The 57,671-nt window shown below is 32.6% G+C and carries 69 protein-coding genes (1 of these 69 only partly in view); 33 read left to right on the forward strand and 36 right to left on the reverse strand.

Annotated features, from left to right (window positions below; translation table 11 throughout):
• The first annotated feature begins 255 nt into the window (after positions 1-255).
• Positions 256-972 (forward strand): adenylate/guanylate cyclase domain-containing protein, encoded by a 717-nt coding sequence (locus tag OEM44_01080; protein ID MDH3515393.1) that lies wholly within the window; start codon positions 256-258, stop codon positions 970-972.
• Between the two features lie 12 nt (positions 973-984).
• Here OEM44_01080 and OEM44_01085 read toward each other — a convergent pair whose 3' ends face one another.
• Complete coding sequence (locus tag OEM44_01085; protein ID MDH3515394.1) at positions 985-1,785, reverse strand: transcriptional regulator; 801 nt, start codon at positions 1,783-1,785, stop codon at positions 985-987.
• 48 nt (positions 1,786-1,833) lie between these two features.
• Positions 1,834-1,959, reverse strand: a complete 126-nt coding sequence (locus OEM44_01090; GenBank protein MDH3515395.1) for a hypothetical protein — start codon at positions 1,957-1,959, stop codon at positions 1,834-1,836.
• Between the two features lie 108 nt (positions 1,960-2,067).
• Here OEM44_01090 and OEM44_01095 point away from each other — a divergent pair, with 108 nt between their 5' ends.
• A complete protein-coding gene (locus OEM44_01095; GenBank protein MDH3515396.1) occupies positions 2,068-3,270 on the forward strand; it encodes a hypothetical protein in 1,203 nt (400 codons plus the stop codon).
• A 9-nt stretch (positions 3,271-3,279) separates the two neighbouring features.
• Here the strand turns inward: OEM44_01095 and OEM44_01100 are convergent, their stop codons facing one another.
• Positions 3,280-3,996, reverse strand: a complete 717-nt coding sequence (locus tag OEM44_01100) for a tetratricopeptide repeat protein (GenBank protein MDH3515397.1) — start codon at positions 3,994-3,996, stop codon at positions 3,280-3,282.
• 83 nt (positions 3,997-4,079) lie between these two features.
• Between OEM44_01100 and OEM44_01105 the strand changes: the two genes are divergently transcribed.
• The gene (locus OEM44_01105) at positions 4,080-4,838 is read left to right on the forward strand and encodes a hypothetical protein (protein ID MDH3515398.1); all 759 of its coding nucleotides are present in this window, start codon (positions 4,080-4,082) and stop codon (positions 4,836-4,838) included.
• A gap of 38 nt (positions 4,839-4,876) precedes the next feature.
• Here OEM44_01105 and OEM44_01110 read toward each other — a convergent pair whose 3' ends face one another.
• Both OEM44_01110 and OEM44_01115 read right to left on the reverse strand, forming a co-directional pair.
• Entirely contained in the window at positions 4,877-5,449 is a 573-nt protein-coding gene (locus OEM44_01110; protein ID MDH3515399.1) for a hypothetical protein, read from the reverse strand.
• A gap of 191 nt (positions 5,450-5,640) precedes the next feature.
• On the reverse strand, positions 5,641-5,829 hold the full coding sequence (locus OEM44_01115) for a hypothetical protein (protein MDH3515400.1): 189 nt from the start codon (positions 5,827-5,829) through the stop codon (positions 5,641-5,643).
• A 129-nt stretch (positions 5,830-5,958) separates the two neighbouring features.
• On the opposite strand from OEM44_01115, the gene OEM44_01120 reads away from it, so the two are divergent.
• From OEM44_01120 to tpiA, 4 genes are read left to right on the forward strand one after another with little or no spacing between them, the layout of a single operon-like run.
• Complete coding sequence (locus OEM44_01120; protein ID MDH3515401.1) at positions 5,959-6,486, forward strand: dCMP deaminase family protein; 528 nt, start codon at positions 5,959-5,961, stop codon at positions 6,484-6,486.
• Between the two features lie 4 nt (positions 6,487-6,490).
• Entirely contained in the window at positions 6,491-9,049 is a 2,559-nt protein-coding gene (locus tag OEM44_01125) for a DNA-directed DNA polymerase I (GenBank protein MDH3515402.1), read from the forward strand.
• An 8-nt stretch (positions 9,050-9,057) separates the two neighbouring features.
• Positions 9,058-9,345 (forward strand): SemiSWEET family transporter, encoded by a 288-nt coding sequence (locus tag OEM44_01130; GenBank protein ID MDH3515403.1) that lies wholly within the window; start codon positions 9,058-9,060, stop codon positions 9,343-9,345.
• Between the two features lie 33 nt (positions 9,346-9,378).
• On the forward strand, positions 9,379-10,035 hold the full coding sequence (gene tpiA / locus OEM44_01135) for a triose-phosphate isomerase (GenBank protein MDH3515404.1): 657 nt from the start codon (positions 9,379-9,381) through the stop codon (positions 10,033-10,035).
• Between the two features lie 244 nt (positions 10,036-10,279).
• Here the strand turns inward: tpiA and OEM44_01140 are convergent, their stop codons facing one another.
• Positions 10,280-10,423, reverse strand: coding sequence for a hypothetical protein (locus OEM44_01140; protein ID MDH3515405.1), 144 nt, complete (start codon positions 10,421-10,423; stop codon positions 10,280-10,282).
• A gap of 453 nt (positions 10,424-10,876) precedes the next feature.
• Here OEM44_01140 and ppdK point away from each other — a divergent pair, with 453 nt between their 5' ends.
• The gene (gene ppdK, locus OEM44_01145; protein ID MDH3515406.1) at positions 10,877-13,603 is read left to right on the forward strand and encodes a pyruvate, phosphate dikinase; all 2,727 of its coding nucleotides are present in this window, start codon (positions 10,877-10,879) and stop codon (positions 13,601-13,603) included.
• A 17-nt stretch (positions 13,604-13,620) separates the two neighbouring features.
• On the opposite strand, the gene OEM44_01150 is transcribed toward ppdK, so the two are convergent.
• Positions 13,621-13,986 carry a hypothetical protein gene (locus OEM44_01150; protein MDH3515407.1) on the reverse strand — a complete coding sequence of 122 codons (366 nt, stop codon included), beginning with the start codon at positions 13,984-13,986 and terminating at the stop codon, positions 13,621-13,623.
• A gap of 144 nt (positions 13,987-14,130) precedes the next feature.
• Entirely contained in the window at positions 14,131-14,487 is a 357-nt protein-coding gene (locus OEM44_01155; GenBank protein ID MDH3515408.1) for a hypothetical protein, read from the reverse strand.
• 488 nt (positions 14,488-14,975) lie between these two features.
• Here OEM44_01155 and OEM44_01160 point away from each other — a divergent pair, with 488 nt between their 5' ends.
• Positions 14,976-15,533 (forward strand): helix-turn-helix domain-containing protein, encoded by a 558-nt coding sequence (locus OEM44_01160; GenBank protein ID MDH3515409.1) that lies wholly within the window; start codon positions 14,976-14,978, stop codon positions 15,531-15,533.
• Here OEM44_01160 and mce read toward each other — a convergent pair whose 3' ends face one another.
• Entirely contained in the window at positions 15,534-15,929 is a 396-nt protein-coding gene (gene mce / locus OEM44_01165; GenBank protein ID MDH3515410.1) for a methylmalonyl-CoA epimerase, read from the reverse strand.
• 448 nt (positions 15,930-16,377) lie between these two features.
• On the opposite strand from mce, the gene OEM44_01170 reads away from it, so the two are divergent.
• Positions 16,378-16,671: a hypothetical protein gene (locus OEM44_01170; protein MDH3515411.1), complete on the forward strand. Its 294-nt coding sequence runs from the start codon at positions 16,378-16,380 to the stop codon at positions 16,669-16,671.
• On the opposite strand, the gene OEM44_01175 is transcribed toward OEM44_01170, so the two are convergent.
• Complete coding sequence (locus OEM44_01175) at positions 16,668-16,976, reverse strand: hypothetical protein (GenBank protein MDH3515412.1); 309 nt, start codon at positions 16,974-16,976, stop codon at positions 16,668-16,670. The two genes, OEM44_01170 and OEM44_01175, sit on opposite strands and share 4 nt — an antisense overlap.
• Positions 16,977-17,608: 632 nt before the next feature.
• On the opposite strand from OEM44_01175, the gene OEM44_01180 reads away from it, so the two are divergent.
• Complete coding sequence (locus OEM44_01180) at positions 17,609-18,598, forward strand: hypothetical protein (protein ID MDH3515413.1); 990 nt, start codon at positions 17,609-17,611, stop codon at positions 18,596-18,598.
• Between the two features lie 527 nt (positions 18,599-19,125).
• On the opposite strand, the gene OEM44_01185 is transcribed toward OEM44_01180, so the two are convergent.
• Entirely contained in the window at positions 19,126-19,284 is a 159-nt protein-coding gene (locus OEM44_01185) for a hypothetical protein (protein MDH3515414.1), read from the reverse strand.
• A 691-nt stretch (positions 19,285-19,975) separates the two neighbouring features.
• On the opposite strand from OEM44_01185, the gene OEM44_01190 reads away from it, so the two are divergent.
• From OEM44_01190 to OEM44_01200, 3 genes are all read left to right on the forward strand, one after another.
• Complete coding sequence (locus OEM44_01190) at positions 19,976-20,233, forward strand: hypothetical protein (protein MDH3515415.1); 258 nt, start codon at positions 19,976-19,978, stop codon at positions 20,231-20,233.
• A 665-nt stretch (positions 20,234-20,898) separates the two neighbouring features.
• Entirely contained in the window at positions 20,899-21,399 is a 501-nt protein-coding gene (locus OEM44_01195) for a hypothetical protein (GenBank protein ID MDH3515416.1), read from the forward strand.
• 92 nt (positions 21,400-21,491) lie between these two features.
• On the forward strand, positions 21,492-21,965 hold the full coding sequence (locus OEM44_01200; protein MDH3515417.1) for a hypothetical protein: 474 nt from the start codon (positions 21,492-21,494) through the stop codon (positions 21,963-21,965).
• Between the two features lie 101 nt (positions 21,966-22,066).
• Here OEM44_01200 and OEM44_01205 read toward each other — a convergent pair whose 3' ends face one another.
• The 4 genes from OEM44_01205 to OEM44_01220 are packed head-to-tail and all read right to left on the reverse strand — an operon-like array spanning position 22,067 to position 27,531.
• The gene (locus OEM44_01205) at positions 22,067-23,668 is read right to left on the reverse strand and encodes a methylmalonyl-CoA mutase family protein (GenBank protein ID MDH3515418.1); all 1,602 of its coding nucleotides are present in this window, start codon (positions 23,666-23,668) and stop codon (positions 22,067-22,069) included.
• Positions 23,669-23,672: 4 nt separating this feature from the next.
• Positions 23,673-24,590, reverse strand: a complete 918-nt coding sequence (gene meaB, locus OEM44_01210; GenBank protein ID MDH3515419.1) for a methylmalonyl Co-A mutase-associated GTPase MeaB — start codon at positions 24,588-24,590, stop codon at positions 23,673-23,675.
• Between the two features lie 39 nt (positions 24,591-24,629).
• A complete protein-coding gene (locus OEM44_01215; GenBank protein MDH3515420.1) occupies positions 24,630-25,037 on the reverse strand; it encodes a hypothetical protein in 408 nt (135 codons plus the stop codon).
• Positions 25,030-27,531: a M1 family metallopeptidase gene (locus tag OEM44_01220; protein ID MDH3515421.1), complete on the reverse strand. Its 2,502-nt coding sequence runs from the start codon at positions 27,529-27,531 to the stop codon at positions 25,030-25,032. The genes OEM44_01215 and OEM44_01220 overlap by 8 nt, the downstream gene beginning before the upstream one ends.
• A 372-nt stretch (positions 27,532-27,903) precedes the next feature.
• On the opposite strand from OEM44_01220, the gene OEM44_01225 reads away from it, so the two are divergent.
• Positions 27,904-28,491: a hypothetical protein gene (locus tag OEM44_01225; protein MDH3515422.1), complete on the forward strand. Its 588-nt coding sequence runs from the start codon at positions 27,904-27,906 to the stop codon at positions 28,489-28,491.
• Between the two features lie 10 nt (positions 28,492-28,501).
• Here OEM44_01225 and OEM44_01230 read toward each other — a convergent pair whose 3' ends face one another.
• From OEM44_01230 to OEM44_01240, 3 genes are all read right to left on the reverse strand, one after another.
• Complete coding sequence (locus OEM44_01230; protein MDH3515423.1) at positions 28,502-28,831, reverse strand: ArsR family transcriptional regulator; 330 nt, start codon at positions 28,829-28,831, stop codon at positions 28,502-28,504.
• Positions 28,832-28,971: 140 nt separating this feature from the next.
• Positions 28,972-29,886, reverse strand: a complete 915-nt coding sequence (gene tfb, locus OEM44_01235; GenBank protein ID MDH3515424.1) for a transcription initiation factor IIB — start codon at positions 29,884-29,886, stop codon at positions 28,972-28,974.
• Between the two features lie 357 nt (positions 29,887-30,243).
• Positions 30,244-30,507 carry a hypothetical protein gene (locus tag OEM44_01240; protein ID MDH3515425.1) on the reverse strand — a complete coding sequence of 88 codons (264 nt, stop codon included), beginning with the start codon at positions 30,505-30,507 and terminating at the stop codon, positions 30,244-30,246.
• 102 nt (positions 30,508-30,609) lie between these two features.
• Here OEM44_01240 and OEM44_01245 point away from each other — a divergent pair, with 102 nt between their 5' ends.
• The gene (locus tag OEM44_01245) at positions 30,610-31,032 is read left to right on the forward strand and encodes a cobalamin B12-binding domain-containing protein (protein ID MDH3515426.1); all 423 of its coding nucleotides are present in this window, start codon (positions 30,610-30,612) and stop codon (positions 31,030-31,032) included.
• Positions 31,033-31,041: 9 nt separating this feature from the next.
• Here OEM44_01245 and ilvC read toward each other — a convergent pair whose 3' ends face one another.
• The 5 genes from ilvC to OEM44_01270 form a co-directional block, all read right to left on the reverse strand.
• Positions 31,042-32,055, reverse strand: coding sequence for a ketol-acid reductoisomerase (ilvC, locus tag OEM44_01250; GenBank protein MDH3515427.1), 1,014 nt, complete (start codon positions 32,053-32,055; stop codon positions 31,042-31,044).
• Positions 32,056-32,480: 425 nt separating this feature from the next.
• Entirely contained in the window at positions 32,481-33,662 is a 1,182-nt protein-coding gene (locus tag OEM44_01255) for a divalent cation transporter (GenBank protein ID MDH3515428.1), read from the reverse strand.
• Positions 33,652-34,710: a multicopper oxidase domain-containing protein gene (locus OEM44_01260; protein MDH3515429.1), complete on the reverse strand. Its 1,059-nt coding sequence runs from the start codon at positions 34,708-34,710 to the stop codon at positions 33,652-33,654. Before OEM44_01260 ends, OEM44_01255 begins: the two co-directional genes overlap by 11 nt.
• A 138-nt stretch (positions 34,711-34,848) precedes the next feature.
• Positions 34,849-35,328: a transcriptional regulator gene (locus OEM44_01265; protein ID MDH3515430.1), complete on the reverse strand. Its 480-nt coding sequence runs from the start codon at positions 35,326-35,328 to the stop codon at positions 34,849-34,851.
• A 524-nt stretch (positions 35,329-35,852) separates the two neighbouring features.
• Positions 35,853-36,470 (reverse strand): O-methyltransferase, encoded by a 618-nt coding sequence (locus tag OEM44_01270; GenBank protein ID MDH3515431.1) that lies wholly within the window; start codon positions 36,468-36,470, stop codon positions 35,853-35,855.
• A 181-nt stretch (positions 36,471-36,651) separates the two neighbouring features.
• Here OEM44_01270 and OEM44_01275 point away from each other — a divergent pair, with 181 nt between their 5' ends.
• On the forward strand, positions 36,652-36,879 hold the full coding sequence (locus tag OEM44_01275; protein ID MDH3515432.1) for a hypothetical protein: 228 nt from the start codon (positions 36,652-36,654) through the stop codon (positions 36,877-36,879).
• A 551-nt stretch (positions 36,880-37,430) separates the two neighbouring features.
• On the opposite strand, the gene OEM44_01280 is transcribed toward OEM44_01275, so the two are convergent.
• Entirely contained in the window at positions 37,431-37,961 is a 531-nt protein-coding gene (locus OEM44_01280) for a nicotinamide-nucleotide adenylyltransferase (GenBank protein ID MDH3515433.1), read from the reverse strand.
• 490 nt (positions 37,962-38,451) lie between these two features.
• Here OEM44_01280 and OEM44_01285 point away from each other — a divergent pair, with 490 nt between their 5' ends.
• On the forward strand, positions 38,452-38,661 hold the full coding sequence (locus tag OEM44_01285; GenBank protein ID MDH3515434.1) for a hypothetical protein: 210 nt from the start codon (positions 38,452-38,454) through the stop codon (positions 38,659-38,661).
• On the forward strand, positions 38,658-38,798 hold the full coding sequence (locus OEM44_01290) for a hypothetical protein (GenBank protein ID MDH3515435.1): 141 nt from the start codon (positions 38,658-38,660) through the stop codon (positions 38,796-38,798). The genes OEM44_01285 and OEM44_01290 overlap by 4 nt, the downstream gene beginning before the upstream one ends.
• A gap of 93 nt (positions 38,799-38,891) precedes the next feature.
• On the opposite strand, the gene OEM44_01295 is transcribed toward OEM44_01290, so the two are convergent.
• The 4 genes from OEM44_01295 to OEM44_01310 all read right to left on the reverse strand — a co-directional run bounded on the left by OEM44_01295 (position 38,892) and on the right by OEM44_01310 (position 41,126).
• A complete protein-coding gene (locus OEM44_01295) occupies positions 38,892-39,137 on the reverse strand; it encodes a hypothetical protein (GenBank protein ID MDH3515436.1) in 246 nt (81 codons plus the stop codon).
• Positions 39,127-39,603, reverse strand: coding sequence for a class I SAM-dependent methyltransferase (locus OEM44_01300; protein MDH3515437.1), 477 nt, complete (start codon positions 39,601-39,603; stop codon positions 39,127-39,129). Before OEM44_01300 ends, OEM44_01295 begins: the two co-directional genes overlap by 11 nt.
• 378 nt (positions 39,604-39,981) lie before the next feature.
• Positions 39,982-40,899 carry an EF-Tu/IF-2/RF-3 family GTPase gene (locus OEM44_01305; protein ID MDH3515438.1) on the reverse strand — a complete coding sequence of 306 codons (918 nt, stop codon included), beginning with the start codon at positions 40,897-40,899 and terminating at the stop codon, positions 39,982-39,984.
• 59 nt (positions 40,900-40,958) lie between these two features.
• Positions 40,959-41,126, reverse strand: coding sequence for a hypothetical protein (locus OEM44_01310; protein ID MDH3515439.1), 168 nt, complete (start codon positions 41,124-41,126; stop codon positions 40,959-40,961).
• 428 nt (positions 41,127-41,554) lie between these two features.
• On the opposite strand from OEM44_01310, the gene OEM44_01315 reads away from it, so the two are divergent.
• The 9 genes from OEM44_01315 (at position 41,555) to OEM44_01355 (ending at position 47,740) form a co-directional block, all read left to right on the forward strand.
• Entirely contained in the window at positions 41,555-41,971 is a 417-nt protein-coding gene (locus OEM44_01315; GenBank protein ID MDH3515440.1) for a universal stress protein, read from the forward strand.
• A 14-nt stretch (positions 41,972-41,985) separates the two neighbouring features.
• Positions 41,986-42,843 carry a CBS domain-containing protein gene (locus OEM44_01320; GenBank protein ID MDH3515441.1) on the forward strand — a complete coding sequence of 286 codons (858 nt, stop codon included), beginning with the start codon at positions 41,986-41,988 and terminating at the stop codon, positions 42,841-42,843.
• Between the two features lie 111 nt (positions 42,844-42,954).
• Positions 42,955-43,386 carry a CBS domain-containing protein gene (locus OEM44_01325; protein MDH3515442.1) on the forward strand — a complete coding sequence of 144 codons (432 nt, stop codon included), beginning with the start codon at positions 42,955-42,957 and terminating at the stop codon, positions 43,384-43,386.
• A gap of 237 nt (positions 43,387-43,623) precedes the next feature.
• A complete protein-coding gene (locus OEM44_01330; GenBank protein MDH3515443.1) occupies positions 43,624-44,046 on the forward strand; it encodes a universal stress protein in 423 nt (140 codons plus the stop codon).
• Positions 44,047-44,235: 189 nt separating this feature from the next.
• Entirely contained in the window at positions 44,236-44,424 is a 189-nt protein-coding gene (locus tag OEM44_01335; protein ID MDH3515444.1) for a hypothetical protein, read from the forward strand.
• Between the two features lie 119 nt (positions 44,425-44,543).
• Positions 44,544-45,077: a hypothetical protein gene (locus OEM44_01340; protein MDH3515445.1), complete on the forward strand. Its 534-nt coding sequence runs from the start codon at positions 44,544-44,546 to the stop codon at positions 45,075-45,077.
• 138 nt (positions 45,078-45,215) lie between these two features.
• Positions 45,216-46,541, forward strand: coding sequence for a dicarboxylate/amino acid:cation symporter (locus OEM44_01345; GenBank protein ID MDH3515446.1), 1,326 nt, complete (start codon positions 45,216-45,218; stop codon positions 46,539-46,541).
• Positions 46,542-46,817: 276 nt separating this feature from the next.
• Positions 46,818-47,279 carry a pyridoxamine 5'-phosphate oxidase family protein gene (locus OEM44_01350; GenBank protein MDH3515447.1) on the forward strand — a complete coding sequence of 154 codons (462 nt, stop codon included), beginning with the start codon at positions 46,818-46,820 and terminating at the stop codon, positions 47,277-47,279.
• Between the two features lie 284 nt (positions 47,280-47,563).
• Complete coding sequence (locus OEM44_01355; protein MDH3515448.1) at positions 47,564-47,740, forward strand: hypothetical protein; 177 nt, start codon at positions 47,564-47,566, stop codon at positions 47,738-47,740.
• Here the strand turns inward: OEM44_01355 and OEM44_01360 are convergent.
• Complete coding sequence (locus OEM44_01360; GenBank protein ID MDH3515449.1) at positions 47,737-49,077, reverse strand: HD domain-containing protein; 1,341 nt, start codon at positions 49,075-49,077, stop codon at positions 47,737-47,739. The two genes, OEM44_01355 and OEM44_01360, sit on opposite strands and share 4 nt — an antisense overlap.
• 101 nt (positions 49,078-49,178) lie before the next feature.
• Between OEM44_01360 and OEM44_01365 the strand changes: the two genes are divergently transcribed.
• Positions 49,179-49,985: a CBS domain-containing protein gene (locus OEM44_01365; protein ID MDH3515450.1), complete on the forward strand. Its 807-nt coding sequence runs from the start codon at positions 49,179-49,181 to the stop codon at positions 49,983-49,985.
• A 20-nt stretch (positions 49,986-50,005) separates the two neighbouring features.
• Here the strand turns inward: OEM44_01365 and OEM44_01370 are convergent, their stop codons facing one another.
• The gene (locus OEM44_01370) at positions 50,006-50,788 is read right to left on the reverse strand and encodes an adenylate/guanylate cyclase domain-containing protein (protein ID MDH3515451.1); all 783 of its coding nucleotides are present in this window, start codon (positions 50,786-50,788) and stop codon (positions 50,006-50,008) included.
• 128 nt (positions 50,789-50,916) lie between these two features.
• Between OEM44_01370 and OEM44_01375 the strand changes: the two genes are divergently transcribed.
• The 4 genes from OEM44_01375 to OEM44_01390 all read left to right on the forward strand — a co-directional run bounded on the left by OEM44_01375 (position 50,917) and on the right by OEM44_01390 (position 52,783).
• The gene (locus OEM44_01375) at positions 50,917-51,171 is read left to right on the forward strand and encodes a hypothetical protein (GenBank protein MDH3515452.1); all 255 of its coding nucleotides are present in this window, start codon (positions 50,917-50,919) and stop codon (positions 51,169-51,171) included.
• 385 nt (positions 51,172-51,556) lie between these two features.
• Positions 51,557-51,973: a hypothetical protein gene (locus OEM44_01380; GenBank protein ID MDH3515453.1), complete on the forward strand. Its 417-nt coding sequence runs from the start codon at positions 51,557-51,559 to the stop codon at positions 51,971-51,973.
• Positions 51,970-52,287 carry a hypothetical protein gene (locus tag OEM44_01385; GenBank protein MDH3515454.1) on the forward strand — a complete coding sequence of 106 codons (318 nt, stop codon included), beginning with the start codon at positions 51,970-51,972 and terminating at the stop codon, positions 52,285-52,287. The genes OEM44_01380 and OEM44_01385 overlap by 4 nt, the downstream gene beginning before the upstream one ends.
• A gap of 4 nt (positions 52,288-52,291) precedes the next feature.
• On the forward strand, positions 52,292-52,783 hold the full coding sequence (locus tag OEM44_01390) for a hypothetical protein (GenBank protein MDH3515455.1): 492 nt from the start codon (positions 52,292-52,294) through the stop codon (positions 52,781-52,783).
• Between the two features lie 228 nt (positions 52,784-53,011).
• Here the strand turns inward: OEM44_01390 and OEM44_01395 are convergent, their stop codons facing one another.
• From OEM44_01395 to metG, 6 genes are all read right to left on the reverse strand, one after another.
• On the reverse strand, positions 53,012-53,230 hold the full coding sequence (locus OEM44_01395; protein ID MDH3515456.1) for a hypothetical protein: 219 nt from the start codon (positions 53,228-53,230) through the stop codon (positions 53,012-53,014).
• 8 nt (positions 53,231-53,238) lie between these two features.
• A complete protein-coding gene (locus tag OEM44_01400) occupies positions 53,239-55,101 on the reverse strand; it encodes a heavy metal translocating P-type ATPase (GenBank protein ID MDH3515457.1) in 1,863 nt (620 codons plus the stop codon).
• Between the two features lie 174 nt (positions 55,102-55,275).
• Positions 55,276-55,512, reverse strand: a complete 237-nt coding sequence (locus tag OEM44_01405) for a hypothetical protein (protein MDH3515458.1) — start codon at positions 55,510-55,512, stop codon at positions 55,276-55,278.
• A 687-nt stretch (positions 55,513-56,199) separates the two neighbouring features.
• On the reverse strand, positions 56,200-56,388 hold the full coding sequence (locus OEM44_01410; protein ID MDH3515459.1) for a hypothetical protein: 189 nt from the start codon (positions 56,386-56,388) through the stop codon (positions 56,200-56,202).
• Between the two features lie 457 nt (positions 56,389-56,845).
• Positions 56,846-57,598 (reverse strand): TMCO4 family protein, encoded by a 753-nt coding sequence (locus OEM44_01415; GenBank protein MDH3515460.1) that lies wholly within the window; start codon positions 57,596-57,598, stop codon positions 56,846-56,848.
• Positions 57,599-57,600: 2 nt separating this feature from the next.
• Positions 57,601-57,671, reverse strand: the 3' portion of a protein-coding gene (gene metG / locus OEM44_01420; protein MDH3515461.1) for a methionine--tRNA ligase. It continues 1,585 nt past the right edge of the window; 71 of the gene's 1,656 nt are visible here — the last part of the coding sequence; its start codon lies off the right edge, out of view; its stop codon occupies positions 57,601-57,603.

Consider the following 57,671-nt stretch of genomic DNA (forward strand, 5'->3'; position numbering starts at 1 on the left):
AAGATTCTATGTCAGAGTAGAAGGGTATTTTGATAATCCTTTATTTATTAAAATTATGGACATAATACATGAGTGTTATCTTTGTGTGCCATAACTGTGGAGAGCACATAGATATTCAAAGTATTGAAAAACATGTTAAAGAAATGCATTTTTATGAATAACGTTCATTTTTACAATTTATTTTAACTAGATTTAAAAATTATTACAACATTAGCTAATTAATCTATAAGTAATTTTTTAGGATAATATTATTTAATGTATAGTAAACAAATAGAATTTAAAAATCTAATTAATTCAAAGGATTTTTTTGATTATTCAAAAAAGGTTAAATTTAGCCAAGAGTTAGCCCAGATACACCAGAAATCAGAAAACACAGATTCAACTCCTTCGACATCGGATTATTTGATAGCATTTTCAACTCGGCCTCAAAAGTTTTGTGTAGGATATGTAGACATCATTAATTCAACAAAGATTTCTGCAAGTATTATACCAGAAAAGGTATCAACATACTACGAGATATTTTTAAATTCAATGGCTAAAATTGTTGGAATGTATGGCGGAAGGGTAATTAAAAATATTGGTGACTGTTTATTATTTTATTTTCCAAATTCAACCCAGTCATCAGAAAAAGGTATGAAAAATTGCTTACAATGCGGAACAAAAATGATAGAGGCTCAACCAATCATTTCAAAAGTGATAAAATCAAAAAAACTTCCAAGTCTAAATTTTAGAATAAGTGCAGACTATGGATCAGTGGTCATTATGAATACAAACACTTCCGATCAAATAGATTTAATCGGACCACCAGTAAATATGTGTGCCAAGATAAATCATTGTGCAGGATACAATGAATTCGTCATTGGTAGTGATTTAGTACAGTATGTCAAAAAATTTGAAGAATACAAATTTCATGAGATAAAGAGTTGTAATATTGGGTTTAGACAATCATATCCTGTTTATCGTGTGAACTAACAAGATCATCATTCATTCTTTTAATTTTGATTCTTGAAAACTTGTGGAATTCTTCCAGGATTCTTCAAAATAATCCAAACACCATTCCCTGAATTCCTCATCAACACTTGATAGCATCTCACTAAGATCTGGATCTCCTTCTTTATTTTGGAAAAGTATTCCCGCCTCTTTGTCAGTAACCAGCAACCCTAAAATTTTTTTGCTATGCATTTTTCTTTCAAGAACTCCTGCTATAACATATTTTTGAAATTGTTTTTTTTCAAAAATCTTTTTTCTGTCTTCTGAAATAATAGCATTTTCCAAAAATATTGATTTAATATAGATATTGTTCTGAAGTCTATCAGAAATAACATCAACAATATCATTAGAATATGGGACTTCAGATAAAATATTGTAAATAAACTTCTCAGAATTCTCATGGATTTTCTTCCATTGCTCTAATACCTTAACATAACCTTTAATTTTTTTGTGGTTTTGAAGAGACCCAATTCTTTGAATGAATTTTTTTTCGATATTTTCAAGCATGTGTGTATTAAAGAAATGCTTGTTATCAGAAAGAAAGGAAATGGAGGGAATTAATTTCAAGACTAATTGACCAAATGTTGTTAATTCATAATTCCCATCAGGAATTTTAATGATTAATCCATTCTTAGATAATCTACCCACATTTCTATGAATTTCAGGGTTTGTAGCTTCAAGAAGTTTTGCTAACTTTGAGATGTTAAGTTTTTTTTTGGATAAATTATTCAAAATATTCAATCGCTGTTCACTTGCCAATTCTAAAAAATCACTAGCAGTTTTTGTGGAATCCATATCCACTAAAAAATTAATCTGATACTATCTAAGGTTTCTTAAAAAAATCTAGGATTCGGGCCAATTTCCACCACAATTTAAACAAACACCTCTTAATCCATTGTATCTTTTAACTTCAACTATAGTTGCTTGTGAATTACATGCCAAACATACTATAGAATTATCAACGCTCATACTTACTACCAGCATCTCAAAGTTATTAACTAATATTCAAAAAGATGCTAATTTATTTGAATTCTAGCTAATTATCACATATTTAATCAAATATCTAAAATCTAATAAATGAATTATTATTACAAAACATTCTTGAGTACAGAAATTCCAAATGATCTTATTTATGCATCATTTTTTTTCATTGATATTGTGGGATTATCAAACCCAATTTTATCTACTGAAACACAACGAACAAAAATCAAAATCCTAAATGAGTTAATATATGATTGCAACACTTTTGTTGAAACCCCTAAAAATAATCTACTGATACTACCTACAGGAGATGGGATGTTAATAGGGTTCAAAAATGGGTTGGAGCAACCTCTAAAGTTATCAATAGAATTTCATAAAAAATTGTCAATTTACAACAAGAATGCAACTGGTTCTGAAAAAATTAAAACGCGTATTGGTTGTCACATAGGCCATGTTTTTGTTGTTCGTGACATTTATGGGAATGTTAACTTGTGGGGACCTGGGGCTATTTTATCTAGACGGATAATGGACATGGGAGATACGGATCATATTTTATTAAGTAATGAAATTGTTGAAGATTTATTTGAAATTTCAGATGATTATAAAAAATTCATCCACCTTCTTCATAATTTTGGAATAAAACATGGGGATAATTTATTAATTTATTCAGCATATGGAGAAGGATTTGGAAATTCATCATTGCCAAAAGAAAAAATAAAAATAAAAACCAAAGATGTAGATATTGAAAGTAATACAATTTGTGACAGGATTGTATTTGATGTTATCCCTAAAGACACCACTGGAATGACAAGGTTTAGAAGAACGTATTATTTTTTAAACCAATCGTCTGAACCAGTATATGAATTTGCGACAAATTTCATAGCAAATTCTAAAGAAGAATTACTAGGGTTAAATTTTAAAGCCTATGATGAAAAAGATAATGAATTAAAGATTTCAAAAGTTTTAGCCTCAACACCATATTCTAAAAAAATTATTATAAAATTACTAAAACCAATTTTCAGGGGAGATTCTGGAAAATTATTAATAATTTACGACATAAAACTGACAAAAAATAACTTTGAAAACATTTTTACAACAGATGCTCAAAGTTTTGAGATTAATTTTAAACATTATGCTAACATTGAATTTTTCCCAGTATTATATTATATGGATGCCGAAATTGGAAGTAAGGATATAATTGAAAAATCTTCAGAAATAAGAAAAGGAATGTTCAAAGAACTTATGTGGAGTAGATCACATGGACTCAAAATTAAGGATAGTATTCGTTTAGAGTGGTGATTTTTTAAATTAAATATCCAATGGACCTATAATCATTCTAAATTGTTTATCATTTGAGATAATTTTAAAATCTTCATCCAATCGTAATTTTTCTTTGTTGTTTGGTTCAATTGTACAAATTCTTTGCAAAATTTTAAATGATTTATCTGTATTGCCTGCATAAAGCTCTGCTTTAGCTAGTTGATACAGAATTTTTGTATTATCTTTATTTGATTCCAATATAGAATTAAAACAAGATATTGCATTTTCAAATTTTTTTAATTTGAATAATACCATTCCACGTAGATGCCAGTATTTTTCACCTAAAGGATGCTCTTGTTTCACCTTATCAGAATAGACTATAGCCTCTTCAAATTTATGAACATTTTTCATCTGTTCAACTTTGTGAATATTTTTTAAAATTTGGCTGTTGTGTACTTCAGATGCCTTATTCAAACATTCTAGGGATTTGTCATACATACTTAATTCAAAGAGAATTTGTCCCAAAAGAAAAAATGAGTTATAATTTTTTGGATTAGATTCTAATTCTTTAAACAATGCATCTTTTGCCTGATCATACTCCCCAATTTCATAAAGATATTGAGCTTTTTTGTACCAATAATCTTCAGATTTTTCAGATTTTGTTATTTCTTTCAATTTATCAAAAATCTCAACAGCCTCTTCAAATCGTCGTTCTTTTTTTAATTCTGCAGCCTTAGATTTCCAATGTTCTTTTGGATTAACCATGCTTAATTATAGAACAATTTTTAAAAAATGTTTTTGTATATGCTTTTAAGATATGTATGAAAATTTAATGCGTGTCTAAATCCATGCATATATTTACGAAGAATGAGATTGGGTTAAAAGCACTGATAATAATAGCTGCTATAGGTATCGGATATCAAATTTATCTGGATAATTTTGTAGATGTGGATCAGATTTCATTTGCTCATTTTTCATACGGAATTAGTTCACTCGCAGTAGGTGTTGTTGCAATGCTTGTGGCAAGACGTTACAAGGGTTCTCCAGTATTTGGAAAAACATACCTTGCTTTAGCATTAGGTTTTATCATATTGTTTGCAGGGGATTTGATTTACAATTATTATGTAATAGTTCTAGATGAAGACCCTTACCCTTCCATAGCTGATGTGTTTTTTTTAGTATTTTACTTGTTCACTGGATACCATCTTGTAAAAAATATAAAATATTTCAAAAAGAATTTGAGTGTCACTTCAAAAATTGGAATTCCTGTATTGGCATTAGTTATGATTATTTTATTTGGGTTATTTACAATTGAAACTTTAAACGAATACCCCCGAGTCTTTTTTATGGGAATTCTTTATGTTTCAGCTTCTGCAGCCATACTATCACTTGCAATATTTGGTGTGACAATTTTTCGTAACAGTGTTTTGGGCATTGCGTGGTTTATGTTGGTTGTTGGAATATTCTTTTATGCAGTTGCAGATGTTTGGTATTATTATCTTGAAGAAGTTGAAGAATTTACAATAACACATCCAGTCAACACATTATGGCTAATATCAGATATGTTTATTATATATGCATTATACAAACATAAGAAAATTATTTAGTTTGAAACAAATTCTACTTCAGACTATTCTTCTAAATATTATAACCTAAGATACCCCAATTTTGGAATCTTGCTTGTAAAATCACGCTGTAGTAATATTATTTCATTTGTTTTTTTAAATCGAATTAATTTTTCATTAGTTTCCTCCAAGAATAATTTTATTTGTGTAAAACAATTTGTTAACTCTTTTTTTAGTTTACCATCACCGCTATTCTCTTTAATTCTAAGAATAGATGATGATAATTCAAACATGCCAGACATTCCTTCAAGTAGCAATTCATAATCATTCTTTGTGAATTTATTTAATTTGAAGGAATTAAGATTCTTGGATATATCTACAAATATGTTCCTATTTTCAAGTTTTTTTAATGCATTATTAATTTTGGACTCATACGTGAAAATCAAGTTATTGGTAAATCCAATGATATCTTCAAATGTTTGCAGGGGTATTTTTTTATAATATGCATCATTCTTGTGACCACATTTTTTGATGTACCCCAAGGTCTCCATTTTTTCCAGAGCATTTCTAAACTTGACTCTATTGTATCGTTTTTTGTTAGCATCTACACATCTTTCCCACACATCGCCAAAATAATTTTTTTCTTCAGACATACAATTCAAAATATCATCTATTGATATCATTTGCATAGCAACCAGTTTAATTTCAATTATTTATTGTTGATGTACTAAGTGAAATACTCAATAACCGGGATTATTTTATTTTAAACTCAGACTAAATCAAATAAAGTAAAAAAAACTATTTTTCACCATTACTGATTAGAAAAAAGAAAGTATGTGAACGGCTATTCAAGACTTTTCTTTGCTTTGTTTATCATAGCCGTTTCTTCACGAAGATGTTTTTTCAATAAGCGTTCATGATCTTTTTTGTGAACACTGTATGCTTTATTGAGAGATTGCTTTGACTTTGCTCTTTTTACAGCATTTTGAAATTTTTTATGAATGACGTTTACTTCAGATGTATAATTTGCCATCAAAATTATTAGAGCCATGAAATTAAAGAACTTTGTGTAGACATATCAGTGAAGTGATCATATACAAAGTGATCGCATATCAATATCAATCAACGTGATCCATATATTGAACAGATAAAGGAGATTTGTATGAATGGTTCTTTTGAAAGACCTGATTGGGATGAATATTTTATGCTTCAGGCTGAGTTGGCAAAGCTTCGCTCAAACTGCATGACAAGGCAAGTGGGAGCAGTGATTGTTAGAAATCATAGGCAATTAGCAACAGGATATAATGGAACCCCTCCTGGAATTAAAAATTGTTTTGAAGGTGGATGTAAAAGATGTCAATTAAGAATAGAGGGAAAGATAGAATCAGGTGCATCTCTTGATAGATGTCTTTGTAATCATGCAGAAGCAAATGCAATAATGCATTGTGCTATTTTAGGAATTGAGGCAGGAATAGCAGGTGCAGTGATGTATACAACATTTGTCCCATGCCTAGAATGCACAAAAATGGCAATTACAATTGGAATAAAAAGAATTGTTTGTCTTGACTCTTATCCTGAGACAGATTATGATTTGCTAAGAGAAGCAGGAGTAAACATAGTACAGTTAGATAAAGGCAGAATTTCAAGATGGGCAAAAGAACTAGTCACCAATTACAAAGATCCAGTGTAATAAAATGCAAGTAAACATAGAAGAGGTTAAAAAAATTGAAACAATGCCACCGTCAATGTTGGTATCTGCTACATATGAAAACAATTCTAAATCTGCAGTACTCAAATTTTATGAACCAAAATCACAGAAATTAATTTTATGGAAAGACGAGACAAATCACAAACCCTATTGTTATTCAAGACTATCACCAGATGAATTAGACTTTCTTCAAGAAAGAGATGACGTCATAGAAATCAAAACTGTTCAAAAATATGATTTGCTAAAAGATGAGGAGATAGATATATCAAAAATCACAGTAGAAGATCCTTTAGCAATTGGAGGTACTGCAGGAGACAAAAGTATCAGAAACATAATTGAAACATGGGAATCTGACATCAAATATTATGAAAATTATCTTTATGACAGGAAATTAATTGTTGGAAGATATTATGAAGTGGTAGATGGGAATATCCGACCACATGATTTGGAAATTTCCGATGAAGTAAAGATTGCACTGAAAAGTTTGCTGTGGGATAAGGTTGACAGTGAAAGTATGGTAAATGAGGGTGAATTTAAAAAATACATTACAGAATGGGCAGATTTGTTAAATCAACCAATCCCCAAAATTAAAAGACTCAGTCTAGATATTGAAGTTGAAGCAGAGATTGGAAGAATCCCAGATCCAAAAATTGCTGAAAAGAAAGTCACCGCGATTGGATTGAAAGGATCAAATGAGTTTGATCAGATTTTTGTTCTCAAAACAGAGGGAACAGAAGAGGGAATAAACGAACTTGAACAAAATGTCAAAATTACATTCTATGATTCAGATAAAGAAAAAGAAATGATACAAGATGCGTTTGAGTTAATCAAGGAATTTCCATTTGTTGTAACATACAACGGAGATGAATTCGATTTACCATATTTATATAACAGAGCAGAAAGACTTGGAATTAAAAATTCAGAAAATCCATTTTACATGATGAGAAATTCAGCAACACTGAAGAAAGGTGTACATCTTGATTTGTATAGAACACTTTCAAACCGTTCATTTCAAATCTATGCTTTTAGTCAAAAATACACAGACTTTTCATTAAACAGCGTTTCAAAGGCCTTACTTGGAAAAGAAAAAATAGATTATGGTTTAGAGTTTGACGAATTATCCCTCTATCAAACTGCGAATTATTGTTACAATGATGCTCTTTTGACGTATGAACTTACCAGTTTTAATAGAGATTTACTAATGGATTTACTTGTAATCATTGCAAGAATTGGCAGAATGCCAATTGATGATATTGCAAGAATGGGTGTTTCTCAATGGATAAGGAGCCTACTATACTATGAGCACAGAAGAAGAAATTGTCTAATTCCAAAAAGAGAGGAGCTTGAAAGAAGATCAGAAGGAGTGATGTCTGATGCAGTGATAAAAGATAAGAAATACCGAGGAGGTCTAGTTGTTGAACCTAAAGAAGGGATTCATTTTGATGTAGTAGTTATGGATTTTGCAAGTCTATATCCAAGTATCATCAAAGTGAGAAATCTATCTTATGAGACAGTAAGATGTGTTCACGAAGAATGCAAGAAGAATACAATTCCAGAAACAAACCATTGGGCATGTACAAAGAAAAATGGCCTAACCTCAATGATAATTGGTTCACTTAGAGATTTGAGGGTAAACTACTACAAAAGTCTCTCAAAGAAATCAACACTTACAGATGATCAAAGACAGCAATACACAGTAGTAAGCCAAGCACTTAAGGTAATTCTCAATGCCAGTTATGGTGTGATGGGTGCAGAGATATTTCCTTTGTATTTCCTTCCAGTAGCAGAAGCAACAACCGCAATAGGTAGATACACAATCCTAGAGACAATTAAGAATTGTGAAAAAACTGGAATTGAAGTACTCTACGGTGACACAGATTCATTATTTATCAAAAAACCAAATGAAGATCAAATTCACAAAGTAATAGAGCAAGCAAAAAAGAATCACGGAGTAGATTTAGAGATTGACAAAGTGTATAGATATTGTGTATTAAGTAACAGAAAGAAAAACTATCTAGGAGTAACTACAGATGGAAAAGTGGATGTCAAAGGATTAACAGGAAAAAAATCGCATACACCTCCATTTATCAAAAAATTATTTTATGAATTATTGGATGTGTTATCTAAAGTTCAAACAATAGAAGATTTTGTAAAAGCAAAAAAAGACATATCAGAAAAAATTTCAACATGTGGCAAAAAAGTAGAGGCTAAAGAAATACCATTAAAAGACCTGACATTTAATGTGATGTTAAGCAAAGCGCCTTCAGAGTATGTCAAAACAATTCCACAACACATTAGAGCAGCAAGACAGCTTGAAACAATAAGAGAGGTAAAAAGAGGAGACAAGATATCATTTGTCAAAATTCTAAACAAACCAGGTGTAAAGCCAGTAGAGATGGCAAAAAAAGAAGAGATTGATTCAAAAAAATACATGGAGTTTATGGAGGCAACACTAGAACAGATTACATCATCAATGGATTTAGATTTTGATGTAATACTTGGGAAACCAAAACAGACTGGAATGGATCAATTTTTTTGGAGTTAGTGTAATACATGGAAGTTAATGGAATGCTACTTACTATATTAGGAATTTCTGCAGGAGTGCTCATCCTAACAGGATGGGTAGAACAAATTTACAAAGGATATAAAACAAAGAGCATGAAAGACATTTCAAAATTCTTAATGATATTCATATCAGCTGGTGCAATTTTATGGCTGATTTATGGATTAATAATTTTAGACGTGTTCATTATTGGGACAAATATTGCAGCAATAATTCTAATGTTGATAGTTCTTTTAATGAAAAGGAGATATGATGAGATGCTGCAAAGAAAACAATAAAGAATTAAATAGAATGCAAGAAGATTCACGAGGATGTTTGTAATTAACTGTAAAAATTATGATGAGATTGCAGGAGAAAAGATAATTAAATTTGTAAAGATAGCTGAAAAGATTTCCAAAAAATACAAAGTAAAAATCGCAATATCTCCACCTCAGCATTTAATTGGACTAGTTGCAAATAGTTCAATTCTAATTTTTGCACAACACATTGATGACTATAAGGTTGGAAGCACTACAGGCTATATCATTCCAGAATTGCTAAAAAAGTCCAAAGTTAAAGGATCACTGATCAACCACAGTGAGCACAGAATCTCAAGTAGTGAAATTCAAAAATTGGTTTTGAAATTAAAAGAATTAAAGATGATATCGATTGTTTGTGTAAAAGACGTTACAGAAGTGAAAAAGTATTCAAAATTAAACCCAGATTATATTGCTATAGAGCCCCCAGAATTAATTGGATCTGGTAAAGCAGTGTCCAAAGAAAAACCAGAATTAATTGAAAAAGCTGCTAAGGCAGTAGAAAGTGCAAAAAACAACACGAAATTACTTTGTGGTGCAGGAATTGTATCAGGTCAGGATGTTGCAAAGGCATTAGAGTTAGGATCAAAAGGAATACTAGTAGCAAGTGGGATAGTCAAGGCAAAAGATTGGAGTAAGATAATGTCTGAATTTGCCAAATCAATGACTTGATATGAATTCTCATTTGTAATTTATCAGATAAATGTCAGGTAAAACATTGTTACGTATCACTTGATAACAACATCTTTTGTTCTAATATTCAGAATTTTTAATTATGTCAGTAATCGTTAGTTCAACTTCTTTAGGCCTTCTACGTTCTTCAGACATGTAAAAAGACTGTAATTGCTTTACTTGATCAAAAAAAGAGGAACTCCCATAGTTAGAAAGAAGTACATTTATTACTTATAATTAAGATCTAAACTCTTACTTTCAATGCAAACGCCCCACATTTTGGACACCGATGTTTTTTCAAATATTCTGCATGAGTTTCAGTACGTTTTTTAGAATACGTGATGTGCTCTCCACAATCTTCACATATACCAAGTAAATCGCCCTTCATAGATTAATTGTGAAATACTAGTACAAATAATTTCATAATTGTAAAAAACAAAGAAAAAGTAATCAGGTGTTATTTTGACCATTTAGAGTATCTATACGTCTACTAGATTAAAGAGTGGTTTTCCAGAGGCCGATTTTTATTAGATATATTTGACTGAGCCAAGAATCTCTTTGCCTGAATTAACATTAAATATTTTTTAAATAATCTGTTGCCTACAAAAGGTATTTAGTTTTAAAAGGATTCAAATTGGTTTTTCTACGGGTGCTACAATCACTATAACAAACACCTCTTTTCTCGATTTTGTTAAATTTTAGTCAGTATTAAAATCAATGATTAGGATCATAAGAATAAGGAGGAGTTCATAACCAAAGCTGCTCAAAGTAGTAATTTTGTGTATTATTAGTGTTGAATTAGTTTAATACCCCCTTTTTTTGATTGATTAATCGTAAAAAAATGAAACAAGTATATTTTTATGATGAAGGGGATGGTAAAAACAAAAAACTCCTAGGAGGAAAAGGAGCTGGTCTATGTGAGATGACCAAACTAAAATTACCAGTACCGCCAGGATTTACAATTACTACAGAAGTTTGCAATAGATATTATGAAAATAACAAGAAATTGCCAAAAACACTCATGGCAGAGGTAAAAAAGAACATTGGAAAGATTGAAAAAAGAACAGGAAAGAAATGGAATTCAAAATTAAATCCTTTACTAGTATCAGTAAGATCAGGGGCTGCAATTTCTATGCCTGGCATGATGGATACAATATTAAATTTAGGATTAAATGATCAAACCGTATTAGGATTAGCTGAAAAAAGTAACAATCCTAGATTTGCATGGGATTCCTATAGAAGATTTATCCAGTTATTTGGCAAGGTAGTATTTGGAGTAGATGACAAGAAATTTGATGATGTGTTAAATGATGCAAAAAGAAAACAAAATGTTGAAGTTGATAGTGATTTAAACGAAGAATCACTAAAAGAGATAGTTTCACAATATAAACAAATTTGTGACAATCATACAGGTAGGAAATTTCCAACAGACCCAACAGAACAAGTAGAGCTTGCAATTAAAGCAGTATTTGGTAGCTGGATGGGAGAAAGAGCAATTGTTTACAGAGAGAAGAATAACATTACAAAAGACATTGCAGATGGAACCGCAGTAAATATTGTATCAATGGCATTTGGAAATATGGGTGATGATTGTGCTACAGGTGTTGTGTTTACAAGAAGTCCAGAAGATGGAACACGTAAGATCTATGGCGAATATCTGATCAACGCCCAAGGCGAAGACGTAGTGGCCGGAGTAAGAACCGGAAAACAAATTGATGGAATGAAAAAAGAGATGCCGGAATCATATAACCAATTAGTAAAAACATGTGAAAGATTAGAGAAACATTACAAAGAACCGCAAGATATTGAATTTACAATTGAGCAAGGGAAGTTCTATTTGTTACAGACAAGAAATGCAAAGATGAATGCAGTTGGAATGGTAAAAACATCAGTAGATATGGTAAAAGAGAAACTAATTGATAAAAATAGAGCAATTACAAGACTACAGGCAGAGCAATTAGAGCAATTATTACACAAGAGAATTGATCCTGAAGAAATTAAAAATTACACACAATTAGCAAAAGGCATTGCAGCATCACCAGGAGCTGCCAGTGGGATTGCAGTATTGGATGTAAAAAGAGCAACCGCAATGGGAGAAAACGGTGCTAAAGTAATTCTAATCAGAGAGGAGACAAAACCTGAAGATGTTCCAGCATTCTTTGAATCAGTTGGAATTTTAACTAGCAGAGGCGGTAAAACATCTCATGCAGCAGTAGTTGCTAGGGGAATGGGCAAACCATGTATTGTTGGATGTTCTGAATTAAAGATCGATGTAGATAACAAGCAATGTAGTGTAGATGGTAAAGTAGTCAGAGAAGGAGATTCAATTACAATAGATGGGAGCACAGGCATTGTGTATATTGGAGACATTCCAACAATAGAGCCAAAAGTTAATGCAGATTTTAAACAGATTCTAGAATGGGCTAAAAATGCAAAAAAGATTGGAATAAGAGCAAATGCAGATACCCCAGAAGGAGCAAAACTTGCAAGAGAATTTGGAGGTCAAGGAATTGGATTGTGTAGAACAGAGAGAATGTTCAATGGAAGTGACAGAATTAATTTATTTGTAGAAATGATCATGGCTGAGAATATTGAGGAGCGAAGTAAAATTCTCAAGAAACTAGGAGAATTACAAAAGAGTGATTTTATTGAAATTTTACAAGCAATGGAAGGTTATGAGGTCACAATTAGATTATTAGATCCTCCATTACATGAATTCTTACCAAACCCAGAAGAGTTATCAGAAAAAATTCGTAAATTAGAATCAAGAAATGAAACAAGTGAAGCCAATGCAGCAAAAACTATCCTAAAGAGAGCAAGGGATCTTGCAGAAATCAATCCAATGATGGGACATAGAGGAGTCAGAGTTGGAATTACTTATCCTGAAATTTATGAAATGCAAATCCGTGCAGTCTTTGAAGCATTAGTGGAGTTAACAAAGAAAAAGGTAAAGGCCCATCCACAGATCATGATTCCACAGATTAGCAGTGTTGCTGAACTGAACCACGTCAAGAGGATTTATGATTCCGTCAAGAAAGAGATTGAAACTACGCATAAAATGAAACTAAAAATCAATTTTGGAACAATGATCGAAGTTGTTAGAGCAGCACTAACTGCAAACGAACTTGCAGATACTGCAGAATTCTTTAGTTTTGGAACCAATGATTTGACACAGGGGACATTTAGTTTTAGCAGAGAAGATGTTGAAGGGAAATTCCTTCCAGAATATATGGAAAAGGAGTTGTTAGAGAGAAACCCATTCCAATCAATTGATGTTAATGGAGTAGGCAGTTTGATAAAGATAGGAATTGATGCAGGTCGTAGAGTCAGGCAGGGTATGGAAATAGGAATATGTGGAGAGCATGGAGGAGATCCAAGTTCAATAAAATTTTGCCATGACGCAGGTCTTAGTTATGTGAGTGCATCACCACATAGAATCCCCATAGCAATAGTAGCTGCAGCTCAAGCCGCAATTGAACAATCTAAACCAAAATCTAAACCAAAATCTAAACCAAAATCTAAACCAAAATCTAAACCAAAATCTAAACCAAAATCTAAAAAAAAGTAAAATAAATTATTAGAAAATTACAATAAAGAAATAATCTTTTGTATTATTTCATCATGGTTTGATATGATTTCTGTAGAAACCAGTATGATATCCTTTTCATGATAAACATTAATCCATTTCACATGGTCACGTGATTCTACAGACCAATTTGTTTTTCCAAGATTTTTATCAAAAATCCGATTCATTTTTGCCTTCAGTAATGCTTCACGATGCAGTAATTTTGTTTCATAAACATTCAGTTGTGGAATCATTCCTTTTTTTCTATGGTATGCTTTTAATCTACCACATTTACACAAAATCCCGGCAAATCGTATTGACGTATCTAGATTCAAAACTTTGTTACAAAACTTGCTTTCAGGACTAGGTTCTTCTAATTTTTGCACGACTATTATTATTATTTTTAAAAAATAGAAGACAAAAATTAGTTTTGTTGACTAAAGAGTAAAATGCAAAACGTCAGTGTTAGTTACAAACTCATTTTTGATTAAATACAGGTAACCAAAAATACATGATTTTTCTATTTAAGTCTACAAAGATATCTGCATTATCATTCCAAGTTTTGACATTTTTTTCCCAGATTCAATGGTAGTGATGATAATTTTATTACACAATGATCTGTACTTTGTAGTTTCTTCACCCATGGTCTCAACGAGGGTTTTAAAAGATTCAGGAAAAGTAAAATTAAACTGAGAATTACTCATAAATTCTTTTTGTAGTGAAAGGTTTGCGTTTACTATATTTTTCCATGTTTCATAAGATTCATTTTGGAGATCAAATAATATTTGTTGAATATGAGGAACTGAATTTTCGATTTCAGAGAAATATTTCTTATAGATTTGCTCAATAACGCTAAAATGATCTTGATTGTCTTTATTTTCAGCCATAATTTTTCTAGAAAACATCAAAACTTAAACATATTGGCAAAAAATCAAACCAAACCACATTGTCTTATTTTTGAGTATTACTTTCACTATAACCTAGACCTTTAAACTAAATGTAGCATAAAATTAATTCCATGAGTTACAAGTGCCTGATTTGCAACATAGTTTTAGAAGATCCAAGAGAACTAGAGATGCATTTGAAAATAGAGCACAAATAGGGTGTGAAAAGAGAATCCAAGTAATCATATACACAAACATGATTTACAATATTTTAGGGTGTAATGCAGAGAGTTTTATAAAATTAATGCGCTGTTAGTTTTATTCAAATTCTCAAAGACAATCAGGTAAAAAAATTATGCAAGTCTGTTAGAATCATGCAACAAAAATTACGTCAAAAGACACAAACATCAAAGTTCAAACATATCTTAGATTGAAATTAACTTAACGTATCCCAAATATTGATAAACTAACTGAACATAATTTCAAATGAGTTGTTACCAAGAATTGATTCAATAAAGCAAATTAGACAAAAAATAGGAATTACACAAAAAAAACTGGCCACTATGACAGGAGTCAGCACTTCAATGATAAATCAGATAGAGTCAGGACGAAGTCAACCAAGTTACGAAACCGCAAAGAAAATTTTTGAGAGTCTGGCAAAATTAGAAGGTGAATCATCATCTCACACAGCTGGAGATTTTTGTAGTAAGGATATTGTAAAGTTAAAACCAACAAATACACTTCACGATGCGATCAAAAAAATGCATCAATCATCAATTAGCCAAATTCCAATTTTTGATAACATAGATGTAGTTGGAATGATATCTGAAGACGGAATTGTGAAGCACCTGGCAGATTTGGGAGAGGCTGAATTGAAAAAGGCAAAGCTTGCAGATACCATGGACCCTGTTCCACCAATTGTGGATTTTGATACACCTGCAAATGTACTAGTACCTCTAATTAGATACTCAAAATGTATTCTAGTTTCAAAGAAATCAAAAATTGTTGGAATAATCACTGCTTCTGATACTCTAAAAATGATGGAATAATTATTTTGGATGAGAACAGAGCTCAGCTAAAACTCCATGCAAGGACTTTGGATGAATAAAAGTCACTTTAGTTCCAGCAGAGCCAGGTCTGATTTGTCCTAGAAACTGAACACCACAGCCCTCCATTCGATCTACTTCTCCTTCTATATTATCAGTTTCTAATGCCATGTGGTGTAAACCTGGACCTTTTTTGTCAAGAAATTTTTTAATTGGGCTTGAGTCATTTGTTGGTTGCATTAATTCCACTCGACCATTTTCCAAATGAATAATTGCAACTTTAACACCTTCAGACTCTACTGTTTCAAACTCAACACTATCAACTCCTAATGCTTTCTGGTACACTTTGGCAGATTCTTCAACATTATTTACTGCAATTGCAATATGATCAATTTTCATCTAAATTACTCATAATTATTTAGTATTAAGGGTTTTATCTTTTAATTTTTAGATATATTAAAAGACATAGAGAAATGATACCACCTAAAATTATACTTAGCCCGATCAACCACTCTTGCGAGAACCAACCATAATTTGTAAGGATTAAAAATCCAATCAGAATGGCAATCACAATTGCCAGACCATAAATTATTATATTTTTAGACATGTTTAGATCATATCCAAAATTTTCTTCTTTTTTGGGATAATTGTTTTATAATCATCATCAGATTGTTCATTAGTTACAGTCATAAATTTAGAATCCACATTCTTTGTATAAACGTGTTATTTTAACATCGATGCTTTTAAGATATTTCCAATCCAATTGCAACGGTATTACTATTAGTTATAAATAGTGGCCCAAAAAATCAATCAGAGTTAATTAGTTATTAGTCAACTCGCAGAAAATTTGGATTCAGTTATTCCTACTCCAGAAGAACTAGAAAAAACCAATGGAACTAGTGTGATAGTTTCAATATATCATAAATCAGAGGATGGAATACATGGGGAAAATTTGTCTATAACATATCCTGCTACAAAAGAACCTGAAAATATTGTAATGACGATTCCATACCAACCCAAAAGGATTGGCAATTCCAAAATTAATACAATTTTTGAAGAACACTTAATCCAACCTGTGCATAAAACGAACAAAATAAACGAAAAAAGTTCAAAAGTTTATCAGGTCAGCATTTTTACTTAATAATCGATCTTTTTTATTCTAACAGAACTACCTTTGCCTTCTAGATAATGCCCAATAAAATTAGTCATTTGTTCTCCAATTTTATGTCCCAATGCACCCTTCATCATACCTGATTTTTCAATGATTTGTGTCAATTCCTCACTGATCTGAATATTAAAAAAGGTCCAACCAAATTTTTCAAAAGGTTTTTCAATCACATACCCGTTTTGCACATTACATTCTGTTTCTAAATCAGTTAATGCTTGTATTACTATAGAGATTTCTTTCTCATAACTTCTTGTACTTAGTTGAAATAATGGATTCAATTAACTATATTCCAAACAACTTATGTTTTATATTAAATGAACCAAATATGATGTAAGAATTCTTGTTTTAGATGGAAAATCAAAAAAGAACTGAGAATCTAACTTTTAAAGTCAATCATAAATAATACTGCGTCTGATTTTTACCCCTGTGAGGTAGTCGTAGCCCATCCGGTTTGAACCTAAAAATATTTTAAAAAAATAAATCATCCCAAGAAATGTATCTTAATTAAATGAGTGAGGTACTGTTCTCAATCTTTTTGACATGTACAAATCCCTACAATCTGTACATTAAACCCAAGATTTCCTCTCTTTAAAATCTGATTTTATACTATACCATTCAAAGCACCTTCAGATTGGATCTATCTTAGAGCTGTAAAATATGATGAAATCGAAGAGACTTGAACACTACTAATAAGATGGATCGTATAATGTTATTTTCTAAATTTTAGATATTTGTGAACTTTAAATCCTATAATTGTGAGTATTACAATATACATTTCCAAGTTTAATGCAGTGATTAGTGCACCTATGAATCATTGTGATGTAAAATTTCTCAAATATTTCAACTGCCAGTTAGTCGTTTGTTAAAGTGCATATTAATATTAAAAAACCACACCATCATTTTTAGAATAATGAACTCATATCATACATTCAAAAACATATCGCCTTCAGTTTATCAAGAAATTAAAGATTTCATCAAATTAAAATATAAAATCAAAGTTTTGGAAAAAACTTCACCAGGACTAAAGGAGTCTTTTGACATTTTATCTGAATCTATTAAAGTACACTATTATACAAAGGAGAAATTACTTTTTCAATCTAGTCCAACAAACAAAACATATACAAAATTGATTTTTGACATAGATAAGAAATTTTCACTAAATACACTTGATGAAATAGAACAAAAAATAACTACGATTCCATCAGATGTAAAATTTTTTGTAGGTTGTGATGAGGCAGGTGCAGGTGAAACTTTTGGATCCATGTTTTTAGGATGTGTAATTATTGACGTTAAGAATTTAAAAAACATTGAACAAATTTTTGATACTCAAAACATCAAGGAGCTCAACGAGTCTGAAATACTCGAAAAATACAATAAAATCAAAGAATATTGTAAAATTTTTAAAATAAAATGTGAAGCATCAGAAATTGATGAGAACAGTAAAAATATGCTTCTTGATCAAAAATATGAGGAATTACTAAGCGAAGCGATTTCTGAAAAAGAAAAATTGTGCGTAATAATTGATGATTATGGAATTAAAAGAGACTTAAAATTATTTTTAGAAAATCTTGAATCTAGAGGAAATACCGTAATTGTTGAAAACAAGGCTGATGAAAAGTATCTTGCATGTCAGGCAGCTTCTGTTGTTGCAAGAAAGGAAAGATTTGAGGAAATACAAAACCTTAACAAAAAATTCAATGTGCAAAATGAATCTGGAAAAATAATTTATCCTGGATCTGGTAACGCTGCAAACTCACAAACTGCAGAATATTTAGAAACATTCATGAGACTATATCCTTCTAAAGATCTTCCTCCTTTTGTAAGAAGAAAATGGAATAATGTTAAAAAAATTATTACAAAAAAAAATGGTCAAAAAATTTCACGATTTTTTGAAGAATAACTTTTAAGATATAATGAAAATACCTTTTATTTTTGAATGGGATTTATTGATCTTACAAGATAAGAGTATTTCAGAGATAATTCATTATTTGGCCATACCTATAATCCCATAAAGTCTTTGCAGAGAAAAGTAACTTTTTAATTTTCTAAAATAAATTTCATATGAATTACAATTCACTATGAAAACATTTTAGCCATATGTGATCAACTTTATATGTTTTCAAATCAATTCAAAAGAATCATAATTTTAGGCTTAGTTATGAGGTCAAAAAGGCCTGAATTAATCTTGATGATAATTTGAGATTCTAAAATTCGGTCTATTAAAGAGATATAGTTTCACTCAAATGACTTAGCAACCCTTGTGATTCGATGACCACAGTTTGCACAAAGATTAATTTTTTTATCAAATCTAAGTTCTCCACATTTATCACATCTAGTAAAAGCCATAATACATTCAAGACAAACTAGGAAATAAGAATGATCTTAATTTTGAATTAATCTATAAAAGCCTGCAAATTTTTCTTAACATTAAGGAAAATTTCCTTCATCAAGTAATTCTTTGTATATTGTTTTTTCCAGACGGGTTTCTGCTGCACCACATTTACTACACATTCCCAGATCATCAGGATTCTCTTTCTTTCTCTTCTCACATTCTACGCATTTATGAATCCCTTTTTTGAATCCCATAGATTGAATTCAGTTTGTCTTAGGCAAAAAGCTTGTGATTTTTTCAATCCAGTAAATGCTTAGAGTAATTATTACTCTTTTTTATTGAATTCGCAGTTCAGTCCATAAATAATGAAATCCATTTACAAGTTCTGATCTTTATTATGATCTCATTATTTTGCGTTTTCATACCCAAAAAAGAATTCCCTTTTTATTTCGCATAGAAAATATTCTCAAAATGCATAACATGTGCAAGAATTTTTTAGTAAATCAATAATTTTTCTACAATTTCCTTTGTCAGTAATTGAGGTAAATCATACGTTGGGTTTTTGTTTAATACCTACAAAAATCACCAAAAGATTACAAGATATATCAGGATCTTTTGAAGGACTAATTGCCATGTACTTCGAACAATGATGCTAATATGAATCGACATGATTTGTCTTAAGTGAGTTTATTTTAATTAAAAATAATTAGAATTATTTCAGGTATGTGAAACATCCATAATTTAACAAAGAACCACTCTAAAATAATATGATGAATTTTTAGTTATTCCCATATTTTCAAAAAGAGGTAAAGTCTCAAAAACAATTATTGTTAAAATGAATAAAACAACATCAATCAAAGAGGCATCATAATAATTTCAACCTGTTTTGAAACCAGAGAACAAAAAAACATTAACACTTGTATACGAAATATCATGACATATTCTATGGATAAGAGACAAGATGGCCTTGCTGTTCTTATAAATCTACGAAATGAAGGACAACTTCCATGGCTCATTGATAGTTTAGAATCAATATTTGGTAATGAATCTGTGGAAAGTCTGTATACAGAAAAACAGATTACAATCACTATTGGTAAAATAGATTTTAGAGAGAAACACAGAAAACTAGTCCTTGAGGAGGTTCACAAATTTGATGGACTTGTTTTAGATGAAGTAGAAATCTATGATCATTTTCCACAATAGTTTATACTTTTTATAATTTTACCAATCTATCTGCATGAACAAGTCATAGATATTTCAGATACTCATCGAGGATGCGTGATTTTATTGATTCATGAATTAAACTAGATTGTCATAAATACAGGAATTTTGTATTTTTACAAAAGTTATGGAGGTGTACTCCAAAAAAAATTGTTTCAATTTATCCATATCTTTTTTTCTATTATGATAAACTCCACGTTTTGTTCTTTTTGAAAATTTTAAAAATTCTTTCAACTATGTTACCAACACTGTATTTTATTGATGTCACATTTTTTCAATAATCTTTATTTTTTTCTTTATATTTTTTACAACTATTAATTCATCTGATTTGATAGCATGAAATAATATTATCTCAAAGCCATGTTTCATGGCAAGATTAGAGACATGCTTAAGAAATGCTTGTTGTCAGATTCATCTATACAAACAAAAATTTTGAATTTGAAAATTTTTGTGTTTAATTATTTTCATATTGAACATTTATGCAATCATCCTGAATATGACGATTAGTATAGTTGAAGATATAATAACTAAGCAAGTTAACAAATTTACAAGTTCAAAGTTTGTAAGCCATCTCAATTGTAATGAGGTATAAATACATAAATCATTTTAGAAGTATAAATCATTTTAGAAGTATAATTCACAAGACAATGTCTCTAAAAAAATATAACACATCAGAGATCACTCCTTCTGAATGGCATGCAATTAATCAATTCACATCAGAGTTAGAATTACAAAATTATACATGTGTGTCAATATATTATCCGCATGACAAACGCTCAGAAATATTAACACTATTGGATAAACCGAAGAATAATCAAGCAAGAGAGAAAATAGAATTTTTAATCAAGCAAGAAATTACAAAGCAAGTAAAACCAACAAAACCCAGAAAACAGTTCATCAATACTTATTGTATTTTTGGATGGCAAAAAAACAACAAGATAGTTCTCAAAAAAATTGCTATTTCAAAAGAGATGCCATTTGTTTATGTTGCAGGAAAAAAGATATACCTGAAACCATTTCGGGACATATTAAAAACAAACTACCATATAATTTTGGTAATCATTGATCAAAAGTCAGATCACATACGATATATTCAAGGAAACAAGATATTGGCAGATGAAAAATCAAGTATTAATTTGCAGGGATGACACAAAAAAGGTGGACAGAGTCAAAAACGATTCTTGAGAGCAAGACAGACACTCATTCAAGGATTTTTCAAACGAACTGCAAAGTCAGTAATATGGATTCAAATGATGTAAAGATTTTATTTTTGGGAGGAGTGGGAAACGCAAAAATTGGATTTCATGATGAATTAGATTCGGAACTAAAAATGAAATCACGTTTTATGGAAAACGTGTCATTTAACACATCCATGAATATTGTGAATAAAAAAATCATCAAACATCTTTACGATTACAGGAGAAAGCATGTACTTGAAGTTGTATTCAAGTTTGAAAAAGCAATTAAAGAAAAATTGATTGTAAGAAAAAATTCAGAGATACAGAAGGCCTTGAAAATTGGGGCAGTGAATATTCTTTTGGTGTCAGCTAATTATTATAATTTATCACCTACCAATAATCAAAAAATAACAAAGATGATCGACCTTGCTGAGAATACATCATCCAGAGTAGAATTTGTAACCAATCCAAAACTAGTTAAAAAGATGGAAAAATATGGTCATGTACTTGCATTGCTTCGTTACAAGTTCAAATGAGTACATGCTTATGCAAGAAAGAGAAATATTCAAAAAAACCAAAAACTAAAGATTTACTTGGAGTGAGTGACCATAGAAATTTCTACCAATCATCATCCAATCTAAAAGACTTCTTTTGGACGATATTCACCAAATACTTCTCTGAACGTATTGCTGATTTCACCAGTAGTAGCAAATGCTTTAGCAGCTGTGACGATATATGGCATTAGATTTTTGTCAGTATCAGCCGCACTTTTCATTGCTGAAAGTGCATCTTCCCATTTTTTAGCATCTCTAGATGAACGCAATTCTTTAAGTGCCTTCTTTTGTTGAATTTCTATTTTTCCGCCAATCCTAAGCAAGTCAGGTTGCTCTTCTTCTTCAACATATTTGTTAACACCAACAATAATTCGTTCATTGTCATCTGTTTCTTTTTTAAGACGATATGCGTTTGCCCTTATTTCGGATTGAAAGAATCCTTTTTCAATTGCTTTTACAGAGCCGCCCATTTTTTGGATTTTTTTCAAATATGCCCAAACATCAGCCTCAATTTGATCACATAATTCTTCAAGATAATAAGATCCAGCCAATGGATCAGCTGTTTTTGTAATACCACTTTCATGAGCCACAATTTGTTGTGTTCTAAGTGCAATTTTTGCAGATTCCTGAGTTGGAAGTGCAAGTGCTTCATCTCTAGAATTAGTATGAAGTGATTGGGTTCCACCAGCAACTGCAGCCATTGTTTGAATAGCAACACGAACGATGTTGTTATTTGGTTGTTGCGCAGTTAAAGATTCACCACTAGTTTGAGTATGAAATTTTAATTGTAATGAACGCGGGTTTTTGGCATGAAACATTTCTTTTAGAATTTTTGCATAAACTTTTCTTGCGACTCGAAACTTTGCAACTTCTTCAAAGAATTCTATAGTACAACAAAAAAAGAATGAAAGACGGGGTGCAAAGTCATCAATTTTTAATCCTTTATCCAAACAGGTTTGAATATATGCAATAGCATTTGCCAATGTAAACGCAACTTCTTGTGTAGCAGTACATCCAGCTTCTCGCATATGGTATCCAGATATCGAAACGGGGTACCATGAAGGTACTTTTTGTGCACAGTATTCTATCATATCACCAATTAATCGCATGGAGGGTTGGGGTGGATAAATGTAGGTATTTCTGGCAATGTATTCTTTTAAAATATCATTTTGAGTGGTTCCACGAAGATCATGACTTTTGAATCCTTGTGCCTCGCCAACTGCAATATAATATGCAAGTAGAGTTGATGCAGTGGAATTAATAGTCATTGAAGAACTGACTTTGCCAAGTGGAATACCATCAAATGCAGTCATCATATCCTTAATTGATGTGATTGAGACACCAACTTTTCCTACTTCACCTTCAGCTTGTGGCGAATCAGAATCATATCCAATTTGAGTGGGTAAATCAAATGCCATACTAAGACCTGTCTGACCTTTTTCAAGCATGAATTTGAAGCGTTCATTGGTAAGTTTGGCATCTCCAAATCCAGAATATTGTCTCATAGTCCAAAATCTTTCACGGAACATTTCAGGATGAATTCCCCTGGTAAATGGATATTTTCCAGAATCCTCAGCAGGTTTCTTCTTAGGAGATTTTTGATAAATACGCTTTACCGTAAAGCCTGAATCAGTAAAAATTTTCTTTTCAGATTCCTTTGATTTTGTTGATTTTTTATCGACCATATTATCACTTTAATAATGATTTTGTAATTTGATCTCCGGCTTCGAAAGGATCAATGCCTTTTGCTTGCAATTTTTTAAGATATTTTGAAAATGTCTTATCAGAATGTAACATATCATCAATCTTTTCTCTCATGTTATTTAAAACAATATCTTTTAGTTCAGTTTCTAGCCTTTCAGAGTCTTTATCATTTTTGGATCTCTTTTTAGAATTCATCATTTCTTTCAAGGTCTTTGCAAATTCCGTAATACCAGAATTCTTTTTTACAGATGTTTTTAAAATTACCGGATTTCGAACAGAATCACCAATAAAATCCCGAACAGCGTCAAATAACTGATTTGCTCCGCTTAGATCACTCTTGTTAACAAGGTAAATATCTCCAATCTCAGTCAAACCGGCTTTGATTGTTTGAATACTATCTCCAGTGTTAGGATTGAAAACAACAACTATAATATCAGCAATATTAGATATTTCAACTTCAGTTTGCCCAGCACCAACGCTTTCAATGATAATTGGATTAAATCCAGCATACTCCAAAATACGAATGCTGTTTCGTAGTGAACGTGACACTGCTCCTGTTGCACCTCTTGATGCAATACTTCGGATGTATGTCCCAGAATCAGTGGATTCACTCATCCGTACACGATCACCAAGTATTGCACCTCCAGTAACATGACTGGTTGGATCAATTGCAAGTACAGCTGGTTTAGTACCAAGTTTTTTCAAGGTAACAGCTGTCTTGTTAATTAATGAACTCTTTCCAGCTCCTGCGGGACCTGTAATTCCAATTATCATAGAGTGTCCAGTATCCTTGAAAATTTTCTTTAAAATTTTTTTTGCTTCTTTTTGATCGTTTTCAATAATAGAGATTGCTTTTGCAATAGTCCCACGTTTTCCTTTCTTTAAATCAATTAAATCCAACATACAATGTTCCAAAAGGGTGCAATAAAATCTTGTGGCTATCTATAATCTTCCATAAATTACAGGGGGCACAGGATCTCCAAGTGGATGTATTTCTGTTTTGAGTTGAATATGACCAAAGTCAGCATGTTCAATTTCTAAGACAACTGGATGAATCGCCCAGCCATATTTTGGCGCATTTGGAAATGGGATAATTTCAATGAATTCGGAATTATAGAAGGTCTTGTGGAAGGATTCATTCATTCCAAGAATTTCCATTACAACCGAATTTGTTTTATCAGATTTATCAAAATAAGACACCTCAACATGACCAGAATCATAGTAAATTGCCTCAAACTTAAACGTCTCCCGGAGTATTTCTTTGTCGTCGGTTCCAGCGCCAGTAAGAAACAATATTGCCAAAATGGTAAAAACACCAAGGAAAATTGGAGGTCCGAGTTTTTTAGCCATATTTGAATTCTTTTCTCATATTTCTAAGAAATTTGGAGTTTATTCTAATTCTCTCAAGAGTTTGTGATTGTGTTCTTTCGGTACCAGGAGTAGGGTTCTTTTTGAAGAATGCCTTGATCTCTTTTTCCATAGAATCATCTGCAACAGATGCAATGCTTGCTACAATCCTATTAAACAAAGGGTTGCCATGACCAACTTTTTTGTTTAGTTTTTTCCAATTCTTCTTTAACCATGGCCACAAAATCTTATCACCATATGGGTTTCCAGCAACTTTCATGATAGGTAGCTGCATATTTTGTGAACGAACTTCAGAGGTTTGAGAAAAGTCCAGTGATTTGAGTAAAAGTTTTTTGTCTTGGAATCCACACATTGCACCAAGAAATCGGAGTTTTTCTTCCATTGTTTTTGCACTTTTGTATAGTTTTACAAGTTCAGCGTGTGTTTTTGAATTGCCATTCCATGCGGCAATTGAACAAACAGGCTCCACCAAATCCGGAGATAGGGAATTAGGGGATTTTAAGAATTCTTTATATTTACTCAATGCTTTTTCTGTAACTTCTTCATCGTTCATTTTACCTAAGGTAGAGATAACAAATGCACGGAGCATTGCATCAGTATGGTTATCAGATTTTTTTGGTTCCCAACCTACACGGAATAAAATTCTTCTAAAGTAATTCACAGCATAGATTCTAATTTCATCTACAAATGGTTCATCAAATGCACGGAAATATAATGAAGCTAAATTATGTGCCACATTAACGGATGCAAGATAACTATCTTCTTCAAAGTATGCATCTGAAAAATCAAGATAGTTTCTTACATACTCATCACCTGAAACACAAAGCGAAAACAAATCATTTTGAATTGCCCATCTATCAATTACTGCAATGCGTTTTTCATCAATTAACATTTTTAGATCAAGTAAAATTCCTTCATCATATTTTACGCGATAAAATCCCTTTCTTCCATAATTTGCTACAAATCCCAAAGTATTCTTAGGTAGTTTTATGGAAAGTGTCTTAGTTGAGAACAATTTTTTAGAAATTTCATTTTTCAATCCTAAAGACAATGGAATGGACCACAAACCTTTGCTAAACTTACCATCAGACTCTAGCAGGTATCTCTTTTGTTTTAGTTTTAAAACATTACCGTCCTGATTAATCTCGACAAGAGGGAAACCAGGTTGCTTTAGCCAAGTGTTGATCATTGAAGACACGGGCATTTTTGAGGCCTTGCCAATTGCATCCCACAAATCTTGTCCTTTGGCATTTTTGTATTTAAAATCAGAGAGATATTTTTTGAGTCCTTTTCGGAAATTTGGTTCCCCCACATAAGATTCTAACATTCGAAGAATACATCCACCCTTATCATAAGATATTGCATCAAAAATTTCTCTAATTTCTGCAGGTGAATTTACTTTAACATCTATTGGATGAGTTGTTTTTAGTGAATCAAGCCCCATTGCAGTATTCATTGCATCATCTACAAACTGATTCCACAAATCCCATTCAGGATAAAATTGATCAACAAATTTAGTGGCCATAAAAGTGGCAAAGCTTTCATTTAACCATAGATCATTCCACCATTTCATTGTGACTAAATTTCCAAACCATTGATGCGCAATCTCATGTGAGATCACTTCTGCAATGAATTGTTTGGTTCTAGTAGAAGATGTTTTAGGATCATAAAGCAGAATTGTTTCTCTGAAAGTTATTGCTCCCCAGTTTTCCATAGCACCTGCTGCAAAATCAGGGACTGCAATCAAATCAAGTTTTGGCAACGGATATTTTATTCCAAAATATTTTTCATATGAAGTGAGAAGTTTTTTTCCTAAGTTTAGTGAAAACTTTCCCTTTGATTTATTTCCTTTAGTGGTTATAACCCTAATCTGTATTTTACCAACATTACCTGAAAGATATTCAAACTCACCAACTGCAAGATAAATTAAATATGTAGAAACAATCGGAGTTTGTGCAAACTGATAGATAGTTTTACTACCAATTTTTTTCTTTGATTTAACTGGCATGTTTGAAATTGCAGTGAATTTGTTATCAGCTATAATGGAGATATCAAATGTTGCTTTTGCTTCAGGTTCATCCCAACATGGAAATGCACGTCTAGCATCTGCTGCCTCAAATTGAGACGTTGCAAGATATTTCGTTTTTCCATTTTGTTTGTATTGACTACGATAAAATCCAAGTAATCTATCATTCAGGATTCCTTCAAATTCCAAATTTATTGTGGCCTTGCCTTTAATTTTTTTTCCTAAAAATATTTGAAGTTGTTCATTTTTTTCTGCTATTTTGGGAGCTGACTGAATAATCTCATCATTACATTTTACGTGACAGGAATGAATTTTTAGTTCAGCGCAATGCATGACAATAACTTTTGTTGTTTTTTTACAATCGATAGAAATAGTTTCAGAACCAATAAATGTAAATTTTTTGAGATCTGGCTCAAATGTTAGTTGATAGTTTATTGGAATTACATCCACATTGAGGATAATTTAGTTACACTTTAAGTAGATTTTCTATTACTAACAGGACACAGTTATTTCCACGGATCAGACCTTTCATCCCAAGTTATAGCATTAATTCGGGTTTTGGTAAGAGAATGACTGTTTTTTATCGATGAAAGGAGACATTCATCAGAACAATGAGTTATCTCAAAGTTTTTCATGAATTTCCCACAATTTTCACAGTATCTACCCATTCCTCAAATAAACAAATTTGGATCTTTTCAAATCTATTCCCTCAAAACAAGTAAATAAAAAAATTATTTTAAAAATATTTATGATTATCAAATTTGAAAATAAATATTCAGGAGAATCATCTTTATAAATAGTCACATACGAGGTAATTGTTAATTGGGTTCAATTACAGCAAATAATCATCAATATCCAGTAAAAAAAGAGAAGACACGTAGTGTCACTTACCGCCTTCCAGTTAAATTGGTTAAAGAAATAGAAGCTGAAGCCATGAATCACAACATATCTCATAATGTAATGGCAAGACAAATTTTAGAGAAATACATTGAATGGGATAGATTTGCATCTAAAATTGGAATGATACCAGTACCAAAAAAAATTCTTGACATGCTAGGAATGGAAATGACAGCCTCGGAAATTAATGATATAATCAATGTAATAAAACCAGTGATTAAAGATACAGTCTTATTTATCAAAGGAGGTTATGATTTACAAAAATGTATTGAAATCCTTGAAGAATATATGAAAGCATCAGGAATGAAATCAGATCATAGAATAGAGGGAGAGTTACATCACTTTATCATCCAACATGAGTTGGGAAGTAACTGGTCAATATTTACAGAGCAGTTACTTCAAGAAATATTCAAGGAATTCCTACCAGAATCTAAAATGAAATGCCAGACAACTAAATCTACAGTCATTGCAACAATTGCACTAGGTGGAAATTTTAGTGAACATGTGTATTAAAAAAATAAAATTAGTTTTTGTTGAAAACTATATTCACATCAATTTTTCCATCATGAAAACTAGTATTGATTTCTTTGATTTTACTTTTGTACAAAAAGAGTCTCTTACCCTCTTCTGTGATGACCCCAGAAGTTCGAATCATCTTTGAATCATGTAGTAGTTGAATTCTTCTATACACAGTACTCAAAGGGATAGATTTTTCGCGAGATACTTCAATTGCAGATTTTGGTGAAGTCATTATTGCCTCTAAAATAAGGCGACAATACTTATCAGAAAGTACTTCAAGAAAAGATTCTTTACTTTCTAATTCTTCGATTTTTAATTGATTTAAGATTTGCATACTTTCTATAAGTGTTTTTTGGATATAACTAGATAGTACACACTTGTGTGCTATGCAAGACAAATAAAGAATATTATTAATTCAGGGTAATCCATATTTTTGAATAAGTTTTTGAAATATAAAACAACAATTAATTGGAGTTAAAGATTAGGGGATTGCTCTGCCTTTAATCCCTTGTATCTATTTCTTATAGTGACCTCTGTAACACCTGCAGCTTCTGCAAGATCCCGTTGTGTGATTGATACACCATTTTTTACACATGACAAATACAGAGCAGTTGCAGCTAACCCCATAGGATCTTTGCCAGCAGACTCTTTACGTTCCTGTGCATCTTTGAGTACCTTGACTGCATATCTTTTTGTTTTCTCAGAAATTTCAAGTTTGCTTGAAATTCTTGCAATACATTGAATTGAATCGACAACAGGCATCTTTAATTCTAATTCATGGTGTAATAATCGATAGCATCGTGCAATGTCTTTTCTTTTAACATTAGCAGCATCAGAAACGTCTTTTAGTGTTCTAGGAGTTTCTGTGTCTCGACATGCAGCGTATAGAGATGCAGCAATCATTGCAGAGATAGATCTTCCACGAACTAATTTTTTTTCCAATGCTTTTCTATAAATGTAAGCTGCTTTTTCCAACACATTTGCAGGAACCGATACTTTGTCTTTTAATTTATTCAAATCACTAAGTGCTTGTCTTAGATTTCTATCAACAGGTGCATGTACCTGACTTCTACTATCCCAAGTTCGCAGTCTCTCAATAGTACTTTTCATCGAAGTTGAAAGTGGTTTTCCTGAAGCATCTTTGTTTAGAGGATTAATTACAGTGGATAATCCCATATCATGTATCATCAGAGATGAAGGGGCACCAGTTCTTGCAGGATCTGCTCCGCCATCTTTTTGAAATGATCTCCATTCAGGTCCTGATTCTTGTGATTTTTCAGTAATTACATACCCACACTTTCCACAAAATTGTTCACCTGTTACTTCATCAACGAGAATAGAGTTTTTTCCACAACGCAGACAATTAGAGTTTTGGTTAAAAGAATCCATGTTAGTCTTCATCATAAATTATCCTGTTAATTGAAAATTCCAAAACGTTAGTCTGTTTTCTATATTTTGACATAGATAGAATCAGATTCTCATGTATATGAAGGATGAGTATTTCCAGCTATCAGAGTTTTTAATCAAACAATCTCTGTTTTATATAGAAATCATAGGTATTGTATTGTTTAGATGTATAATTCAAATGTATTCTAAAATCATTGTTTAAAACAAAAATCAGGATCAGTGCTGTAAAGTTATTTTTGTATGGATCTGGATGATCGATCATACTCTGCAAAAGAGGTAAAAGCCTTGCTGATTTTTACTAGTCGTATTTTTACAAAAAAGGATAAGAGGTTTTGTGCTTTATGCAATGACCTGGATCTCTCGTGAAGACATACCTCCATAACCAGGATCAATCTTTTGTTTTGGGTTTAATGTGGTGTCATGGTGACATGCTTTATTACAAACAGGACAGAATTTTCTATCAAGCACAATACATTGACAGATATGATTTTTCACGTATGCTTGTGCAGCTTGATTCCATTCACCAGTCCCATTACAATATACACACACGTTTGAACCAGAAGAACCAATACCCTTACAGAAATCACATGTATCTTCAGTCATATCTATGTATCTACCTAATTGATTAAATCAATATATTTGAAGATATAAACTCGAGCGAAAACCAAATAAACCTTTTAAAATATCCCCAAATTACCTATAATCATGAAGCAAAAAACTGCGTCTCGAAGTATCAAAATATTGGTTGCCAAGTTAGGTCTGGATGGTCATGATAGAGGAGCTCTTGTATTATGCAGGGCATTTAGAGATGCAGGGATGGAGGTAATCTATTCAGGACTTTTTGCCACACCAGATAGAATTGCACAGATAGCAGAAGATGAAGATGTTGATGCAGTTGCAATGAGTTTACTAAATGGAGCACATGGGACATTATTTCCAAGAGTTGTAAAGGCTCTAAAAAAGAAAGGTGTTAAAGATGTGCTTATTGTTGGAGGAGGTGTAATTCCTGAAATAGATCATAAGGATTTGATCAAAGCAGGAGTAGATCATGTGTTTGGACCGGGTACATCATTACCTACAATCATTGATCATATAACAACTGGTGTTTCTAAATTAAGAAAAATATAAGAAAAAAAATTATTCTGTGGAATCAGGCCACATCATTTTACGCATTTGTTTACCAACTTTTTCAATTTGATGAGCATCATATTCTTTCATGTATTTATCAAAGGCATCCTTACCGTTTTTCTGATATTCAGAAATCCACTCATTATTGAACGTGCCATCTTGAATCATGGTAAGAACTTTTTTCATGTTCTCTTTATTTGTAGAATCCATTACCATCGGTCCACGAGTTAATCCACCATATCGGGCAGTTTCACTTACACGTCTCCACATTCCATTAATTCCATATCTCTGAATCATATCTACAATGAGTTTGAGTTCATGTAAAACTTCAAAGTATGCAATCTCTGGTTGATATCCTGCTTCAACTAGAGTTTCAAATGCATTTGTAACCATAGATGCTGCACCACCACAAAGGTCAGCCTGCTCACCAAACCAATCAGTTTCTACTTCTTCTTTGAAAGCAGTTTTGATCAATCCAGCTCTAGCACTACCTATTGCTTTTGCAATTCCCAATGTTCGATCCCAAGCTTTTCCTGTAAAGTCTTGTTCCACTGCAACAATTGCAGGAGTGCCAAAATTATCAAGATATGTTTCTCGAACTTTGGAGCCAGGTCCTTTTGGTGCAATCATAATAAGATCAACATTGTTTGGGGCTTCAATCCATTTCCAATAGATTGCAGCTGCATGAGAAAATGACAATGCTTTTCCTTCAGAAAGATTGGGTCCGATTTCGTCTTTGTATACTTGACCTTGAATCATGTCTGGAATCAATATATGAACAATGTCTGCTTGTTTTGTAGCATCGGCTACAGACATTACTTTGTGACCGTCAGATTCTGCCTTTTTCCAGCTGTTACCGCCTTTCTTAAGACCAATTATAACATTAAGACCAGAGTCTTTCATGTTGTTAGCCTGTGCGTCACCTTGGATTCCATAACCGATTACAGCAATTGTTTGATTTTTTATTGAGTCAAGACTTATTTCGTTATCTTTCCACGTTTTTGCCATGACTTTAACACAAATACTGCAAATATTAACTAAAGCGAATCATATCAAAATTATAAGTCAGGGAGTTTTTAAGATAAAAAAACTATAAGGTTTGAAATTTGATCGGAAAAACAATATACCGAAGGTCATAGTTAAGAAGTAAGATTTAGTACTATGTTAGAATTATCTACTATACAACTGTTAGAATAAAGGGCATCTGAGGAAAAACAATCTAAGCGCGGGTACAGATTTTATTTTCAATTTTAAAATTGAAGAGAAACAGTCCGGTAATTATTACAAATAATCATTTCAAAGTTATTTTTTGAAATTCATGTTTATCTATGAGTTTTGATCTTATTTCTTAGATACATCCAAAGCAAAATGAGTGTGAAAATATACTTTGGATGTACAAAAAAACCCACGCATAATTCAAAAATATAATAGAAAAAAATTCTAAATAATTAGACAAATATACTTGTCAGATACATTACGAGCATACCTACTGCAATTCCTGAAACTATTGACGCACTTGAAAGACTATTCTCATTTTCTTCCCTAAGCCATTTCATTATGATGATGATGACTTGAAATATGGCACCAGCCCCAATAGATAAAAAGATAACTGCAGAGAATGGAGAATACATGAATCCTCCAAGCCATGCGCCAAAAATTGCAGGTGCACCAGCTATCATACCCATTGCAACAAGTTTTCCAATAACTGACTTTTTTTCTTTAGCTAGTGGTGATGCAATGGCAAGACCTTCAGTGGTGTTGTGCAATGCAAATCCTACAATAAGAAAAGTACTCAATGCTACTTGTCCAAGACCTATTGCAGCTCCAATTGCTAGGCCTTCCCCAAAATTATGCAATCCGATACCTATTGAAATCATAAGTGCAATGGCCACGGGTTTTGCATAGGGAGAATCTTTTACTCTTTGAATTAGTTTTTCACCAGAATAATACAATCCAAGAAAAGATAGTATTGTCACTGTTGCAACTAACAAAACGCCATTAAAACTAGCTGCAAGATTTTCTGCGGATGCATCTAGAGCCTCTTCTATTGAATCAATTCCCAAAAACAGCAAAAGACCTATTGTTAATGCCATAAAGAAATGATATTTGTTTTTACTTAATCTCCTGATAAATGGTAGCCACATCAGCCCAATCATTACAGGAATAATTCCAACATAAGTTCCAATTAATGCAAAAAACCCTATTAACTCTAAACTAAGTTGCAGTCTTGGGGCTGCAGCCTCTATTTCTTTTTCAAATCTAGTTCCATCCTCAATTGTAATTCCTATTGTGTATGGTTCTGCCTCGTTCCATGCAAATGGTATCCTTACTAACGCAGTCTCATATCTTTCCAAAAACCTGTCAGGTTCTACTGCTGCAGGCTGTATCCTGTCATTGATGTCAGCCATTACAACCTCTACTGGGATTGGACCCGTGTTTCTTACAGTTGCATGTACTTCAGAACCTACAAAATCAATCATCTCTATTGTTATCTCAGGTAATGGCACTCCAAGATCCAGAAGATCAGAACCAGGTCCAAAGATATAGGCCATCATTATAATTACAAATGCAAATGGAATCAGACCACTGACGATTGTTTTTGTCTTTGAAGGTTTCTTATCAAGTTCCATATTCGATTGTATCTCCTGTTGTTGGTGATGTTTCTTGCAGTGAATCAGAATCATCATCAGAAACTAGGAATATTCCAACCCAGCCTTTCTCAGAAAATTCCACCTTGTGTGCATGGAATAGATACTTTCCTGGATATTGATATTCAAACTCCATTATCCCACGTTCAGTTTGAGATAAGGTGATCATATCAGTGTAAAATGAAGGAACTAGATCAGTTCCTGTTGGATAATATTTGTACAGATTACCATGTAAGTGGAAGTTGTTTATAGGATCAAACTCCACCATGTTGACCACGTAAACACGAATCAGTTCATTTGTTTTAATCTGAATTGGATGATGTTGATAGTAAAACGGAATGGTGTTTGCAGCATAGAAATTATTTTCAGTATCAAAGTCAGTATCCAAACCATTTAGAACCATTACCATCTCATCAGCTAGTTCTCTACCCTCTTTTGGATCAACTATGAATACGCCGTACAATCCGTGCACAATGTGCTCTTCAAGCGGCATTACATGGCAGTGATACGGATGAACACCAGCTGGTCCTGCAATGAATTCATAAGTGAATTGTCCCCCTCCACCGCCAACTATCTCAAAGACGCCATCCATTTCAGCAGGATGTATTCCATGAAAGTGCATGGTGTGTTGTTTTGAGCCATTGTTTATGAAGTGTACACGGACTGTATCTCCTTCGGTTGCACGGATTGTAGGTCCTGGAACACTTCCATTAAACGTCCAAGCATTGTAAAAAACACCTGGAGATACCTCCATGATCTTGTCATCCTCTGCAACAATTGTGTATTCTCGTAGTGTTGTGCCGTCTGGTAATGTTGATGTTACACCATAATCAAAATCCCTTAGATATTCCATTGGATCAAACTCCATGGTAGATTCAACGTATAGCGGATCTATTATCTCGCCTGTAGTCTTTACAAATCCTCCTGAATGAGTAACAAAGACCTTTTCTTCTGATTGCGCTGTGATGACTTCGGGAAACACAAAGAAAATTGAAGATATTGCTGTAACTGCAATTAAAGAAAAGATCATAATTGATCGCGAATTAAAAGATGATTTCATACGGATATTTCCTTACTTTCTTTCATGAATATAAATTTAGCCTAGGCTAACTTTTTTAGCCTTACGCAAATTTATAGTAAAATGCACTAAAAGTAGTTTTTTATAAATTTAAAAACCAAATTTCCTAAATTCAGAGAGCAGATGAGGCTTTGATTTTAAAAACAATATGAATTTTCTGAGTTGTTTTGTTGTTTTTGGATTTAAGTGGTGTTCTATTCCTTCTACATCCTGATTTGCAGTGGAGTTGTCTATTCCTAGTATCTCAAAGAATTCCAATAGATCACTGTGCTTTTGCCTTATCTCACTTGCGATGCTTTCTCCCAGAGGAGTCAGCTTTAACCCCTGATATTTGGTATAATCGATGTACTTGTCTTCATCTAGTCTTCGTAACATCTTGGTAACACTGGGTGGACTAACGTTCATGTAGTTTGAGATATCCAATGGCGTTGCATATCCTTTGAGTTCTATGAGTTCAGAGATTACTTCCAAGTAATCCTCCATTCTGGTTGTGAATTTTGAACTTTTTTGTCCATGAACTCGTTTTATGGATTCTAGTCGTTCTCCTTCCTTGTGTGGTTTTTCAGTCAAGAAATCAATCAAGATTACTTGATTTGCTTAGATTTTTAATTTATCTATTTTACAATTAAAATTTAGTTTCCATGAAACTATAATTATTCATAATGAATTCAACGTGAGCATGAAAATTATTCTCTTGCAACTACCTCATATCCAGCCTTACCAAAGTTATGGGTTACCTGGATGTATGGACAATCGTCGTAATTTTGAGTAAATTCTGTCATTTTATTCTTGTGCTCTCTTTTTCAAGTTTTTTTGTGTGTTGTATCTTGTATTTTAGAATGTTCTGAGCTAACGGATTATTTGTAAGAACTTCTGACAAAGTAACTTGTTAATTTGTGGTGGTGCAATTATTAATTTGTGCATAACTGGTCTGAACTGAAATGCCCAAGATAATTGTAAGAACAAGAATGTAATTAAACTAGATAGAGAAGACGACGTTAAAATTAATGTCAATCCGAAAAATTATGTTTCTAGTGCAAATTATTAGAAAATGGTATATGAACTATTGAAATAATCTGTAAATCCAGAAATTATTACTTCAACTTTATTGTGATTTCTTCTCCATTTCCAATGGGTGTTGTTATAGTTCGAAGTTTTGGATTTTTCTTAAGATAATCTGAGAATTTTTTCATATCTTGTTTATATTTTTCAGGATATAACATATTGTCTGTAACAATCACTCCTCCAACAGATACCATCGGCAAGATCAAATCGAAATATTCGATGACATTTTCCTTGTCGGCATCAATTAGTACAAAATCAAAAAAATATTTGTATTCTTTTTGTAAACTTAATTCTCTTAGTATCTGTATTGCCAATCCTTCTTTGACAGTAATCATATCTGCAATTCCAGCTTTTTGAAAATTCTCCTTTGCTCTTTTTATCTTGTTTGGATTTTGTTCAATTGTAATGATTTGACCTGATTGCTCATAAATTGCCTCTGCGCACCATATGGTAGAATACCCTGTCGACATTCCAACTTCAAGCATATTTTTTACATTTTTTAGACGTAAAATCATGTTTAGTAACTCTCCAGTCTCTTTTGTAATTGCAAGCATTCTATCTTCAGGAGCAACATTAACTTTTCTTAATTTTTCTAGTGTTGATTGTTTTTCTAATTTTTCAAGTATATTTGAAATGGATTTTATCATGCAGTATTTGAGTATTTGAAAGAATTTAATCATTCTTCATATATTACAATGTTGACTTCATTCAAATTTGATTATTTCAGGAATAGATAACATCTTTTTACTTTATCTCCATTTGAAATCATAGAAATTACAAACCGTAACAATCAAAAAATTAATTATGCATGAAAATAAGATATTCTAAATGGGAAAAGGAGTCATAATAGGAATAATAATTGGGATTGCTATTACAGGATTAATTTTGACTTATACCAACACATTTGAAGTATTAAGACCTGAAGTTGAATCATCAGTTGACACTGCAAAGGATACAATATCAAAGATAGACGGGAAAGACGTAGTAAAAAAGGCCGAAGAGGCATCAAACAAAATTAAAGAAGTAGCAGACAAAATTAAGATAACAGATCCCTAAATCACAAGAATATATCTAAAACCTGTTACTCTGAGACCAAGATGTTTTCAGGCGAGTTCATCATGATATAGACATAGTTATCTAACGACTTTATGGTATAGGTTTTCATCTAGATATAAACATCAAAGAAAAAAATTATGATATCATAGTAGAAGTAGATGGTAAGACAATATTTTCATCGTACAGAGAGGATAAATCAGAAAACAAACTCGTATTCTTTTGACATGATTCCAAATGTCACAAAATCATAAAGCTATTATGGCGAGGTTACAAATAAGTCACTGTTTGAATTACTGAGAAAAAGCAATTCAAGACTATGATGAATTGATTATGTGGAATTAGACATCAATACAATGCGGCTATATTTAAAACAGATAAAAAATAATCCGAAATACATTCTAGAATAATACATAGATAAAATATCTAACAAATTTAAATCTCAATTATATTATCGCAAGAGCGACACTTTACAATGACTTTTTCACCAGGCAGTCTAATGAATCTCTTTGAGCCACATTTTGGGCAAATAGGGCAAGATCGTGCGGGTTTCATCAATGATCAGTTGGTTTTGTATCAGTTTGAGATATTACTGTTAATCTGTTTTTTGCATTAATTTTTGTAAGCAACTCATAAACTGCATTTGGAACAAGTTCTTTCCAATTATCATTCATTTTTATCATATTGCGAATTTTGGTTGCATTAAATTGTGGCCTATCCAAAAAGACAGGTTTGACTACATCGATACCAGAATCAGACAAGAGCATGGAAACATAATCATTCCCACTGTAAACTTTATCAAAATATGGTAGTGTGGATTTTAGATAAGATGCCCACGTTGCAATATTAAATTGATTTTCAAGAGATACAATAAATATATTATTCAAATCAAGTGAAGCATCTTTTAGAGAATTATGAATCATTTCTATTCTCTCACCTGCAGTAAAAGGATCTTTTTCAAGATAATTAAATTGGGAGCTAGTGATGGCGATTATGACTTCATCACACTCATTAAGAATTTGGGTTACCAAATTCAAATGACCCAAATGAAAAGGCTGAAATCGACCCATCATCAAACCACGCATGATTAGTAGGTAGTGTTGATTTTATTAAATCAGTCTATTTCGCAGTATCTACTCCGTATTTTTATATTTTAAACTGACTAAAACTGCATGTTAAAGATCTCAGCCTATGACGCATTTTATGGTGCAATCAGCAAACCCAATAACTGCAAAAGAGTATGCAAACAAGATAGAAACATGAGAAATAGATTATCAATGTAGAATTTTCCAGGAGTTTGAATTTCAATGTAAATACAGTTAATGGTAGATGTTAGTAATCATTGAACAATAAAAACGATAATCTGTTGAAATATCTTCAAACCAATAATTGTTTTGAATACTGACTATTTTGTATTGATCTTTTAGAAAATTTCTGTAGATTCGGGTGATGATTAGGTTTTGTTTTAGAGTTATGATGATACAGAATTTAATTCAAAAAAAAAGAAATATTGGTGATTTTAATGATGACAAATGAATTAGAAAGTAATTTAACAACATTTGATGATTCAAAACTATGACCGATAATAATAGCATGACATCTAGCACAGATTGTATAAATTGCACACATTCAAAAGAGGATCATCATTTGGTACTTGGTCGTTCTGGAGGAGGGGATTTTCTGCCAGGTACATCAATGCCAAGTGGAAAATTGGAATCAAGTATTACATGCACTAAATGCACCTGCAACAATTATGCTTCAGTTGAAGATTCCAAAGAGGAATGAATGACAAAGCAATCAAATGTTGGGTACAGAGATATCTATACCCTGCAATTTTTTCTGAAAGATTTGAAGAAGAAATAAAAGATATTCTCTCGTTTGAAGTTGCATATAAAATAAAATTTGATGCTATAATTTTATGATGGGTAGTATTTTGTATTCACATACAATATCATTAATCTAGTAGATCAAAATCATCTAAGATCTCTGTAAAGCAAGATGTATCTGTAGTAGTACTATTTTATGGCTCCAAATGAACCAAAGACAGAATTTTTGTGAAGTATTTCTATTTTTTTAAAACCAACATCCCTCATGACTTTTATTTGAAATGTCATTGATCTTGGGGTATCTTCCTTTTCCACATACTGGAGCACATCATTCTTGTAGGACACTCCACCAACTCTTTCTAGATAATCCCTATATCGGTCCATGCTCATCTTCTGGATACGCTCATCTTCATGAGATATGAGATCAGTATCCAAAAGGACCCCCTCCTATAACAAGTGACTTGTATATTTTCTCAAAGACACTTCTCCACTCGTCATATTCTCTGAGGTGATGAAGGACAACGGCAGCTATCACGATATCATATGTTCCACTCGTAATGTCTACACTTCTAATGTCGCCTTGAATGGTTCTCACCTCTCCACGAGTCAAGACACTGATTCTTTTTTTGGCCTGCTCTAGCATGGGAAGACTAAGATCCAAAAGTGTGCAATCAAGGTTTGGAATCTTTTGCAATGTCTTTATGGTGTAATTACCTGCACCACATCCAATATCTAGGATCTTTTTTGCGTCTCTGTTTACATAGAATGCAGATGATGCAATCAAATCCATCTGTAAAGACGAATCAATTACAGCCTTTTGACCTGTCTCTAGGTTGGAAAATCTCTGGACGTCGTTATCAAAACGTTTCCTTATTTCATCAGGAGTTGATTTTGCTGCCAACAATACCTTTTCAGGGATACAATTGTTATTAGTTATGCTCTAGCGTTCTCCTTGCAATCAATCCTATATTCTAGATTCAAATCAAAGATTAGGGTACGAAAAAGTCTGCCTATGAGTTGAACTGAGCACTTCTACCATCATGACGTATTATGTGGTCTATGCAATACACGAAGCTGTGGTAATTGCAAAAGTACACTGCTATTGAACCAAAGCTGCTACAAAGCGGCACCAGTTGGGGTGAGGTTAATGAATACAACAAACGAGGAGCAAATCCAGACATGAATGCTTTGAAAAACCATATAGCAAAACTCCTGTAATCGGATTGAATTGTGCTTGATTACAAATTATTTTGCGGTGTTACGCATTTTAATATCAGTCTTACTTGATTGACCCGCTTCCCATAATCCTGATGGTGGTGGATTCAGGTTTCAAAACCACAGCAATTTGACCCTTTTTGCATACGACAGGCTTTTCAAATGAAAGTTTCAGAGGAGAAATGGATGAAAATTTTGCAGCTTTGATTTGCAAACCAATGTTTACCAGGCATCCTTGATTTTCAGTAATATTATTTTTGTAGAAGGGGTTCTTTTGAAAATCAAGTTCAACTTCGGTCATAACATCAACTACTCCCTCTTTAGTAATTATATCTCCACGTCCAACTTCATCTGGTTTTGCACCTTTAACTGCAAGACCTACTCTTGCAGGGCATACAGATTCTCCAACAGGATCATCATGCATTTGAATGGATTTGACCAATACATCAATTCCTGCAGGATATAATTTCAGATTGTCATATTGTTTTATTTTTCCATTTGTAACCTTACCTAAGATCACAGTACCAACTCCTTTAACATCAAAACAATGATCAATTACCATTTCGGGAGGATCATTGTTTGTTAGGGGTTCAAGTTTATCCATCTCTTCTTTGATTTTATCAGGTTCAATTTTGAGATATTTTTCAACAACTGTTCCTTTTATCATCAAATCCAGTTTTGACTCATCAACATCAAATGTATGAGAGAGGAGCCCTTTTTCTTTTTTCAATGAATCAAGTGCAATGATTTGTTCACCAGTAAATTTATCTAATTTATCTACATAAAATATAACATATTCTGCCAAATTAATTGCCTGAAATAGTGGCTGAATTTTATCTGGGAATCCACTAGGAGTAACCCATGTTTTGATAATATCAGACTCTTTTCGGTCATAAAGTGAAAGATCAGTCACAGTTCCCTTTTTTCCAAATTCAGATGCAAGATCCTGTTTACCCAAAACAACAAAATTTACAGACTTCATATTTTTCAACACGACAAAGTTTTGTTTAGTATATATAAAATACGGGTCTTGATGAGCCTCTATGCACCGGTGTATGTTACAGGATTTTCAGTTGTAGGAACTTCTACGGCTTGAATGGATCCAGACACATCTATCTGTGCGTCAAGTGTTATGACTTGTATTATTTTTAGAATCTGTCCTGGACCAACCTTATGTGCAATATTTTTAAATTCGTATACGAGATTCATGTCTCCAGCAAACAACCTTTCAATCAGCCGACAGATGGGCTCATAATTTCATGCATAAGAGGTGGAAATTCTATTATTTACAAGATTCGCCATAGTATAGGTGCAATATTCTCAGAGTTTCAATACAAAATACTTAAGGGTAATTTTTTTGCCACCCTTGAAAAGTTATGGTTGACCAATTTTATTCCCCTAAGAAAAAAAATACACTAATGTTAAGTCACAGGTTCTCATTTTAGACAATTTTTAGCACGGAAAGATGAAAAAACAATAGATGGTTTGAATGCTAACAACAAGTGTTCAATACTGGGAGGGCTAAATCTAAAGGAATAGTAGTCAGTGGGTGTCATGACACAAATATTCCAAATGATCAATTCCTTCATTGAGAATCAATTTTACTCTTAATATGGATGATTTTATGTTTTTTCTATATGGATCTTAACAAAATTTTAGTCCCAATAGACGGTTCAAAAAAGTCCTTTGAAGCCCTAGATCGAGCAGTAATTCTTGCAGGATTTACACATGGTCACGTAACTGGTATTCATGTAATTCCTCATGTTGTTGATGGAGGACCAAGAACAAAGGCATTTGATAAACAATTAGTCGATGATGCAAAAATCGTTCTAAAAAAAGCAACAAAACGTGTAGGAAACAAGAATGTAAAATTTACAACGAAAATTCTAAGAGGTTCTCCAGGACATGTTACATTACATACTGCAAAAACAGGAAAGTTTGATCACATTGTAATGAGTACAACCGGTTCTGGATCTGCAACTGAAGATATGATAGGTAGTGTATCCAACCATATACTTCAAAAATCTAAAATCCCTGTATATCTGATCAAATAATTTGGAGAACTAGATTGTCTGATATAATGTCCATTTCACAAAAACCAATTACAATTGAAAAAACCTCTTCTCTAAGTCATGTAATTTCAGAATTATTGAAAAACAAAATCAGTAGATTGATTGTGACTGAAGATGGTACTTCTGTAGGGATAATTACAGAAAAAGACATCGGATTATTCTTACTTGAAGATGATTCAGACAAGTATCTGGATGAAATCCCTGCATCTCAAATTATGCACATGCTTACTTCTGTGGATGAATCCATGTCTGTTGAGAATTGTATAGAAATAATGCTTGAAAAACAAATTGGTTCTTTGGGAGTTACCTCAAATAGTAATGGGCTGATTGGAATCATTACCAAAACTGACATTGCTCAATATTATATCAAAAAATACTCTAAAACAAATACAGTTGGAGATGTTATGACGATATCTTACATCTCTATGAACCATGATGCAACTCTTAGACATGTAGTATCTGAACTAATTGATAAAAAAATATCTAGAATTTTTATAAAAAATGAAAATGGTGAACCTCAAGGAATCCTGACATTTCGTGATTTGTTTCATGTTGCATTAGAACAAGGCAATACTGATTCTGTTTTAGATAGTTCTGATCCTGCAATATCTGTAGTTTTTACAAGAAAAGGATTCCTTTCTGATTCAGGATTTGGAAACACTATACAAGCAAAAGACGTTATGACTAAAACTTTTGAATCTGTGGATTTTGACGAAGATCTTACCGTAGCTTGTGAAGAAATGATTCAAAATAAAATCAATGGTGTTGGGGTAAGAATAAATGGTAAATTAGGTGGCGTAGTTTCTAAAACTGACATTCTAAAAGCTATTTACATAAATAACAAACCAAAATAATTTTTCACATTTTAGCAGTCTTGAGTTTTAATTCAAGCATTAATTCCTGCGGGAGAGCAAAAATAATCTTAAACTTGTATATCTTATATTCAACACACGTGAATAACACTCATGAGTAAATCAAAGATTCCCGTTAGCGTATTTATGATAAAAAATATTGCAACTATATCTCCATTAAATACTGTTGAAGATGCTGCCAAGATTTTTTATGAAAAAAATATTACTTCTTTGATGGTCATGCAAAATAATGAACTAGTTGGATTAGTTACAGAAAAAGATCTTGTTACCAGTGTATTGGTTTTTGACAATAATAAAGACACACAAATAAAAGACATCATGACTTCCTCAATAGTGAGTGTGAATTCTGACATTTCAGTAATTAATGCTGCAAATCTTATGATCGAAAAAAACATTCACAAACTTCCCGTAATGGAAGATGGTAAATTGGTAGGATTGATTTCAGCTACAGATCTCATTGTTGTCTTTTCTATGAGTAATGAAGATGATCTTGTAAAAATTTTTGGCACTCAATTAGGTCTTTAGTTGTTTTTTTTTTTTGAATTCCATTATGTCTAGTATTCAGATTGTAACGAGAATATTATGTTGTTGTGGTGTACAGAAATTCCAATTAAACTAGTTCTAAAAATCTAATCTATGAAATTTTATACATATTGGCGTACATTTCTATCCCTAATTTGGTAAAACTCTATTTCTTACATTTGATTACCATAAAAGAAAATCATCATTGTTTTTTATAATGAATAGAATTCTTTTATGTTCATGGCAAAAATAAACAAAATACTTGTACCTTTAGATGGTTCCAGTAATTCTGTAAGAGGATTAGATAGAGCAATAGATATTGCTAAAGGAACTAATGCAGAAATAACAGGATTCTATGTATTTCACTTACCTCTTGTTGCGGGAATAAAATATACGCAGAAAATGAAAGACGATGCACAAAAAAAGGCTGTAAAAGCAATAGGTCCTGCTATGAAGAAAGTTCAAAAATCAGGTATCGAATTTAAGTATAAAACTGGAGGAGGACACATAGGTAAAGAAATATCTAAAATGGCACAAAAAGGGAAATTTGACATGGTTGTAATCGGTGCTAGAGGTATTGGTGGAGCCAAAGAAACATTTCTTGGTAGTACATCAAACTATGTCATGCATAAAATAAAAATTCCGGTTTTAGTCGTAAAATAAACAATATCAGTTATTGGTTGTATTCTGTCTGAAGAATATTTAAGATAAACGTGTACTCCGTGATTCCAAGCGAACAGGGTACAAGTCAGAATAGTTTTTCATTGTGATAAAACAGAGATAAAAAAATATGACAATTACGTACATTGTCATCATAAAAGAGATTGAAATCTTTGTTCATGTAGTAATGCTATGAAAAAGTATTATTTTTTCTTTATTGCATCTCTTATTGCTATATTGTCATTAGGATATTCTTTAATTCAAGATAACAACAATCAAAATGATTTTCAAGCGTATCAAAATACAGATAACGAGTTAGTTTCAGATGTTAAAAAAATTGAATCTGAAATAAATGAAAAAATTCTAAAAAAAATATCATAAATAATATTTTTTCACAACCTCAAGATTCGGGGATACTCGTATTAGATTATTTTAATGAATTAATTCAAAAAATTGCTGCAACCTCTTCAATCTACGATCTTGTCAGATTTTCGATAGGCATGGTAATCTATGCAATTTTTGTTTATCACTTTTACCGATTTTTATCAAGGCGGGACATCTTCTCCATTAATTTAGAAAAAAAAATTGCTACAGGCACACTAAAATCAACTGGTAAAAGAATCTCTGCTGCACCTAGAATTGCAGCTTTTATAGCAACAAATTTCTTTATTTTTCCATTTGTGATATTTCTCTGGTTTATCGGCTATTCGTTATTCATGTTTATGCTTGTACAAAATATGTCCACTGCAACAATTTTTCTTGTTTCAAGTGGATTGATTATTGCAATTAGAATGTCTGCGTATTATAGTGAAGACTTGTCAAAAGATATTGCAAAATTACTCCCATTTGCATTACTAGGAATATTGTTATTTAATCCTCAATTTTTCACATTGTCTGACATTTTATCTAGATTAGCTGAAATGCCTTCCTTTGTAATCGAAATAGCATCATTTATGATAGTAGTCATGATTGTAGAAATAGTTCTTAGCACGTTTTATCTCATTAGGATTAGATTTTTTCCTAAAAAAGATTAGATGAGTCTAGATGATCATAATGCTGCAGTACAACTAATTTTTCTACCAAATTTGAAGGACTATCCTCCTCTTCATCAGCATTTTATTTGATATTTGTGTTGTATGTTTTTAATGGGTGAAAATTGAAGTCAATAAGTTATGGTGATACAATCATTCAAATCCATTACTCCTCAGGTAACTTATCTAATTAAAAAAAAATTATGGGCACAGGTTCTTGTTGGATTATTTTTAGGGTTATTGTTGGGAGTTTTTCTAGGGCCTGAAACAGGAATTGTGGAGAAAGATACTAGTGGAATCATCACTACTTGGCTTTCCATTCCTGCTCATTTGTTTCTCAAAATTATCCAGATGATAATAATCCCTCTAATTTTTGCTTCAATAATTAGAGGTCTTTTGTCATCTGGCAGTGTAGAGCAACTTCGAACCATGGGAATATCTGTTGCGATATATTTTATTGTAACTACAGTTATTGCATTAGGCATAGGTGTTTTTGTAGCCACCACCATAATGCCCGGAAATTTTGTAGATAGTGAATCAATACTAGCAAGCCTGGAAATTGATGGGACAGAGCAACTTGTAGAAAATGTAGAATTTAATTTTCTTGACATTCCAGAACATATCATCGGAATTATTCCAAGTAATCCTTTGACGTCTTTTATGTCTGGAGAAATGCTAAGCATAATTATTTTTGCGTTATTTGTTGCAGTCGCATTGATCTCATTACCTGAAAAAAAATCTGAGCCAATAACTGATCTGTTGGAATCAGTACAAGAAATTACCATGAAGGTAGTTTCATGGGCCATGCGATTGGCACCTTTTGCAGCATTTGGTTTGATGGCAGATATTGTATCTAAAGTAGGCCTTGATGCCCTTGTGGGCCTTGGTGCATATATGGGAACAGTGGTTATTGGTCTTTTCATAATGATGTTAGTTTACATCATAATTATCAAAGTATTTGCTAACAGACCAATAATATCTACATTAAAAATGATGAAAGATCCACTGCTTCTTGCATTTTCGACTTCAAGTTCGGCTGCTGTAATGCCTGTTTCCATAAAAACTGCCGAAGAAAAAATGAAAGTAAAGCCCGCAGTTTCCCAATTTGTCATCCCCCTTGGTGCGACAATCAACATGAACGGTACTGCACTATACCAAATAGTGGCAGTGTTTTTTCTTGCCCAGCTTTTCAGTATCGAATTGGGGACAACGACAATTATTCTAATTGCAGTTACTGCGCTTATGGCATCCATTGGTGCACCATCTGCTCCAGGTGCAGGTATAGTAATTTTATCGTCTATTCTCTTAGCTGCAGGTGTACCCGTTATTGGAATAGTTCTTTTATTAGGAGTAGATAGAATCTTAGACATGACAAGAACAATGGTAAATGTGGGAGGGGATCTTACTGCATGTTTGTTATTTGATAAGAGAATCAAACCGGACAAAAAAGATACTGATGAAACATAGTACTAACCTTAGACTTGTGTTTGACTATGTTTGAGTGATTTTAAGAGATAATCATTATTTTTGGAATTTTTACTCATTACTATCTGCACCATAATCACATACGTTGCCACTTCTGAAAAGCATGCTTAGTTTAAAATCTTCTTTTGCTCCAAACACAACAAGCATATCTTCATTTCTGTTTTTTTGAGATTATTTTCTTTTGATAAAAAAATAAATTACAATATCAAATTTGGAGTTCAAATAACGCCTTTAATACAAATCAACCATACTTAGATCATGGTAAAAATTCCCGATAAAATCAAAGAGTTCATCGAGAATCAAGGAATTTTTGCTGTAGGAACTGTGAGCGGAAACAAATTTCCCAATGTATCTCCAAGAATTTTCTTTACAGTTGACGAGGATGCAATTTACTGGCTTGATTTTTTCAAACATAAATCATACAGAAATTTTCAGATAAATCCGTGGGTAACGGTTTCTGTCTTTAACAAGGACGAATTGGAAGGGTATCAGTTCAGAGGAGTTGTAAGATTTATCACTGATGAGCCCATAAAATCAGAAATTAAAGAGTCTATAATCAAAAAAACATTGAAATCAAATCCATCTCCTAAAGTCAAATTACTGTCAGAGAAAGAAGCTAACGTAGTTGAATTTGAAGTAAAAGTCTGCTATTCACTAAACCCTGAAAAACATTCAGATCTATCTATTAGTTCAGACATAAATCCCTCCCAATTATTCTAATGACCATCCATGTGGAAGTGTGAATGTTTAAAAAATCATGATATTATTTTTAAAAAATACCTTATCATTAATGTCGTAATAATTTGAAGTTAAATATTGCATATATCTAGGATCAAGCGAGTCAACTAAGTGCAATAACAATAATTGTATCATCTTTTTCTACCACCCTGTTTATCGGTAATTCTTATGGACAGATAGAAAATTTGGAAACAGAACTTGAGTGAGACGATTTATTACAAAATATTAATTTCATGGGAGAGTTTTGTCATAAGTGTAAAAAAGAAATGAAATATCCAGAATTTGCTCATGGTTCTGATGAATGTTTCTTTGATGAAATTAAAACTGAAAAAACAATTGATGATATGTCATTTAGAGATAATGAGGAGGTGATTCTAATCCTTGAGTTTAATTATTTTATTTTTATATGTCTAAAAATGATTCTACACTTTATTTCAAATTAAACAATCCCACCTAAAAGATCAACTCGGTAATAATCCCAATGTTCAGGATCAAGCATTGCAACAAACTCTACGTTTTCAGAACCCATTCTTTTCTGAATCAGATCGCGAAGAGCAAAGCTTGTCAAGTATCTATATCTTTTTGAGTTTGCCAAAAGAGAGAATACTTTTCTAAGTCTGGTACCACCTCCAAGTCCCCAGTACCCAACCCTCATTGCAATTGGTTCTAAAAATATTGTATTTTTCTTTCCATAGTTCTCATCTTTTATTCCAGCATAAAGCTGATAGTCCTCAAGAGGTCCTCCTTTTGCATATCCTATTATGGTATTGCTGTCATCATTTAGCCTGAGAGTAGTCAGGATAGTATTTGGATTCAGAATGGATTTTGCAAAACTTGACTTTTGTAGTTGTAATGGCTGTGGCAGCTCATTGTAAATTTCTGTTAGTGAAGTTATGAATTCGTCTGAATTTCTTTCTTCTAGTGATTCTGCCCTTGTCTGAAATTTCTGGTTCTCATATTCAAATTTTGATTCGATTCGAATTTCATCTTGACGGAGTTTCATAAAGGACAAAACAGTATCCATAAAGTTTTTTCTTGTCTTCTCTGGTAATGCATGAAGAACACGTCTGCACATTTTGGATTCGTTGTTCAGCAAAGTCTCAAAAAAGTTTACAGACATTCTTGCGATTGTGGATTGATGCCATGCAAATGCATGTGCATTCTTTTTTGCTTTCTCCATTGCATTTGAAAAGTCTCCCATTGCATAACCTCCAATTCTGTCAGCAACGGAGAGAAACCATCCCAACTCTTCGTAATGTGATTGTTTCTCAGGATCGTCTTTTGTAATTTTGGATCGTTGAAAGCACTCTTTCATCAGCATCTCGGGCTTTTCCTTGAACTCTCCTGCCCATGGATAAGATGTTCTCAAAATTAATGCCTTTATGATCTCGATATCAAGTTCTGCTTCATTAATCAGTTTTTTTAATTCTATGTCCATGGAGATAAATTGTATCACGCTTTCCTCATGGGGTCTGTCAACTGATTTTTGCGGATCAAAGTCATGAAATAGTGCTGCGGTGTAAAGATACTCTATATCTTTCTGATCTAGTTTTTGCAATTTTTTTTCCCATAATGCCGCAAGCAATGTTATGTATGTGACCTCTAATTCATGGTCTATGTTGTGAAAACCATAGTAATCTCGTCCAATCCCCTGAGATTCAAAAATTTGAATTGTATAGTTTAACATTTTGTGAAAACATTCAATTTTTTCAGTTCCAGATGAATTTAACAATTCTTGAATTTTATTTTTAAGAGGATGTTTATTGTTAAAATTTTGCACGACTTTTACTTGTAATTTAATTTTTTAAAAGATGCGTCAATGTTAAATAGTGATTTTGTACATCCTTCAGATATATTAATCACATAATTGAACCATAAGCCTTGACCAAATCTAGTTCAACTATTTCTAATAGCCCGCTAAGTGAGCTTTTACAAACCTCATTAACATCCATTCCTTGTGTAAATATTAGAAAAAATGCTAAAATCAAAGTTGCAGCTGGAATGTTAGTTCAGTATTTAGAGACATTTACAGATTCAATAGTGGTTCGTGATAATACTAAACCAATAGGAATTATTGGTGGAAAAGAAATAATTCGAGGAGTATACAAAAATCCCTCCTCTGATTTTTTTGAGATGAAACAGGTAGACGATGTTACCGATCATAGACTTAATGTGGTTACAGCAGATACGACAGTCAATAAATTAATTTCACTTTGGAAGGAAGTAGGTAGAGCAATTGCCTTTATCGATATGGGACATGAAGATTATGCAGCAATTTCTGTAAAAAAAATGTTAGAAATAGGAATTAACAGTAATTCTGAATTTCACATATCTGAGATTCCCAAAAAGAAAGCAATTACATTTGATAAAGATGCCACCTTAGGTAATGTTATGAAACTAATGTTAGAAAACAAAAATAGAAAAATATTGTTTGAAGACACAAATCAATTCATCAATGACAGACTCATTATTGAAACTATAGAAAAATTTGACTATCTTGTTGGTACTGACAATTTTTTAGACATTCCTGCAAATGTCGTACCTCTTGATGAGGCCAAAGTGGTTTCTGAAGATTTGAGTCTTTCTGAGATTTCAAAAATAATGTATGACATGTCGCAACCATTAGTGATATATGAAGGACAACCAATTACTCCATGGGACATTTGTCTTTCTTTAGATAAGAATTGAGTATTGATAACTAGAAAAATCTAATTTTGTCTTTTGACCTCAAAAACTTCATAGCCATATTTTTGTTTAATTTCAATAGAACAAAATTGAATAAACTCATAATCTGAAAAATCTTTTAAAATTTCATACAAATTAATTCCAACAACTAGACTATTTTTTGGACAAAGCCCATTAATTTTAAAGCATCGGTTAACCGTGTTTCCAAAAACATCAACTATGTTGGATGTAGTACTTTGTGCTACTTTGACAGAACCATAAGTCATACTTATCTTGTAATCCAATTCTGGCAAGTTTTTTTCTTTGAGCTGTTTTGCTAGTTCATCATGAGAATCAATCATTGATAAACCACATTCTAAAATATTTTTCATCATTATAGAATCATTAGGATCAATGTTTGAAAATCTAAACATAAGAGCATCTCCTATGTTTTTTATCACCTCACCATCATACTTGCGAACAATTTTTGCCATAAAATTCAAAAAAACTTCATATAATTGCGTAAGAGCATCCTCAGACAATCCAGCTGAGAGTTTTGTAGAGTTTGTCATGTCGATTACCCCTATGCAATCATTTTGAATATGTTGAGAAAATTTCAATAAAGTATCTTCTGTGGTAGAATTGTCTGCTATACATCCCAAATGCAATAATCGAATTAGTTTATCATGAATTTGTGAGGAATTAAATTCATTTTTGTTTTTTAATTCAAGAAGATAACTGATTATTCTAGGGTCATCAATAATAAAATCATCAAGTTGTATTATGCCCGACTGTATCTTAATAGAATTTGTATGCTCATCTTCCATGTATTTTTCATAAACTAGTGAGATTTATCTATGATCAGAATCATCTTTAAAAAATAAATTTATTCTATTCCTTTCCCAATTTATTATTTTTTTATCTTCCAGATATTGCAGGCAAGTACAATTTAGAAATGAAGATATGCCACCTGACGGCATGTGATCACATATTTGACACAAAGACTGCCAGCTATGATTTCGGTGTAATTGATCTTAATACATCTGAGGATGCAATCAAACTAAAAGTAGGAAGAACAGAGATTACAAAGATCTTTGGCAATGTATCAGAGTATTTTATATTAAAACGATTTCCAATTTACACCACAATGATTCTACCTGATGGCTCTGAGAAGAATCTAAAAACCAGCCAAGAAACCCAATCCAATTAATCTATTTGAATAATTTTTTGGATATCGTCCAATCTTTTTGAATTCAAAGTATATTGCATTCCATATGATGTAGATAGATGAAACACAGATAGCCTCAAAAAAGAAGATAGTAATAAAACCAAAGGCAGCGAGGAGTGGGAAGAAGAAATGAAATCTAGTCCTTTTAATTTATCAGATGCAATAAGTGCAGAAACGAATCTACAAAGATAAAATAGAATTTTTAATATATTCAATAATTCAATATAACATATGCAAAGGGATTCCATCATCTTAAAAGAAATAGACAAGATTGTAAGGCTTTGGCAAAAATTTTCAGAATGACGAGCCGTTCCCAAAAAATGAGAATGATAAATACGCATTAAATTCACTTTCACGTAATAGTATCATGAACAAAAAATCAATAATTGGAATTGTTGTTGGTCTTATGATAGCAACTTCTACTGTTTATTTTGTAGAGACATCAGAAGAGCTATTTGAAGAGCAAGACATGATAAAAGGTCCATTCTTCTTGATTGTAGCAATTGCTTACATTCCAGTTGCAGTATGGATGTTAAAGAAACCAAATAGCTCAATACCATATGCCGTAACAATAGCAGGAATAATTGGAGTAATTGCATTGTATGCAGTTACAAGAACTGACATGGCAGCAGCACTTGGAATGAGTGCAGGAGGAATAGGTCACTTGGGAATCGTATCCAAAGTACTCCAAGTAGGTGTAGTGATCGGTTCTGTACTGGCATGGACACAAGCCAGAAAAGAACCATTACTGCAATATGAAAGCACAAGGGTGAGAAAGCAATGAAAGTACTCACACTTGGCTTATTTTTGCTTCTGACACTTTCAGTAGTTACTACCGTTCCTACAGTGTTTGCAGATGACGATGAAGGTGACGAGTATGATGAAGATAACCAGAAAGGATTTGGAGATACTGAAAGACAGCAAGAAAGAGAACAGGAAAGGGAAAGAGAAGATGATGATGAAGGTGAAGGACTTGCACTAAGAGGCGGAATACCTGATGCAATCCTTTATGGAACCATTATGGTGATTATCGGCTCTGTTGCATATACAGGATACAAAATCTACAAGGCAAAAAAACCCAAACTAGAATCGAAGTGATCCGATGAGTCTCAAAACCCTCCCTGTTATTTTTCTATTATTTTTGATACCCATACAGGTATTTGTAGATGATGACGCTGACGAAGCAGTAGAAAGCCTCGGATGGGTGGCAATTGGTGCAGGAATCATTGCAAATCTACCTTTTATCGTGTTTAATAAATGGAGAAGATACGCTGTACATGCAGGTGGGCAGTCATTAGTAATGGCAAGACAGGCAGTTCAATTCTACAAACCTGTTCTGAACTTTCACATAATTCTCAACTCTATTGGTTATTTTGCTGGCATGACACACGGATTGCTTTTAGTAAATGATCTTGATTCCATCTCACTATCACTTGCCATAACCATGACTGGGTTAATGATAAGCTGGATTTTACTTAGATACACATCATCAAGACACACCAAGATTTTCACTCGATTGCTGCACGGACAGTTTGGTTTACTGTTGTTATTGATAGCATTAATTACACTTCATGTTTTAACCGGAGATGATTGAATGTATATTCACGTGGAACATAAAAAAAATCATAATTAAATAATAATTATAAAAAATATTTCAGAGATTATTTCATCAGATCAGCAATCTAATGAATTTTAAACAAGATTTAGAGTCAAAAAACGAATTACAAGATAAATTGAACCTGCAGATGAAAAAAGTATTCATTAATCAAAAAATGATCAACTCACCCTAATTAAAATACAAATCCTAGAAACTGTTTATCAATTATGTTTTAGAACATTTTTCACACAGTACAGGTTTGTCTGTAGTATAAACTAGTTTTGCATCTTTCTCTGTAATTCCACACTTGAAACATTCTGCGACTCTTACCATTAGTATTTTCTTGGTTTTTCCATTATTTCTCTTTTTCCAAATTTCGGATTGTTTCTCCCAAAGATATAATTTTTTGCCAAGATTAAACTCTGTAAAAAAAAGAAAAACCAAATCTGGTTCTATCTGGCCCTTAACGCATTTAGAATTACTGCCACATCCAATACCTCTTGGAGTAATGCACCATATTCAGGTTCAATATATCCCATCGCTGCAAAACCCATAAGTACAAAGCTTGCACCCAATCCGATAAATATCCCCTGCTTGGCTATCCTGACTGTCCTCTGGCTGATTTCAACTGCCGTAACCACTTTTGTGACATCATCTACCATCAATACGATGTCAGACGTTTCAGCAGAAATGGCCGTACCTTTTGACCCCATTGCAATACCTGTTGTCGCAGTTGCCAGTGCAGGAGCATCATTGATTCCATCACCCACCATAATCACATTGCCAAACTGCTCTTTGTTTTTTTTGACGATAGATACCTTTTGCTCAGGCAAGAGATTTGCATGTACTGCAGAGATGCCTGCTTTTCGTGTAATGTTTTCTGCATTATCTGAATTGTCTCCAGTCAGTATCGCAGTATGTTTTATTCCAAGGTTTTTCAATTTGTCAATCATCAAACTGACACCTGGTCTTATCACATCACCGAAAATGAGCATTCCAGAAAGGGTTCCATTAATGGTTACAAATGCCAGCATTTTTCCATCTGAATCGATCTGATTTTTGGCATCTTGGATATTCTGTTTTAGTTTCACATCTGTTTTTGCAAAAATGCCTTCAGAGCCAATCACCACATGCTGTCCATTCACATCTCCCTCTACTCCGGCTCCGGGTGTCTCATGAAAGTTTTCAGGAGTTGGAATCTTGTCAAATTTGTTCTCAGCCAAGAACAATATAGACCTGGCAGCCGGATGCGATGACATCTGCTCTACTGCTGCAACCTTGAGCAGAAGAGAATCAAACGATACGTCATCCCCTACAGGTCTTAACTCTTCAAGTTTTGGAGAACCAAACGTGATAGTCCCTGTCTTGTCAAACAGCATGGCTTTGGCCTTTCCCAGATTCTCTATTGCAGAGCCTGTCTTGATCACAATGTTATGTTTGGCTGCTCTGTTGATTCCGCTGATTATTGCAGCAGGTGTTGCAAAAATCAGTGGGCATGGGGTTGCAACTACCAATACTGCAAGAATTGTAGTTGTGCTCTGTGTAATGACCCAACCTGCCAGGCTTACTGCAATGACAATGGGTGTAAACCACACAGCATACCTGTCAGCCAATCTTTGAAGTGGTGCCTTTTCTTGCTGAGCCTTTCTTACAATCTGAACTATTTTTGCGTACTGGCTCTCACCACTTGTTTTTTGCGCTTCCATATCAAACGGATTTCCGATATTTACAGTGCCGCTAAATACGGCATCGCCAATATTTTTTATCTTTGTGATTGGTTCCCCAGTCAATGCCGACTCATCTACTTGAACCTGGTCATCTCTTGTCATGCCATCGACTGGTACAAGGTCACCGGCTCTAACTACAAGTACATCACCTGGTCTGACGTCAGCTACGTCTATCTCATCTAGTGCGCCATCGTTTTTTCTGATTGCAAATCGTGGAGCCCTTTTTGACAGCTCTTCCAACGAGTCCTGTGCGTGTCGGAATGCATAATCTTCCAGTGCCTTTCCGCCTGACTGCATAAGGACAATTATGACTCCAGGAAATGGATCATTTGTAATGACAGATACTATAATTGCAAGCATTGCGATAATGTCTGCTGCAAATTTTCGGTGAAGAATTCCCTTAATGGTGTTCCACACTATGGGTGCGCCACCTGTAATCAAGATAACAAGCCAGATAGAATGCCCCAGATCGGGATTTTCAAGCAGCCAGTGGAAGATTCCTCCAATAAACAGTCCTAAAATTGCAATAAATGTAACAGGATAATGCCTGATAAATGAGAAAACTGCCTTGATGTCTATTTTTTGCATACCTGAACACTGCATACAATTAGTTTCCTATGTATATTTTCTAGATTTGAAAATGCATGTTTTGATACTCATTAATACTACCAATCAACAAAAACCACATACAAAAGACAAATACTCAAAAAAGCATTACTGAAAAAAATACATGATATTACGATTAACCTATAGCCTCAAAGATTATTTATCAAAGTCAGATTTGTTGAACTTTAACATGTGATCTTTTATCGTTATTTTAGATCCTTTTTTCATATAGTATGGCACCTTTTTGTCTGAAAACAATCTGACGTTTACTTTTGCATTATCTTCTATGGCTTGATAAACATCCACGTCAGAATCCTTCTCGCTGATTTGTTTCCATGTGTCTTCTAATTCACAGTAAACAAAATTGATGTATGTGTTAGTTGGATTAGCCATAATCACCTGAATTTTACACTTGTTTTTTAATGTTAAGCAAAATATCTTTTTTGATATTAATGGTTGTAATCATATTGAAACAACACTTTACAGAAAATCTACTTTGAACATCCCAAGTCATAATGATTGCGAGCAAAATTCGAGTGTTGATTTTCTTTTAGAAAGTCAAATTTAATTCGCTTCAAGTGAATCAAAGGCTCTGTGCCAACAGTTGAGGGCTAACAATTAATTTCCCTTGAGGGAAATCTAGAACCGTCCGTTAGGACATGAGGACTTTGAAGAATTATCTCAGGAATTACACATCAAACAATCTAATCATCATCTAGATTCCAAAAATCTTCTGGACTGAATGATTTTTTTGTTTTTATCACATTTGCTTCATCATATTATGTAATCGTATTATTGAGCGGTCTAAGGTTGTATTGCACATCATCTTTACTGTTAAAGAAAATTATAATTTATCATGGAAAATGTTTTATTCGTTTGATGTAACTATAGGATATTGATTGTAGATGTCTGAAATGTTTCCATATTATTTGAGTGTTCTGTTTTATTAATACAATTTTCATTTCTTGTATAATACTCAGATAAATTATTGTTAAGATAATCTTCTGCTAGTTTGTGGACAAGTGTCCCAATGTATGTTGCACGTTTTGTTATTATACCTGCTTGTGCTTCTCCTATTCTTTATCTCCATTCTTGTAAGCCTTTTTTCTTTTCTTCGGGTATTGTAGCTGACAACATTGCAGTTACAGATGGATAGATGTATCCATTTGGTGTAGAATAGAAATGCTTACCATCTTTTTCTATCAGTATGGCTTTCTTTGATTGTGGAATTCTATTACCAATCCAGGTGAATCTCTTTTGGGATGTCATGATGTGACCCCTATGTTTCGATTCGAATGCAGTCGAAACCATCGAAACCCAAAAAAGTTATCATATTTTGCTTGGATTACACCAAAGGAGTTCATTTTACCCTCCTTTTTTGGTACCAGTTTCGATTAATTCTGGAATATCTCTTTCTATTTTCTCTCTGAATTCTTGAAACGTTATGTGTGGATTATCATTATCATAAATTCTAGTTATTTTTCCAAATTCTATCGAAGCTTGTCCAAGCCTTGCCAGGCACGTCCATATATAAACAAAATTAGTTCTAGCATGGATACTTCGATAGATCCTCGATCTCTACAGAGTCATCTAAAATATGCAGATGGTATAGTATAGATTTTCCATGTGAAAGATCAGACATCCTAAATATCACAATAAATTACTAATTTAACTCCATATTAAAGATTGACTAATTAATCATACCACACACAGAATAATTGTAATTCTACGAAAATGAGTTTAAAACTGTAATATAACTTGCGAATCGATGATTTTCAGGTTTTACTAGCTTTTGATGATATTTTGAAACAGGTTTCCCAATTGCCCCATTAAGACCAAGAGGTCCTTTTACATATTTTTTATCGTCAGCCCAAGCCAGTACCTCATCAGTTGGCGCATAATAGTTTACAATTTTTTTTTCAATAATATTTTGAATTATTTTCCCATATTTTTTTGAGGATGGAACATCTCCAGTAATTGACGCGCCAAAAAGATATGCACTATCAATAATGCCATAATTTTGTTTCTTTTTTGCAAGATATTCAAGAGTGCTCAAAATCACCTGAGATCCTAAAGAATGACCCATCAGTTTAATCTTGGTTTTGGGACTGGTTGATTTGAAATCCTCTATAAATTTTCCAAGATTTCGCCCATTTTTCTTTGCAATAACTTGGCCTGCTGCAAGTGACCGTTTTGCATATTTGATCAAATGTGCACCAGTAGTGTTTGAATCATAACTAAATCCAATTACAGGATAAACATATTCTAATTTACGGAGTCGATTTTTTGCAAGCAAAACTTTGGCTATAGCTCCAGCATTATTGTTTCTTAATCCATGTATCATTATAGTGAATTCTCTTGATCCTAACAAATTTTTAAAATCTTTTTTAGGGTATAGATAATATGGATTAGTCTTTATCGTCTTTCCAGTAGTTAGATCATAATATCCCCTAGTAGAAATTCGTGGAACAGGTTTCATAATTATTTAGAGGGTCCAAGATTCTTTTTGTGATTTTCTATATCAGATGTTTCAACTTTTGTAAACAGAGGCG

Source organism: Nitrosopumilus sp. (assembly GCA_029862745.1).
GTDB lineage: Archaea > Thermoproteota > Nitrososphaeria > Nitrososphaerales > Nitrosopumilaceae > Nitrosopumilus.

Bases quoted from the DNA above. Each gene is read 5' to 3' on its own strand.
- OEM44_01080 (MDH3515393.1), top strand. From the start codon at position 256: ATGTATAGTAAACAAATAGAATTTAAAAATCTAATTAATTCAAAGGAT.
- OEM44_01085 (MDH3515394.1), bottom strand. From the start codon at position 1,785: ATGGATTCCACAAAAACTGCTAGTGATTTTTTAGAATTGGCAAGTGAA.
- OEM44_01090 (MDH3515395.1), bottom strand. From the start codon at position 1,959: ATGAGCGTTGATAATTCTATAGTATGTTTGGCATGTAATTCACAAGCA.
- OEM44_01095 (MDH3515396.1), top strand. From the start codon at position 2,068: ATGAATTATTATTACAAAACATTCTTGAGTACAGAAATTCCAAATGAT.
- OEM44_01100 (MDH3515397.1), bottom strand. From the start codon at position 3,996: ATGGTTAATCCAAAAGAACATTGGAAATCTAAGGCTGCAGAATTAAAA.
- OEM44_01105 (MDH3515398.1), top strand. From the start codon at position 4,080: ATGCATATATTTACGAAGAATGAGATTGGGTTAAAAGCACTGATAATA.
- OEM44_01110 (MDH3515399.1), bottom strand. From the start codon at position 5,449: ATGTCTGAAGAAAAAAATTATTTTGGCGATGTGTGGGAAAGATGTGTA.
- OEM44_01115 (MDH3515400.1), bottom strand. From the start codon at position 5,829: ATGGCAAATTATACATCTGAAGTAAACGTCATTCATAAAAAATTTCAA.
- OEM44_01120 (MDH3515401.1), top strand. From the start codon at position 5,959: ATGAATGGTTCTTTTGAAAGACCTGATTGGGATGAATATTTTATGCTT.
- OEM44_01125 (MDH3515402.1), top strand. From the start codon at position 6,491: ATGCAAGTAAACATAGAAGAGGTTAAAAAAATTGAAACAATGCCACCG.
- OEM44_01130 (MDH3515403.1), top strand. From the start codon at position 9,058: ATGGAAGTTAATGGAATGCTACTTACTATATTAGGAATTTCTGCAGGA.
- tpiA (MDH3515404.1), top strand. From the start codon at position 9,379: ATGTTTGTAATTAACTGTAAAAATTATGATGAGATTGCAGGAGAAAAG.
- OEM44_01140 (MDH3515405.1), bottom strand. From the start codon at position 10,423: ATGAAGGGCGATTTACTTGGTATATGTGAAGATTGTGGAGAGCACATC.
- ppdK (MDH3515406.1), top strand. From the start codon at position 10,877: ATGAAACAAGTATATTTTTATGATGAAGGGGATGGTAAAAACAAAAAA.
- OEM44_01155 (MDH3515408.1), bottom strand. From the start codon at position 14,487: ATGGCTGAAAATAAAGACAATCAAGATCATTTTAGCGTTATTGAGCAA.
- mce (MDH3515410.1), bottom strand. From the start codon at position 15,929: ATGAAAATTGATCATATTGCAATTGCAGTAAATAATGTTGAAGAATCT.
- OEM44_01180 (MDH3515413.1), top strand. From the start codon at position 17,609: ATGAACTCATATCATACATTCAAAAACATATCGCCTTCAGTTTATCAA.
- OEM44_01185 (MDH3515414.1), bottom strand. From the start codon at position 19,284: ATGGGATTCAAAAAAGGGATTCATAAATGCGTAGAATGTGAGAAGAGA.
- OEM44_01190 (MDH3515415.1), top strand. From the start codon at position 19,976: ATGGATAAGAGACAAGATGGCCTTGCTGTTCTTATAAATCTACGAAAT.
- OEM44_01195 (MDH3515416.1), top strand. From the start codon at position 20,899: ATGTCTCTAAAAAAATATAACACATCAGAGATCACTCCTTCTGAATGG.
- OEM44_01200 (MDH3515417.1), top strand. From the start codon at position 21,492: ATGGATTCAAATGATGTAAAGATTTTATTTTTGGGAGGAGTGGGAAAC.
- OEM44_01205 (MDH3515418.1), bottom strand. From the start codon at position 23,668: ATGGTCGATAAAAAATCAACAAAATCAAAGGAATCTGAAAAGAAAATT.
- meaB (MDH3515419.1), bottom strand. From the start codon at position 24,590: ATGTTGGATTTAATTGATTTAAAGAAAGGAAAACGTGGGACTATTGCA.
- OEM44_01215 (MDH3515420.1), bottom strand. From the start codon at position 25,037: ATGGCTAAAAAACTCGGACCTCCAATTTTCCTTGGTGTTTTTACCATT.
- OEM44_01230 (MDH3515423.1), bottom strand. From the start codon at position 28,831: ATGCAAATCTTAAATCAATTAAAAATCGAAGAATTAGAAAGTAAAGAA.
- tfb (MDH3515424.1), bottom strand. From the start codon at position 29,886: ATGGATTCTTTTAACCAAAACTCTAATTGTCTGCGTTGTGGAAAAAAC.
- OEM44_01240 (MDH3515425.1), bottom strand. From the start codon at position 30,507: ATGACTGAAGATACATGTGATTTCTGTAAGGGTATTGGTTCTTCTGGT.
- OEM44_01245 (MDH3515426.1), top strand. From the start codon at position 30,610: ATGAAGCAAAAAACTGCGTCTCGAAGTATCAAAATATTGGTTGCCAAG.
- OEM44_01255 (MDH3515428.1), bottom strand. From the start codon at position 33,662: ATGGAACTTGATAAGAAACCTTCAAAGACAAAAACAATCGTCAGTGGT.
- OEM44_01260 (MDH3515429.1), bottom strand. From the start codon at position 34,710: ATGATCTTTTCTTTAATTGCAGTTACAGCAATATCTTCAATTTTCTTT.
- OEM44_01270 (MDH3515431.1), bottom strand. From the start codon at position 36,470: ATGATAAAATCCATTTCAAATATACTTGAAAAATTAGAAAAACAATCA.
- OEM44_01275 (MDH3515432.1), top strand. From the start codon at position 36,652: ATGGGAAAAGGAGTCATAATAGGAATAATAATTGGGATTGCTATTACA.
- OEM44_01280 (MDH3515433.1), bottom strand. From the start codon at position 37,961: ATGCGTGGTTTGATGATGGGTCGATTTCAGCCTTTTCATTTGGGTCAT.
- OEM44_01285 (MDH3515434.1), top strand. From the start codon at position 38,452: ATGACCGATAATAATAGCATGACATCTAGCACAGATTGTATAAATTGC.
- OEM44_01290 (MDH3515435.1), top strand. From the start codon at position 38,658: ATGAATGACAAAGCAATCAAATGTTGGGTACAGAGATATCTATACCCT.
- OEM44_01305 (MDH3515438.1), bottom strand. From the start codon at position 40,899: ATGAAGTCTGTAAATTTTGTTGTTTTGGGTAAACAGGATCTTGCATCT.
- OEM44_01310 (MDH3515439.1), bottom strand. From the start codon at position 41,126: ATGAATCTCGTATACGAATTTAAAAATATTGCACATAAGGTTGGTCCA.
- OEM44_01315 (MDH3515440.1), top strand. From the start codon at position 41,555: ATGGATCTTAACAAAATTTTAGTCCCAATAGACGGTTCAAAAAAGTCC.
- OEM44_01325 (MDH3515442.1), top strand. From the start codon at position 42,955: ATGAGTAAATCAAAGATTCCCGTTAGCGTATTTATGATAAAAAATATT.
- OEM44_01330 (MDH3515443.1), top strand. From the start codon at position 43,624: ATGGCAAAAATAAACAAAATACTTGTACCTTTAGATGGTTCCAGTAAT.
- OEM44_01335 (MDH3515444.1), top strand. From the start codon at position 44,236: ATGAAAAAGTATTATTTTTTCTTTATTGCATCTCTTATTGCTATATTG.
- OEM44_01340 (MDH3515445.1), top strand. From the start codon at position 44,544: ATGGTAATCTATGCAATTTTTGTTTATCACTTTTACCGATTTTTATCA.
- OEM44_01345 (MDH3515446.1), top strand. From the start codon at position 45,216: ATGGTGATACAATCATTCAAATCCATTACTCCTCAGGTAACTTATCTA.
- OEM44_01350 (MDH3515447.1), top strand. From the start codon at position 46,818: ATGGTAAAAATTCCCGATAAAATCAAAGAGTTCATCGAGAATCAAGGA.
- OEM44_01355 (MDH3515448.1), top strand. From the start codon at position 47,564: ATGAAATATCCAGAATTTGCTCATGGTTCTGATGAATGTTTCTTTGAT.
- OEM44_01370 (MDH3515451.1), bottom strand. From the start codon at position 50,788: ATGGAAGATGAGCATACAAATTCTATTAAGATACAGTCGGGCATAATA.
- OEM44_01375 (MDH3515452.1), top strand. From the start codon at position 50,917: ATGAAGATATGCCACCTGACGGCATGTGATCACATATTTGACACAAAG.
- OEM44_01380 (MDH3515453.1), top strand. From the start codon at position 51,557: ATGAACAAAAAATCAATAATTGGAATTGTTGTTGGTCTTATGATAGCA.
- OEM44_01385 (MDH3515454.1), top strand. From the start codon at position 51,970: ATGAAAGTACTCACACTTGGCTTATTTTTGCTTCTGACACTTTCAGTA.
- OEM44_01390 (MDH3515455.1), top strand. From the start codon at position 52,292: ATGAGTCTCAAAACCCTCCCTGTTATTTTTCTATTATTTTTGATACCC.
- OEM44_01400 (MDH3515457.1), bottom strand. From the start codon at position 55,101: ATGCAAAAAATAGACATCAAGGCAGTTTTCTCATTTATCAGGCATTAT.
- OEM44_01405 (MDH3515458.1), bottom strand. From the start codon at position 55,512: ATGGCTAATCCAACTAACACATACATCAATTTTGTTTACTGTGAATTA.
- OEM44_01410 (MDH3515459.1), bottom strand. From the start codon at position 56,388: ATGACATCCCAAAAGAGATTCACCTGGATTGGTAATAGAATTCCACAA.
- OEM44_01415 (MDH3515460.1), bottom strand. From the start codon at position 57,598: ATGAAACCTGTTCCACGAATTTCTACTAGGGGATATTATGATCTAACT.